Source organism: Microcoleus sp. PH2017_08_TRC_O_A (assembly GCF_020738665.1).
In the GTDB taxonomy this organism is placed as follows: Bacteria; Cyanobacteriota; Cyanobacteriia; order Cyanobacteriales; family Microcoleaceae; genus Microcoleus.
In genome coordinates this window covers 1-53713 of record NZ_JAEQCE010000060.1, presented here as the reverse complement: position 1 = coordinate 53713, position 53713 = coordinate 1, and the positions used below count along the sequence as shown (strand labels likewise).

34 protein-coding genes and 1 pseudogene are annotated in these 53713 nt (G+C 45.9%); 16 read left to right on the top strand and 19 right to left on the bottom strand.

From position 1 onward, the window contains the following. Positions 1–66: 66 nt before the first annotated feature. Complete coding sequence (locus JGK22_RS20710) at positions 67–2523, bottom strand: ATP-dependent helicase (protein WP_293226583.1); 2457 nt, start codon at positions 2521–2523, stop codon at positions 67–69. Positions 2524–2805: 282 nt separating this feature from the next. Between JGK22_RS20710 and JGK22_RS20705 the strand changes: the two genes are divergently transcribed. Then, the gene (locus JGK22_RS20705; RefSeq protein ID WP_293218950.1) at positions 2806–3822 is read left to right on the top strand and encodes a DUF4349 domain-containing protein; all 1017 of its coding nucleotides are present in this window, start codon (positions 2806–2808) and stop codon (positions 3820–3822) included. Positions 3823–4295: 473 nt separating this feature from the next. Here JGK22_RS20705 and JGK22_RS20700 read toward each other — a convergent pair whose 3' ends face one another. Continuing rightward, a complete protein-coding gene (locus JGK22_RS20700) occupies positions 4296–5390 on the bottom strand; it encodes a RuBisCO accumulation factor 1 (RefSeq protein WP_293218952.1) in 1095 nt (364 codons plus the stop codon). A gap of 156 nt (positions 5391–5546) precedes the next feature. Here JGK22_RS20700 and JGK22_RS20695 point away from each other — a divergent pair, with 156 nt between their 5' ends. The 6 genes and pseudogenes from JGK22_RS20695 to JGK22_RS20670 all read left to right on the top strand — a co-directional run bounded on the left by JGK22_RS20695 (position 5547) and on the right by JGK22_RS20670 (position 11673). Then, positions 5547–6491 (top strand): response regulator, encoded by a 945-nt coding sequence (locus tag JGK22_RS20695; protein ID WP_293184734.1) that lies wholly within the window; start codon positions 5547–5549, stop codon positions 6489–6491. Between the two features lie 151 nt (positions 6492–6642). Continuing rightward, positions 6643–7344, top strand: a complete 702-nt coding sequence (gene ubiE / locus JGK22_RS20690; RefSeq protein ID WP_293184736.1) for a bifunctional demethylmenaquinone methyltransferase/2-methoxy-6-polyprenyl-1,4-benzoquinol methylase UbiE — start codon at positions 6643–6645, stop codon at positions 7342–7344. A 162-nt stretch (positions 7345–7506) separates the two neighbouring features. Beyond that, positions 7507–8739, top strand: coding sequence for a DUF445 family protein (locus tag JGK22_RS20685; RefSeq protein ID WP_293184738.1), 1233 nt, complete (start codon positions 7507–7509; stop codon positions 8737–8739). A 164-nt stretch (positions 8740–8903) separates the two neighbouring features. Beyond that, positions 8904–9212 (top strand): DUF3493 domain-containing protein, encoded by a 309-nt coding sequence (locus JGK22_RS20680; protein ID WP_293184740.1) that lies wholly within the window; start codon positions 8904–8906, stop codon positions 9210–9212. A 335-nt stretch (positions 9213–9547) separates the two neighbouring features. Then, positions 9548–10123 carry an alpha/beta hydrolase gene (locus JGK22_RS20675; RefSeq protein ID WP_293184742.1) on the top strand — a complete coding sequence of 192 codons (576 nt, stop codon included), beginning with the start codon at positions 9548–9550 and terminating at the stop codon, positions 10121–10123. A gap of 755 nt (positions 10124–10878) precedes the next feature. Then, a pseudogene (locus JGK22_RS20670) lies at positions 10879–11673 on the top strand (DegT/DnrJ/EryC1/StrS family aminotransferase). Between the two features lie 218 nt (positions 11674–11891). Here the strand turns inward: JGK22_RS20670 and JGK22_RS20665 are convergent. The 11 genes from JGK22_RS20665 to JGK22_RS20615 all read right to left on the bottom strand — a co-directional run bounded on the left by JGK22_RS20665 (position 11892) and on the right by JGK22_RS20615 (position 29480). Further along, a complete protein-coding gene (locus JGK22_RS20665; RefSeq protein WP_293184744.1) occupies positions 11892–12116 on the bottom strand; it encodes a hypothetical protein in 225 nt (74 codons plus the stop codon). A 241-nt stretch (positions 12117–12357) separates the two neighbouring features. Further along, the gene (locus JGK22_RS20660; RefSeq protein ID WP_293193669.1) at positions 12358–13095 is read right to left on the bottom strand and encodes a low-complexity tail membrane protein; all 738 of its coding nucleotides are present in this window, start codon (positions 13093–13095) and stop codon (positions 12358–12360) included. A gap of 553 nt (positions 13096–13648) precedes the next feature. Next, on the bottom strand, positions 13649–16804 hold the full coding sequence (infB, locus tag JGK22_RS20655) for a translation initiation factor IF-2 (RefSeq protein WP_293184749.1): 3156 nt from the start codon (positions 16802–16804) through the stop codon (positions 13649–13651). 383 nt (positions 16805–17187) lie between these two features. Continuing rightward, positions 17188–17502 (bottom strand): YlxR family protein, encoded by a 315-nt coding sequence (locus JGK22_RS20650; protein ID WP_293148638.1) that lies wholly within the window; start codon positions 17500–17502, stop codon positions 17188–17190. Positions 17503–17605: 103 nt separating this feature from the next. Beyond that, the gene (gene nusA / locus JGK22_RS20645) at positions 17606–18895 is read right to left on the bottom strand and encodes a transcription termination factor NusA (protein WP_293184751.1); all 1290 of its coding nucleotides are present in this window, start codon (positions 18893–18895) and stop codon (positions 17606–17608) included. A 312-nt stretch (positions 18896–19207) separates the two neighbouring features. Continuing rightward, positions 19208–19672, bottom strand: coding sequence for a ribosome maturation factor RimP (rimP, locus tag JGK22_RS20640; RefSeq protein WP_293184754.1), 465 nt, complete (start codon positions 19670–19672; stop codon positions 19208–19210). A 541-nt stretch (positions 19673–20213) separates the two neighbouring features. Then, positions 20214–21692 carry a two-component system sensor histidine kinase RppB gene (rppB, locus tag JGK22_RS20635; RefSeq protein ID WP_293313538.1) on the bottom strand — a complete coding sequence of 493 codons (1479 nt, stop codon included), beginning with the start codon at positions 21690–21692 and terminating at the stop codon, positions 20214–20216. A 399-nt stretch (positions 21693–22091) separates the two neighbouring features. Continuing rightward, positions 22092–22808, bottom strand: a complete 717-nt coding sequence (rppA, locus tag JGK22_RS20630; protein WP_293184761.1) for a two-component system response regulator RppA — start codon at positions 22806–22808, stop codon at positions 22092–22094. A 243-nt stretch (positions 22809–23051) separates the two neighbouring features. Further along, on the bottom strand, positions 23052–26189 hold the full coding sequence (locus tag JGK22_RS20625; RefSeq protein ID WP_293313536.1) for an efflux RND transporter permease subunit: 3138 nt from the start codon (positions 26187–26189) through the stop codon (positions 23052–23054). A gap of 103 nt (positions 26190–26292) precedes the next feature. Further along, a complete protein-coding gene (locus JGK22_RS20620; protein WP_293198557.1) occupies positions 26293–26952 on the bottom strand; it encodes a hypothetical protein in 660 nt (219 codons plus the stop codon). Between the two features lie 1076 nt (positions 26953–28028). Next, on the bottom strand, positions 28029–29480 hold the full coding sequence (locus JGK22_RS20615) for a hypothetical protein (RefSeq protein WP_325315545.1): 1452 nt from the start codon (positions 29478–29480) through the stop codon (positions 28029–28031). 614 nt (positions 29481–30094) lie between these two features. Here JGK22_RS20615 and JGK22_RS20610 point away from each other — a divergent pair. The 3 genes from JGK22_RS20610 to JGK22_RS20600 all read left to right on the top strand — a co-directional run bounded on the left by JGK22_RS20610 (position 30095) and on the right by JGK22_RS20600 (position 32591). Beyond that, on the top strand, positions 30095–31594 hold the full coding sequence (locus JGK22_RS20610; RefSeq protein ID WP_325315546.1) for a GUN4 domain-containing protein: 1500 nt from the start codon (positions 30095–30097) through the stop codon (positions 31592–31594). 30 nt (positions 31595–31624) lie between these two features. Next, positions 31625–31774: a hypothetical protein gene (locus JGK22_RS20605; protein ID WP_293184773.1), complete on the top strand. Its 150-nt coding sequence runs from the start codon at positions 31625–31627 to the stop codon at positions 31772–31774. A gap of 637 nt (positions 31775–32411) precedes the next feature. Further along, positions 32412–32591: a hypothetical protein gene (locus JGK22_RS20600; RefSeq protein WP_293148649.1), complete on the top strand. Its 180-nt coding sequence runs from the start codon at positions 32412–32414 to the stop codon at positions 32589–32591. Between the two features lie 395 nt (positions 32592–32986). On the opposite strand, the gene JGK22_RS20595 is transcribed toward JGK22_RS20600, so the two are convergent. Beyond that, positions 32987–33514 (bottom strand): P-loop NTPase family protein, encoded by a 528-nt coding sequence (locus JGK22_RS20595; protein ID WP_293186826.1) that lies wholly within the window; start codon positions 33512–33514, stop codon positions 32987–32989. Positions 33515–33868: 354 nt separating this feature from the next. On the opposite strand from JGK22_RS20595, the gene JGK22_RS20590 reads away from it, so the two are divergent. Continuing rightward, positions 33869–34420 (top strand): nucleoside monophosphate kinase, encoded by a 552-nt coding sequence (locus JGK22_RS20590; RefSeq protein ID WP_293208792.1) that lies wholly within the window; start codon positions 33869–33871, stop codon positions 34418–34420. A gap of 312 nt (positions 34421–34732) precedes the next feature. Continuing rightward, entirely contained in the window at positions 34733–35449 is a 717-nt protein-coding gene (gene rph, locus JGK22_RS20585; RefSeq protein ID WP_293313534.1) for a ribonuclease PH, read from the top strand. Positions 35450–35545: 96 nt separating this feature from the next. On the opposite strand, the gene JGK22_RS20580 is transcribed toward rph, so the two are convergent. Beyond that, positions 35546–37927, bottom strand: a complete 2382-nt coding sequence (locus tag JGK22_RS20580; protein WP_293313532.1) for an ATP-binding protein — start codon at positions 37925–37927, stop codon at positions 35546–35548. Between the two features lie 450 nt (positions 37928–38377). Between JGK22_RS20580 and JGK22_RS20575 the strand changes: the two genes are divergently transcribed. Together JGK22_RS20575 and JGK22_RS20570 are read left to right on the top strand one after the other, a co-directional pair. Next, positions 38378–39202, top strand: a complete 825-nt coding sequence (locus JGK22_RS20575) for a 2OG-Fe(II) oxygenase (protein ID WP_293313530.1) — start codon at positions 38378–38380, stop codon at positions 39200–39202. A 40-nt stretch (positions 39203–39242) separates the two neighbouring features. Continuing rightward, positions 39243–39893, top strand: coding sequence for an alanine--tRNA ligase-related protein (locus tag JGK22_RS20570; protein WP_293193449.1), 651 nt, complete (start codon positions 39243–39245; stop codon positions 39891–39893). Positions 39894–40005: 112 nt separating this feature from the next. On the opposite strand, the gene JGK22_RS20565 is transcribed toward JGK22_RS20570, so the two are convergent. Beyond that, positions 40006–40212 carry a hypothetical protein gene (locus tag JGK22_RS20565; protein ID WP_293193450.1) on the bottom strand — a complete coding sequence of 69 codons (207 nt, stop codon included), beginning with the start codon at positions 40210–40212 and terminating at the stop codon, positions 40006–40008. Positions 40213–40667: 455 nt separating this feature from the next. Here JGK22_RS20565 and JGK22_RS20560 point away from each other — a divergent pair, with 455 nt between their 5' ends. Together JGK22_RS20560 and JGK22_RS20555 are read left to right on the top strand one after the other, a co-directional pair. Next, positions 40668–43139 carry a zinc metalloprotease HtpX gene (locus JGK22_RS20560; RefSeq protein WP_293208479.1) on the top strand — a complete coding sequence of 824 codons (2472 nt, stop codon included), beginning with the start codon at positions 40668–40670 and terminating at the stop codon, positions 43137–43139. Between the two features lie 933 nt (positions 43140–44072). Beyond that, on the top strand, positions 44073–44639 hold the full coding sequence (locus JGK22_RS20555; RefSeq protein ID WP_293186837.1) for an RNA-binding protein: 567 nt from the start codon (positions 44073–44075) through the stop codon (positions 44637–44639). Positions 44640–45311: 672 nt separating this feature from the next. On the opposite strand, the gene JGK22_RS20550 is transcribed toward JGK22_RS20555, so the two are convergent. From JGK22_RS20550 to JGK22_RS20540, 3 genes are all read right to left on the bottom strand, one after another. Beyond that, positions 45312–46328, bottom strand: a complete 1017-nt coding sequence (locus tag JGK22_RS20550; RefSeq protein ID WP_293186838.1) for a hypothetical protein — start codon at positions 46326–46328, stop codon at positions 45312–45314. A 110-nt stretch (positions 46329–46438) separates the two neighbouring features. After that, entirely contained in the window at positions 46439–52510 is a 6072-nt protein-coding gene (locus tag JGK22_RS20545; protein WP_293313528.1) for a CHAT domain-containing protein, read from the bottom strand. Positions 52511–53012: 502 nt separating this feature from the next. Further along, the gene (locus tag JGK22_RS20540; RefSeq protein ID WP_293187102.1) at positions 53013–53573 is read right to left on the bottom strand and encodes a transposase; all 561 of its coding nucleotides are present in this window, start codon (positions 53571–53573) and stop codon (positions 53013–53015) included. Positions 53574–53713 lie beyond the last annotated feature (140 nt).

The following is a 53713-nucleotide window of genomic DNA, read 5'->3' as shown; positions in this document are numbered from 1 at the left end:
TGTTTTTTTGATCGAGCTTTTGTTCTCCAAGTTTGCGGAGTTCGCGGTTCGTTCCAAAAATCTATTTTACAACATCACATTTCCCGGAAATTGCTGTTTCAAAACAGGCATCACCGGACAAGGTTTTTGCTCTTGCAAATTCTCGGGTTTGTTCCAAGTAAAAGGCCCTTTCTTCGCCGCGGCCATCCACAGCAAACTTTTGGCCCGCGTCATTGCTACATATAGCAATCGAAACTCTTCTGCTGTTTTCAAATAACCTGCTTGTTCCCACGCTTCGCCCAGATTTGGTAAAGGATGTTTTTCGTGCAAACTTGCTCGAATTTGAGCTCTCGCTACTTCAGCTAAAGTGAAATCTCCTAAAAATCTAGTTTGTGGCAAAACTCGCAAACTTCCGGGGATTGTTTGGTCGTGCAAAAATGGTAAAAATACACAATCCCAATCTAATCCTTTAGCTTTGTGCATGGTAATAATTGTTAGTTGACCTTTGCTGGTGTAGCGTTCTTCTATTTTGTCATCTGCATCTACAGGCTCAAATCTTTCTGAACTAACAATTTCGCCCAGCACTCCCAAAATATTGCTCATTGAATTGTTACCGGCTGTTTGGATTGCTACCCGTTCTGCTAATTTGTCGGCGGTGGCTAATTCTGTTTGGTCGTATTGCAGGGCTAAGGCTAAGAATGAGATGATTTGGTAGGGCGGCAGTTCTAAACGTGCTTGCAGCAAACCGCAGCAAAAATAACGGCATTTGCGGACTGGATCTGACTGCTGGGGGTCTAGCGGGCCTGGGTAGAGGAATTGTTCGGGGCTGGTGGCAAAGGCATTGTAGTCTTGTTTGGGGATGAGTTGTCGATCGCTCAAAATCTTTAAGGCTGCTTTCAGGTAGTCTGGTGAGTGCGGGCGATCGAGAAATTGCAGCAATGTTAATATTTCCCAAGGTACTTGAGAATGTCTGTCTCGTTCCCCGACATCCTCAATTTTAATCCCGTATTTGCGTAAATCGCAGCTCAATCCGTGTTTTTCCGGATTTTCTAGGACTTCTTTGATAAACTTGCCTTGTTTGTTTTCCCGCACTAAAACAGCCATTGATTTTAGATTTTCTACTGGCAATTTAGGGCGATTTTCTTCATCCCTCGATTCACTGCCCGATTGAATATTTTGCTCGTGACTTTCCCAGACAAAATCCGCAGGTAAAAATTCCTCTACTAACTCAATTACCCGCTTTCCAATTAACTCAACTGTCTGGTAAATATCGCGGGGAGTATGCAATTCTAAGCCTCGACCTATGGGGGCAGGATTGGCATTTTGCTGCGGGTCATCGCTGGGAACTGGCTTGATAGTTTGGGATCGAAAAGGCTGTTCGGTTCCCGCTAATTCTGAGCGGTTTACCCATTGCAACATAAAGTTAGCTGCATCAATAATGATCTGGCTACTGCGGCCTGCACCGTCCATTGTCGCCAACTTGTTTTCAACTTCGCATTCGTCACAGAATTGGTTAAAATAAATCGGATCGGCGGGAGTAAAGGTAGAATTAATTGCTTGATTTGGGTCGCCAACTCTGATAAAATTAGGAGGTGAATTAGGACGATCGGGATCTTGAGCTAATATTTTCAAAAGCTCAGTCTGTAAAGGTGTCGAGTCTTGCGCTTCATCCTCAAACACGGCAAATACTTGCTTTTGTTCCATCGCCCTGGCGCCCGGATTTTCCAACACCCGCAAAGCTGCTAAAATCATCTCGTCATAATCGATGAATTCCCGGCTTCTCAACAAAGCCTGATATTTTTGATATAAACCGTCGGCTACCGCTAAAATTTCATAACCATCGCCAGAATTAATATCGCCCATTTTTAATAACTCTTCGGGAGACAAACCCGAAGATTTCGCCTCGTGAATCACAGTTTTAGCTAACTGCGGCAAAATCTCTGTCCGCAAAACCGATTGTCGCCGCAATCTCTCCGTTTCTTCTCCATCAAATTGCTGTCCTTCCAACAAAACTTGATATCGGCGCGGATTTTCCGCGATCCAAAGTTCTACACAAGTGCGAATTAAGCGGTGACTTTGAGTTGGAGTGACTAACGTCGAATTTTCGAGATTTAAACCCGACAAATCGGGATGGCGCATCGCAATATTTAAAGCTAAACCGTGCAAAGTGTGTACGGCAAAACCGCCTTGGTATAAAGACAATTGTGCCAATCTTTCCCGAATTTTAGCTTTAATATTAGCAGCAGCCGATCGCGTAAACGTCACCACAATTAACTGACGGCGGTTGTTAAGTCGGTTGCGGGCGATCGCAATTGCCGACGCAGCAGCCATTCCTGTAGACTTCCCGGCCCCTGGAACCGCCGAAACCGCAAGGGGGCCGCCCGCCCAATCCGCCATCTCGTGCTGGCCCGCACGCAAGCTGTCGCGAATTTTACCGCAAGCGGCAGCCAAAAGCGCGGCGGGATCTAACTCGGAGAAAGTGCTGTTCGGGCGATCGATCTCGACAGTCGATCGACTAAAATCAGTATCAAATTCATCAGTCATAATTACATCCGCGTTTATCCGCGTTTATCTGCGGTTAAAAATCCCCAAAAATTCACCGAATAGCAAGGGTTTGAAGCCCCAGCATGAAGGCAGATTGTGATAAGAACGGAGTTTAAATCTCCGCTCTTATCACTTCGCTGTCAACTGTCAACTGTCAACTGTCAACTGTTTAACTCTACCGTTTCCATTTTGGTATCGGCTCAACAAACCCTATCTATGCGAGCTTAAATTAAAACCAGCATAAAATTCAATACCCAAGCCTTTTTATAGGAAAAATCCCCAATGAAAACTCACCTCAAAACCAATTTTCCACCACACCAGCCAAACCCAGCCAACAACAGCACAACTCGCTTTGCAGTTGTAGCATTCTTAACTTTATCCTCAGCCATTGCTTTACCAAGCTGTGCAACTTCCTCCCCCAGCGGCTCCACAAACGGCTTTGCTTCATCCCGCAGCGCCGAAAAGCAAATTGCCGCATCTGCTCCCCAATCCGAACCCGCACCTGTAAGCACACCCGGAGGCGCAGCGTCAAAAGTTGCTGCTGACACCGCAAAAAAACCAGCCGCAGAAACTCCAGCAACTGCTCCCCAACTGATTAAAAAAGCCGAACTCAGTGTAGTTGTCAAATCTATTGACAACAGCACTAAATCTGTCACCGAGATTGTGAAAAAACAGCAAGGCGATATCTTGGCTTTCCAAAACCAAAAGCCGCCGGATTCTAGCGTGCGCCAAACCGCAACTATGCAGATTCGGGTACCTCAAGAAAAGTTAGAAACTACTTTAAATGCTTTAACAAAACTCGGAAGTGTCGAAAACCGAGGGCTGACGGCTGAGGATGTTAGCGATCAATTAGTTGACAGCGAGGCTAGGCTCCGCAACCTGCGAAAATCCGAGGAAGTTGTGTTAAAAATTATGGAGCGATCCGGCTCTGTTGGCGACGTACTCAAAGCTTCTCAGCAGTTGAGTACGATTCGGGAGTCGATCGAGCGCATCGACGCTCAGTTAAAAAGTTTGCGGAATCAAGTAGCCTATTCGACTATTAGTTTAACTCTAGAAGCAGCAGTCTCGGCCCAGCAAGAACCGGAACCTTCTCTCGGCTTGCGGGTGCAGGAAACTTGGGGACAAGCGACTCATTCTGTGGGCGAATTAACTTTAGGTTTGTTTGCTTTGGGCATTTGGCTGTTGGCTTACAGTCCTTATTTCGTAGTAATTGGGGCGGCGACTTATGGTATAATTCGATTTAAGAAACAGCATTCAGTTCCGAAAGTTCAAGAACCGAAACCGCCTGCTACAAATTAGTCATGGGGCATCGGGCATCGGGCATTGGGCATTGGGCATTGGGCATTGGTAGGGGCGGTGCCCCCGTGCCCGCCCTCTTACTCTTACTTGTCATTAGGTAGCGAGGCACCAAACGCCGAAATATTGCGATCGCACTTGATATCATTCCCAGCACTTCTGAACGCAACAGGTACTTTTATGGGATTTAATCTTTAGGTACGTAGTTGCGCTTCAGCGCTCTTTGCGTATATCTATGAAAGAGCGCTAAAGCGCAACTACGTACCTTTTTGATTTAATGTAACAGTTGTGCAACTCCTGCCCAAATTCAGAATCGCAGATAATATAAGGTGCGTCGCGGTGAGATTGTCAATCTTTGTTTAGGAATTTTCGCTCGCGACACACCCTACCAATGACTGTCAACTGTCAACTGTCAACTGTCAACTGTCAACTGTCAACTGTCAACTGTCAACTGCCAACTGTCAACTGCCAACTGACTAATCGTCAATTTGCCATCCATCTTTGGTATAATCTTCATCCACAATCTTCTTCGGACGCATCACCAAAACAACTCGCCCCAAAATCGACAACTGCGGGGATGTTTCAAACCACTGCAATTCTAGATTCCCCCCGTTATCGGCGAGGAAATAACTCTCAGCATCCCACTGTCTTTGGGCGCGATCGGCAATAATCAAAACTTCTTCAACTTTACCTTGGAGCGGTACCGGCAGTCGATCGCTCATTTCCAAAACCGCCACCGGATCTTCCGCGTTCAAAATTACCTGCCATCCGGGAATCGCCACCCAAGCTCCAGCTCCGGAAAATTTTACCATGCGAAACGGCTCGATTTCCTCCGGCAAAGGCACTGCCAGCAAATCTGACGTAGAAAGCGGCAATTTGCCTACAACCGGGACAATCCGAGGCAGTTGTTCCTCGGTATCGAGCCTGTAAACTGGTAAACGAGGCGCTTCCCGTCTCGGAACTACAGTAAAATCCACCAACAATTGCTCGATTTGCGCCCTAGCAGTTTGGCTGCTAGCTAATTTTAAACCGCGAGCAATTAAGCGCGATCGCTCTTGCAAATCGCTTTTTTGTCTCGCCAACTGCCAACACTGGTAAGCTACAGCATCCCCAGGAGTGTCTGTGAACCCCTGCGGGAGACTCCCGAAGTGCGAAAACTCCTTCATCGCCTTAGCAACTTGGCGGGAATCATCAACATCCAAATTGTGGGCCAACATCAAAGCTGCCGCTCCGGCTCGCTCTGCTTGCGAGAGAATCCGAAACTCGTATAAAATATCACTACCTTTCCGCAGAAAGTGCGATCGAACTTCATCCGAAGCACCAGCATTGACCATGCTGGTGTAAACTTGTGCTGCAACGCCGACCTGATTTTGTTGAATAGGCTCAAAACCAGTTTGTTCAAAAATCTGCTGAGAGTTGCAGCCCGCTTGCAACAGTGCCGTGCAGGCTTGTCCCCACTCTACCCAGGTGCCTTCCTTGCGGCGGAGCGATCGAATTAACTTTTCCACATCCACAGCATCAGTGGAGGGTGCAGGTTTAGAAGGGGAAGAATCTTGCGGTGTATCAGTCATAATTGAATCAAAAATCAGCGTTGAGTTATGTGTAATTGGATACTAGCAAGGCTCGTGTCGCGGGAGAGCGATAGATTTATGGTAAGGGAGTTATGAGACTATTGTTACAGAATAGTTGCTCGCCTAAATTTACAAAGGGGAGTTTATCGTATTGTTATGGATAATGCCATTCCAGAGCTCGATCAAATTAAACGCCAGCTCATGACACTACACCGACCAAAAAAACCCAAAATGCTGGTAGTAGACGATGAACCAGACAATCTGGATTTACTCTACCGCACTTTTCGACGAGATTTTAACGTGCTCAAAGCTGAGAGCGGGATTCGCGCCTTGGAAGTCCTCGCCATTGAGGGCGAGGTCGCCGTCATCATTTCCGACCAGCGGATGCCAGAAATGAAGGGAACGGAATTTCTCAGCAAAACCGTGCCGCAGTTTCCGAATACGGTCAGAATTATTTTGACTGGTTTTACGGATATTGAAGACTTGGTGGATGCGATTAACTCCGGACAGGTTTACAAGTATATCACCAAGCCTTGGGACCCGAACGAATTGAAAATGGTGGTGCAAAAGGCGGCCGAGACTTATGAAGTTCTCAAGCAGCGGACTGAGGAATTGCATCGCGCCCAAAATCAAATACAACTGTTAGCAACCATCATGCAAACCGCTGTGGATTATCCGAGTCTGGAAGCAACTTTAGACCCAATTGCTATTGCTGTGAGCGATAATTTTTTGGCTGATATTTGCATTTTGCAACTGGTCGAAGGCACTGCTTTAATGCCGGCTCAAGGCACTCACACCAGCGGTAAAACTGTGGAAAATTGGCTGGCAGATGACCCTCTGGTTCTAGAAGCGATTTCCTCTCAAGCTATTCAGGGTGCTGTGAATATTGCCAGCGACGCAGCCCTAGCGAGTCTGCCACACTACCAAAAATCTGGCATTCAAGCTCACTTGGCTGTTCCGGTGATTCACAAAGGTCGATCGATCGCCCTGATATCCCTTCAGTGGAAGCAACCTTGTTCCCTGCGCCCCGACGAACTCACAACAGTTCACCTCGCCGCTCAACAAGTTGCTTTGGTATTGACGAGTTTTCAGGGTGATTAATTAGTTGACAGTTGACAGTTGACAGTTGACAGTTGTTAGGAAAGCAGTGGTCAGTTGTTAGTAGTCAACAGTCAACAGTCATTCGTAACAAACAAATAACTAATAACTAATAACTAATCACAAATAACCAATAACTAATAACTAATCACAAATGACTAATAACGCAGAAGAAATTAAAACTATATTTAATCGAATTGCACCAGTTTACAACCAATTGAACGACTGGTTAAGCTTGGGGCAGCACCGGATTTGGAAGCAAATGACGGTGCAATGGAGCTGTGCGGGCCCCGGAAATACTTGTTTAGACTTGTGCTGCGGCAGCGGCGATATAGCTTTGCTGCTGGCAAAACAAGCAGGGCCTACCGGTTCGGTATTTGGAGTAGATTTTTCTGCTGAACAATTGGCCGTTGCAGGTAAGCGCGATCGACCTTTTCTCACTCCTGCAAGTCCCATTACCTGGGTAGAAGCTGACGCCCTAGACTTGCCTTTTGCCGACAATTACTTCGACTGCGCCACCATGGGTTACGGCTTGCGTAACGTGACGGATATCCCCCGCAGTCTTCAGGAATTGCACCGCGTCCTCAAACCGGGCGCAAAGGCTGCTATTCTCGACCTCCACCGCCCCAGCAATTCCCTGATGCGGAGCTTTCAGCAGTTTTATCTAGATACTCTCGTGGTTCCCATTGCTCAGCAATTTGGCATGACTCAAGAATATGCCTACATTAATCCTAGTTTAGAAAAATTCCCGATCGGCGAGCAGCAAGTCGCGATCGCCCGCCAAGCCGGATTTGCCACCGCCACCCACTATCCCATTGCCGGAGCTATGATGGGAGTATTGGTGTTAGTCAGTTGACAGTTGACAGTTGACAGTTGACAGTTGCTATTAGTTATTTGTTACTTGTTACTTGTTACTTGTTACTTGTTGTTCCATTTTCCGATAACCAATAACTAATAACTAATAACTAATAACTAATAACCAATGCCCCATGCCCAATTCCCAATTTCCCAATAATTGATGAATCCCTCTGAACTTTGGCTGTTGTTAGCCCCGCCTGTAGTGGGAGGAATTATTGGCTATTTCACTAACGATATAGCTATCAAAATGCTGTTCCGCCCCTATCGAGCTATTTACATCAAAGGGCGGCAGTTGCCTTTCACTCCCGGCTTGATTCCCCGCAACCAAGAGCGCTTGGCTAAGCGAATTTCCGACACAATCATGGGTTCGCTGCTGACGCCGCAGGAACTGCAAAACTTGGCGCGCCGCCTCCTTCAAACTGAGCGGATGCAGTCAGTAATTCTCTGGCTGTTGCAGTTGGCCCTGGATCAAGTAAAGGCAGACACAGAGCAAAAAACTGCTAAAATTCTTGCTAACATTCTGCGAGACTTGCTCGGGGAATCTGTGCCGCGAATTCTCAAAGTTTTGGCGCGCCGGGAAGATTTTTTAGAAGCTCAGCTAAATCAAATTTTTGACCAAGTTTTGCTGGAAATTCAGCTAACTGACTCTCAAGCTGGTCAGTTGTCTGATTGGCTGTTGCAGGTAGTAATACCGCCAGAAGTGCTGCGGCAGGCTTTGATTGACTTTTTGACCGATCGCAATATTTCGATCATCGACGAAGGATTTCGAGAAAAAACCAGCGGCACTTATTGGGTAGTAGCCAATTTGTTTGGTTTGCGTAACACTTTAACTCGGCTGCGGACTTTTTGTCTGGATGACAGACAAGTCACAAATCAGCGGTTAGCAGAATTAACTGTTTCTTTGGGAATTCGCGGGCGACTTCAGGAATGGCTGCAAAATTTGTCGATGCAAAACTTACCGGTTTCGACGGTGAGACAATTGCGAAAAACTATGCGCGACAGTGTTCGCAGCTACGTTCAAGAGCGGGGTACAGAGGTACTTGACGGGTTGAGCAAATCTATTGACTGGGAAAATATTTCGCGGTTGATTCTCAATCGATTGCAAACTTCAGCGGTGATGAGCGCTTCCCTAGAAATTGTGAGCAAAGAACTGGCTTTGGTGTTAGATCGCTATCTAGAGCGGGATTTAGAAAATATTGTAGCTCAGGCTATCCCGATTTTGAATATCGACCAGGTAATTATCGATCGAGTAAAAGGCACTTCTCCCGAAGAGTTGGAGCTAGCAATTCAGGGAATTGTCAAAAGCGAGTTGCAGGGAATTGTCAATTTAGGAGGGATTTTGGGCGTTTTTGTCGGCTGTTTGCAGACAGTTGTGATGTTGATTCAGCGATGATTTATTCCGGAACTTGTGAGATATTTGTTGTACCCTACCTAATATTCATTGGACTGACACACCAGTCACAAAAATTTGGTTTTTGGGCAGTATTTTGCAGCATATAATTATACCTGCAACCGAGTTTTTTGTCAAGTATCCTAATTCACCTATTCTCTAAATTTATGGCAGCCCCAAATTCTGACGATCGCCCTTACATCCCAAAAAACCCGCGCAACCTCAGCCGCCAACAATACGAGCGTTTAACCGCAGAAATGGCCACTCCCTACCGGCCTCTGCGACAGTTTGTGTACGTAGCTTGTGGCGCTTCGGGCTTTATCGGCGGTGTAGTTTTCCTCGCGAAAATTGCCTCGGGCCGGGAAATTGGCTCTGCTTTACCCAATTTTGCCCTCCAAGTCGGAGTCGTGGCTCTGATGGTGTTCCTGTTTCGCCTGGAGCAACGCGCCGCAGCACGATCGCCCAAGTCGAAGTAACAAAGGTTTACAAATCTACACAAAAAGATATCTGAGGCAAGGAAAAGTTATAATTATAAAGAAAGTATTACGAAACCCTGGTTTGCGATCGATCCCTGTCATTATAGGTAGGTGGGTTCAATTGGGGTCAGCAAATTTAAAGATCCTAATCATAAACCGCTTCTAACTCGTTCAATTGGGGTCAGCTTTCATAAAGACCCTAAATATATTAAATAAATTTAAGCCCAGCGCCAGCCTTCACTGATAGAAGAGTTGGCGTTGGGTATTTTGCTAGGAGCGGGTGATTGCCAAATGTGTCAAAGTCTAATTAGACAAAAAAGTTGGAATATTTTACTATGAGCAAGTCATTTTGCAAAGGGCGGTGGACGTTATTTTTAGCCGCAGGTGTGGGAATCGTACTTTACAGCAGTGTGGCGGCGGCGGCCGAAAAGGTAGTGCTAAAATACAGTGCGATCCGAATGACTTTACCAGTCAGCGAATTAGAAATTTTTGCAGAAACTGGGAAAATGTCACCCGGGTTAGAAATGCTGCTGGGAAAGGCAAAAAAAGACCCGGAAGTGGTTCGCCGCAGTCTGATGAGACCGGTGAAAGTTAGTCAAAGCTTGTTGGATCGGACGCTCAACAGTAAAGTTGGGGAAATAATTCTCGATGAAGTGGGTCAGGTAATTCGCACTCCTTCTGGGAAAGCAAATCGAGAAGCTTTGCGCGAGGCCTTGGTGCTGTCGGCAACTAATGATAACGAGATTACGCTGCTGGAAGCGATGAAGAATTATCCTGCTCCAGAGGTTAATGTTGAGGGCGATCGCTTAGTTGAAGCTTACGGCAAACTTGTAGCTTTGTCTGAACAATTTGGTGGCGCTTCAGAACGGCTGCAAGACATTTTAAACAAGATTCGCCTGCCTAGATTGTAGGGGATTTTGTGAGCAGCGGTTGATTTGTGCGATCGCACAATTTTTCTAAAGCTACATAAATTACAGCGCAGTCACACTAGATTTGTGCAAAACTTGCCTGATTTTTAACCCGACTGTAAAACAATGTAACTGCTGGCAAACTCCCAACATGACGAGAATCAGTCATTCCCAATTCTCAAATCTCAAATTTAAAACTGTAGAACTTGACTCTCAAAGAAGTCTCGGAATCGATGTTCGATAGTTTACTAAAAAAATGAATATACTCTCCGTATAACTGTTTATTCGTTAAGGAATATTTCGCAAAAAAATGCAGGCAAGACCTTTTACCAGAAAGAATTGGTAAATGAAAATCAGACTATTCATTACTCCAATCCTCGGACTTAAGGGTAGAGGTCGCTCTCAAACTGTCAACTGTCAACTGTCAACTGTCAACTGTTGAAATCCTTCACAAACTGAAATATAAATGGGTGGACATAGCAGATTATGTGGCTTAGGATAGAGCAATCATATCAAAGTTAGGGACTTGCAGAAAAACAGCCTGTCATTTAATCTCGTGCTATGACAGGTGTTATTAGGCAACGAATTCCCTAAAATTCTTGACTAAACAAGTTAAAGATACACAGGGTTAAGAAACAGGATTAATTGACAGCATCTCAAATCAAATAAAATCACAATTTTTAGGGTCATCGAAAATTTCAGGGTAGTAGAGTTTCACTCCATCAGCTCTATTTACTGAATTGAATAAAACTACCAACATGAATAACAATCCTATTCGTTCAAAAGACCGTTTCTTGGTTTTTGGCGCTCCGGCGATCGAAGATGCGGAAATTCAAGAAGTGGTCTCAACCATGAAAACAGGTTGGTTGGGTACAGGCCCGAAAGTCATGACTTTTCAAAATGGCTTCAAAGCTTACAAGGATTCCGAACACGCGATCGCAGTCAACTCTTGTACGGTGGCACTGCACTTGAGCATCCTCGCTGCTTCGGTAAAACCCGGGGATTAAGTCATTACTACTCCGATGACTTTTTGCGCTACAGTTAATGCGATCGTCCACCCCGGAGCAACACCGATACTGGCAGATGTAGATCCGGTGACAATGAATATTAACCCGGCTGAAGTCGAAGCTAAAATAACTTCGAGAATTAAAGCAATTTTACCGGTTCACTTCGCCGGTTGTCCCTGCGATATGGATGCGCTGTGTGAGATTGCTAGCCGTCACAATTTGAAGTTGATTGAAGACTGCGCTCACGCGATCGAAACAGAGTACAAGGGAAAGAAAGCAGGCACATTTGGTGACTTTGGATGCTTCAGCTTTTATGTCACCAAAAACATCACCACGGGTGAAGGAGGCATGATTCTCGCCCGCCGTCAAGAAGACGCTAACAGGCTGAAAATTTTAGCGCTGCACGGTATGAGCAAAGATGCTTGGAATCGCTTCGGCGACTCGGGTTACAAGCACTATCAAGTGGTGGAAATCGGTTTTAAATACAATATGATGGATCTGCAAGCTGCGATCGGCATTCATCAACTCAAACAAGTCGCCCCCTAATTGCAGCGCCGGAAGCAAATTTGGCAGCGTTACAACGAAGCATTTGCCGATTTCCCTTTACTCTGGTTCGCTTGAGATAAATCTTATGTAGGAGAAATACTCTCCCCTGCAATTTGAACTCCGAAGTTGAGAGTTAACTCCCATAGCATATTGGAGGGGATAGGGCGGAATTTGACGTTGAATTTCACAAACTATGACAATCTCTGGTTTTGCTACGCTCAGTAAGCCAAAGTTTCTAAAGTTTCCCGCAGATAGGATCGAACCTGCTGATCGATGGTGAAATTTTGCTGTTGACTCTCAAAATTGAGTTCTAGCTGCCAGCGTTGAAACCCTGAACTTGCCCCGATCGCGGATTTGAGGCTGCCCCAGATTTCAGAATCTTCGCACAGCTCGATCGGCTCTGCGGCTTGAGGTTCTTGTGCGATCGGTAGATAATTCGCCATATTGTTATACCTCTGTTTGAATTCCCTGTAAGGATTGAAAGCTTACCTTGACTCTCTCTATTATAGATTCTTTTCTCCAAATAGCCAATATAAAATAGCCACAACCTGCGATTAAATATTAAATATTAAGAGTATTAATAATCTTTATCTGAGCCGGAGCATTACCTATTTTTTTTACTGCATACATCTGTCGCAAATAAAGTAGCTTAAACTACAATTATGTCGATATTAATTTTTTATTTCACTTTTCGATCGACTGTTGGGTTAGGGATGTAGGGCCGTTGGTGTCCGCAGGTTCTGAGTTGACTGTACTGCTGGATGACGCATTCTTGATGCCTTCTGCTGGTGGCATTGACTCTGCGGGTGCAGCCGGAGTGACAGTTGTCTCGCCCGCAAAAGCTGGCAAAAGTCGATCGACTTGCCAAGGTGCGATCGTAAAATCCTGCCTAATGTTTTCTAATACATGAGGCTTTGTCGCTGCAAATTCTGATTCCGGCGTCAGCAAAACAGCCATCACACTAGCAGACACCTGCAAAAACAAATTGCTAGCTAAAAAAGCAGCAACTGCCAACAACAACCCAGCCCACCGCCAGGAAGGAGGAAAGGGAGCCACCCCAGCAGCAAGGGGAGCAAATCGATATAGCTGCCACAAAATTACTGCCAGCAAAACAGCGATAAAAAGAGCAATTCCTTGATTTAATTTAGTTTTAAACCGAGTCAGCATCTGCTGCTGCACAGAAGTTAAATTCTGCGGTTTCACGGCCACGACTAAAATACTAAAAATGTAAAAAGGGCGGAACCATTGCATCCACAGCACAGGAACAATACCTGCTACAGCCACTAAAAACACTTCTAACCAGACAGAGAGCGTGGGAGAACCCACTGCGAGTCCCAGCAAGCACAGTCCCAGGAAAAGCGGCAATGCAGCCACCCCAGAAAGGTGAATCCACAAGAAAGGATCTGACCAAAAAGAACGCACTTTAATTAATTATTAGTTATGAATGATAGCCTTTCTAAAATAGATGAGGTATGTCTGGTAATTGGTAATTAGTAATTGGTAATTGGTAATTGGCACGGCACCAGCTTTTGAACCGCAAGCTTTTCGGTGATTACCGATTACTGATTACCGAAAACCCCAAGCGTACCTCATTTTTCGATCGAACTGCTATATGAGTTTTGACTTTTGAATTTTGAGATTCTTGGACGCACTCTTGACTCTAAAACCCGGTGCGAGGAGTAAATATTTAGCGATCAAACCGAGGACTTACGAGCAGAAATCGGGTTTCTTTCGGTAATTCTTATTTGAGCGAGCAAATTTTGAATTTTCAGCAAGGGTAAAGACGATTAGGAATTTCATTCTGCCAACTGCCAACGGCCAACTGCCAACTGCCAACTGCCAACTGTCAACTGTCAACTGTCAACTGTCCGATGAGTTTGGGAGTATTGAGTGAAGAGAATAGTTGGGAGCGATCGGCAATGCAAGTTGCCTTCACTCAAAAATTCTCTTCCAACTCAACACTCACAACTCAAAACTATTGAGATAGCGTGCGGCGCTTAGTAACCATCCGGTAGGCTTCAATAATATCGCCTTCCGCCCAGTCGCTAAACCCGCTCAAGGAAATACCGCATTCATAGCCAGTATTGACTTCCTTGGCATCTTCCTTCATCCGTTTGAGGGAGTCAAGGACACCTTCGTAAACGACATTGTTGCCCCGGCGCACCCGCACCTTACAGTTGCGGATGACCTTGCCTTCGAGTACGTAGCATCCAGCCACAGCCCCCCGACCGATCGCGAAGACAGCGCGCACTTCCACCTTACCCAGAGGTTCTTCCACCAGTTCGGGTTCCAGCAGTCCTTCCATCGCCCCTTGAATATCATCCAAGAGTTTGTAGATGATGCTGTATTCCCGCACGTCTACGCCCGCTTGGTCGGCTGCTTGGCGAGCGCCGGTGGCGAGAGTAGTATTGAACCCGATAATCACAGCATTACTAGCGGAGGCCAGGTCAATATCCGTTTCTGTGATTTCCCCAGGAGCAGATAGCAGCAATCGGAGTTGAACTTCTTTTTGAGGAAGTTGGGTCAGAGAACCGACAATGGCTTCCAGGGAGCCTTGGACATCTGCCTTCAAGATCAAGTTGAGTTCCTTAAGAACGCCTTCCTTAGCTTGTTGAGAGAAGCCACTGAGGCTGATCCGACCACCTTGAAGTAGACGCGAATCTCTTTGGGATGTAGCTCTTCCGCTGGCGATCGCCGCTGCTTCTTTTTCGTTAGCGAAGACATCAAACTCATCTCCAGCTTGCGGTACTTCCCGCAGCCCCAGCACTTCCACAGCGAAGGATGGACTTGCTTGGTCTACGCGATCGCCGCGATCGTCGATCATCGCCCGCACCTTGCCCAGAGCAGAGCCTGCGACCACAATATCGCCCACTCGCAGCGTGCCATTTTGCACCAGCAGAGTTGCCACTGGCCCCCTTGCCTTGTCGAGGTGAGCTTCAATTACAGTACCCTTAGCCGCTCGGTTCGGGTTAGCGTTGAGGTCTTCCATTTCCGCGACTGTCAGAATCATTTCCAACAGCGTATCGAGGTTTTCCCCTCGGATAGCGCTGACTGGAACCATCGTCACATCGCCGCCCCAGTCATCTGCGACCAAGCCGTACTCAGTAAGCTCTTGCTTCACCCGTTCCGGCTGAGCGCCCTCCTTGTCAACTTTATTGATAGCCACGACAATTGGCACTTTCGCCGCTTTCGCGTGGCTGATAGCTTCAATTGTCTGGGGTCGCACGCCGTCGTCCGCCGCCACCACCAAGATGGCAATGTCTGTCACCCGCGTACCGCGAGCCCGCATAGCTGTAAAGGCTTCGTGACCGGGCGTATCCAAAAATACCACCTGCTGGCTCTTGCCTTCGTGTACCACATCCACGTGGTAAGCACCGATGTGCTGGGTAATACCCCCAGCTTCTCCCTGAGCGACCTTGGTTTTGCGGATCGAGTCTAGCAAAGTAGTTTTGCCGTGATCCACGTGGCCCATAATCGTTACCACTGGCGGACGGCGCTGGAGGTATTCCAAATCTGCCTCATCGATCATCTCGATGATTTTGGTAGCTGGCTCTTCTATTTCTGGGGTTTCTACCTCTACGCCCATTTCTTCGGCTACCATTCTCACCGCTGGAATGTCCAGGGTTTCGGTAATGTTGACCGCAATACCTTTAGAGAACAGCCTCTTAATAATTTCGGTTTCGGGAACAGCCAAGGTAACTGCTAGTTCTTGAACGGTCATCGGTCTGCTCAGCAGCAGCTTTTCTGGACGTTCTACCTTAGCTTCGGCTGTTTTGCCCCGGTTGCCGCGTCCCCCGGAAGAACCAGAAGAGCTTTTATCGTGAGAAGGGCCCGGTCTCTTATTTTTGCCGCTGCTACCGGGTGCGCCCGGAGTTGGTGTTGACTTGGGTGCTGCTTGTGTCTTCGCCTTAGCTGGGCGGGCTAGAGACAGGCTGACGGTGACTGGTGCTGGCATATCCAAGCCATTTTCTAAGTCATCGTCATCCTCGTCTATGGGTTTGAGGCGACGATTTTTGGCCTTGGCTGCTTTGGCAGCTTTGGCAGCATCTGAGTTTTCGTCATCATCTTCTTCCCAAATGACCTGTGTCTTTTTGGCTGGCTTTGGCAGAGTCGGCTTGGGAAGGAGAAGAGTATCCAGCAACAACGACGTATCGTCTCCGTCATCGTCTGCGTCTTCTCCGGTGGCAGAAATGTCACCGCCCCGGCTACGCAACCCAGCGGCTGACGTTGCGGGGGCAAGGCTCCGGCGCGGGCCGCCCTGCTGCGGTCGATCGGCAAGTGCTGTTTTCACTGGCCCACCAGCACCTGGGCGAGGTCTTTGAGCGTCGCTACCGGATGGTGCAGGTCTGCTGGGGCGGCTCGGTTTCGCCGGCGCTTCCAGAGTTTCTCCCTGTTCTGATTGGTCTTGATCGGTTCTGGCCAGTTTCAGTACCGGCTTGTTTCCCAGAGTTTGTGGGTTGCGGCCAGCCTGCTCGGACGCCGCTCTGACTGGTGGCGACGTGAGTTTTGCCCCTGCTGGCGGCGCTGGAGGGGCGACCGGCGGGCGGGGGGTGCGTTCTGGAGCCTTTTCTGACGGCGGTTGAGGTGTCGCAGGTGCTTGAGCCTGGGAGCTTGTTTCCGGGGCGATCGCACCTACAGTTTCCGAGCTTGTTTCTGAAGCTGCCGCCGCTCCAGCGACATTTGGCTTCGAGAGTACAGGTCGATTGATATTTGGTTTAGCTGGAGGCTGGAGTTGTTGAGAGGCTGGCGATTTGGGAGGAGTGGCCACGGTGGCCCCTGGCTGGTTTTTTTGCTCCTCGTTGCCTGCGGGCTGGGACGAAGCACCAGCCGGCCGTACTTTTGGACTGCGTATTTCTAAAATTTGCTGCTTTTTTTGTTGGTCGTTAGGATGAGGGCCAGATTCTCTAGATGGCGCTGCTGCTCTTTCGGGGGGAGCTGGCTTGCCGGGGGTAGAGTGGCTGGCTACGTATTTTTCCGCCGTTTTGCGAATGCGCTCTGCTTCAGATTCTGTAATTGTGCTGCTGTGGCTCTTTACTGAAATATTGAGCCGCTCGCAAACTGCCAAGATGTCTTTATTATCCAAATTTAGTTCCCGTGATAATTCGTAAATTCTTACTTTGCCGTTGTTCATCCACTCTGCCCTCTTTTGTGCCAACCAGTTTTTACATTTTGATTTTTTGTTCTAATGACGACATCATTCGCTGTGATTGATTCAGTGTCAAGAATCGGGGTTTTGGTACTCGCTCAGCAATTTTATCTAAAAGATGCAATTCGCTGAAGTCTGCGGTTGGAGAATTCTCAAGTTTTTTTTGGGAAAGCGAGAACTGTCAAGTCTGAATTTTGGCAACTGCCACAAATCAATCTTTAAAGTTTGTCTTTCCACCTTGAGGATACCTCTGCTAGTACCCTACCCTTATCTAATCTGACACAAATCTTTCCAGACTGGTGGGCAGATCGGATCGGGGTTTTAGAGCTGGCGCTACCGGTAATTACTGGTAGGGCTGCCAAGAGGGTTTATACAGTCGAGGCCGAACTATTGTCGGTTTGGTGCCCGATCGATTCCGAGTCAGATGTACAGTCAGATGTGGCTAAACGCTGCCAAAGTGTTTGGTACAGTTCGTCAGACACAGGCGCTTTGAGCGATCGCCCAAGTCGATTTTTTTTCTGAGCTGCTTTGAGGCATTGGCTCGCCGGACAAAGGTAAGCGGAACGACCGAGGCCGCGATCTAATTGTACCTGATGAGAAGGATAGAGCCTGACTACTCGCCAAAAAGCTTCCTTAGGAGCTATTTTTCGACAACTTGTGCAACACCGGTAGTTCGGTTTCATTTCTAGTGATTCCGGGAGAGTTGAGAGAGTGGGAGAGGGGGGAATAGGGGAATTGTCCTCCTTGTCTCCCGTGCCAGAAACATAAAAGTGAATGTCACAGTGTTTAGACTGTGGCTGCGGTTTCGTCCGTGGCTGGCTCCTCTTGCTCAAATTCTGCCGTTTCCTCGTCGCCGTCGTAGCCGGATCCTTCCTCTTCGTCGTAGTCGTCGCCTGCTAGTTCTTCGAGCCTGCTTGCTTCTGCTGCCAGTTTGCTGTCTTCGGCGTCGCGATCGTACTTAGCAATATCTTTGATATCGATTTTCCAACCGGTCAGGCGGGCTGCGAGGCGGACGTTCTGACCTTCTTTACCAATGGCAAGACTCAGTTGGTCTTCCGCGACCAAAATGTGAGCGCGCCTCCCTTCTGGGGCAACCAAACGCACTTCATCTACTCTAGCTGGACTCAGAGCGTTAGCAATATAGGTTGCAGGATCTGGAGACCAGCGGATCACGTCTATTTTTTCGCCGCGCAATTCGTTGACTACTACCTGAATTCGCGATCCCCGCGCTCCGATGCAGGCTCCTACGGGGTCTACATCGCGATCGAGAGTATCTACTGCTATTTTAGTCCGAGGGCCGACGTGCCGGGAGGGCGGATTTGCCTCCCTAGCTACGGCGACAATCCTCACCACCCCATCTTCTATTTCTGGTACTTCGTTAGCAAACAGGTAAACCACCAAACCGGCGTCTGCTCTAGAAACAAGTAACTGCGGCCCTCTAGTAGAACCTTCGCCTACTTTTTTGAGATAAACCTTGAATGTAGCGTTCGCACGGTAATTGTCGTTAGGCAACTGTTCGCGTTTGGGGAGTTCGGCATCTACTTCCGGCTGACCGAAGCTGCTGGTAACTGCCAAAATTACCGACTGCCTCTCAAACCTGAGCACTCTTGCTTGAAGAACAGTTTCTTCTAAATCTTTAAACTCTTCTTGAATCATTTTGCGCTGTTGGTCGCGCAGTTTTTGAGCCAGGACTTGTTTGGTCTGGATGGCTGCCATGCGACCAAATTCTTTTTGATCGGGTGTTACATCTACGAGTACGATGCTCCCAGGCTGAGCTTCTGTGGCTACTTCTTGTACTTCAGAAAGTGCTATTTCGTGATCGGGATTGACGACTTCTTCGACAATAGTTTTGTTAGCTAAAACGCGAAAACCTTCTTGTTCTGCGTCTAATTCTACATCAAAATTGTCGAAGTATTCTTCGCTGAAGTGGTCGAGTTTTTGGGTGCGGCGGTAGCGTTCGTATCCTTTAAGCAGGGCTTCTCGCAATGCTGCTTGGACGGCGTGTTTGGGTAAATTTCGCTCTTTGCTAATACCTTCGATCATTTCTTTGAGTCCGCGCAGGGGAACCATTGACATATAAAACACTCCTTTTTTTGATGTGACAATACGTAACTTGCGATCGGAAATAGATGATTGGTAATTGACAGTCGGTAATTGTTGAAAAAAGTGATAACTGATGATTGATGAGTTACAAAGATAGCATTAGGGTATCTGGGTGCTGCAACAATTTATTGGTTGTTCTACTTCAACCCTGTGGCTAAAGATGTGATTCTTAAAAATTAACTCGCAGCGAAGCATTTTTAGCTTCCTGCGAGGCAATCTCAAAACTCAAATCGGGCAGACACGGGGGTACGGCCCCTACAACTCAAAATTCAAAATTCCCCTTTTTTACTCCTTACCTTCGTCTAGTTCAACTTTGACAATCTGAGGGCGGGGAATTTTAACCTGTCGCCCTTTTAGATTGAGATAAACCGTTGTTTCATCCCTGCCCACAAGTAGTCCTTTCCACTCTTTGATTCGCGAGTCGGGTTCGGTGGCTGTGAGTGTGACGGGGAAACCTTTAAAAGTAATGAATTCTCGATCGCTGCTGAGCAATCGGGATATTCCGGGACTGGAAATCTCTAGCACGTAGGCGTCGGGGATGATGTCGGATGCCTCTAACTCGACTTCCAGGGCTGTACTCATCCGCTCGCAGTCGGCTAAACCGGTGTCTTGCTGGACGTTACGGATGTCTACCCGCAAGACGGGAGGATTTTGGTTGGTGTGAAACACTGCTCCCACTACTTCCAATCCCAGTGTTTCTGCAACGGGGGTAGCTAAGTCAATGATTTGTGGGATTAGGGGATGAGTCATATCGAATACTTAAACTAAAACTCCTGAACTCGGACACGGGTTCAACTTGAGGACTTAGGCAAGATATGGGGTAAGGGGGAACCACCGGAAGATTGCTCCTACTGGATCAGTCCTAAACTCGCAAGTCTGATGCCCTGAGTTCTTTTCCTGCGACTAATGCAACAAAAAAAGTGGGCTTGACCCACTTCTAGGTAAAACAATTTTTTCCAAGAAGTTTGAGAACAGATACATTTACGGGACACAATACGGGAATTTCCCGGATTGTGTAGCGATAGGAACACCGTCATTACTGACTGTGAAGGCGGTATCCCGCAAACCTCGCTCTCATGAAGCCCAAAGCACCATTTATCTCTCGTGGTAAACTTTTCATCGAAGTTTGCCTCAATTCTCAGTTTAGCTCGATCGCCCCCCCGTTGACACTCGATGAGGCTAAAGTGGCTAAGATTCTGTAGAGACTTCGTTTCTATACTCCAACGATCGGTTTAACCACTCGATCCCGAACTTCTCATAGTTAGTAAGTTTTCCCGCATCTAAATTGTTCTCAATTAAGCGGCAGACGGATTGTAAATGTACTGCCTTTGCCCAACTCGCTCTCAACTTGAATGCTGCCTTGATGAGCCACTACGATCGCACTCGCAATCGATAGCCCTAATCCTGCCCCTCCTGTGGCTCTAGAGCGATCGCTCTGGACTCGATAGAAACGATCGAAAATTCGCGTTTGTTCGGCTGGAGCGATACCAACACCCGTATCTTGAACTTGAATTAGGGCTTCCTTGTCAGTGCGATCGAGGATGGCAAAGATTAGTCCTCCTGGGGGAGTGTAGTGAATGGCGTTGGTAATTAAGTTCGTTACCATACGGTAAAGTTGGACTTCATCCCCAAGAATCATAGTGGCTTGTGAGGCACGAATTTCTAACTTCAAATGTACATCAGCTATCATTGCCAAACCTGCAAGTTCCTCTACTAAATCGCCGATCAGATCGTTGAGAGAGCAAGGCTGCAATTGAGTCGAAATCTGTTGTTGTTCAATGCGACAAATGAACAGTAAATCTTTGACTAACCTGGAGAGACGGATGTTTTGTCGTTCGATAATATCCAGGTTTTGATTAACCTCTGGTAAGTCTTCAGCAAGACGAGTATCCTCAACTGTACTCTGGATCACAGCGAGAGGCGTTCGCAATTCATGAGCAGCATCGGAGGTGAATTGTTGCATCTGGCGATAGGACTGATAAATTGGTTGCATCGCTACTCCCGCTAACCACCAACTCGCTCCTCCCACTAACAGCATCGCAAAAGGTAAGCCTAAAAACAGGAACAGTCGCAAGGTGTTAAGATAAGCATCCCATTCTTTGAGCGATCGCCCAATTTGCAGATAACCCCAAGGCAAACCGCTGTTGGTTCTCAGTAATAGAGAAATTTGATAAAAGCGATCGCCCTTAGAACAATTCAGAACCTGCCAAAACTCCTTTGGCGCAAAACGTTTTAATACATTTGGCTGCTCTCCACTCGTCGCCAAAACACGTCCAGATTCGTTTAAAAAGCGGAGATAATAGCCCTCCTGCTGAAACACTCTAGCAGTATGTCGCGCGCCGTCATTGCTTGAAAAATAACAGTTTTCATTCGATAAACACAAACCGGGCAAAATAGTTTTCAAGCTGGATGAAATCTGTCCCGGTTGTTGTAATTCAGGTTCGATACTGTCATGCAGCGTTCCGGCTAAGTCCTGTAGTTTTTGCTGGAGGATATATCGCTGGGTGTGAAACAAAACCTGATATGCTGCAACACCGCAGATACCTAACAACAGACCTATCACGATCGCATACCAACCTGCGAGTTGCCAGCGCGTGCGGTTAAATAGCTTGTTCGAGTGCATATTATAGCAGTTGACAGTTGACAGTTGACAGTTGACAGTCAGTTGACAGTTGACAGTTGACAGTTGACAGTTGACAGTTGACAGTTGACAGTTGACAGTTGACAGTTGACAGTTGACAGTTGACAGTTGACAGTTGATGGGAATCAAACCTTGTTAGAGTTGATGCCTCCATCATTCACAACTCAATATCTGGCTTTTTTCAATTCAGAAAAACTGAAAAATATCTTGGCTGAGATGGTATTTTCAGTGCAAAACCTCTGAGCGAAAGGTTGTTAGCAATCACCATTGTTATGGTGTTCTACTGATGTTTTTATGCTGATTGTTATATAATTCGGGTTTCCGAATAGCTGTTAAGTAAGTCCACCTAATTAAACATAAGATCTCGATGGCTAGAAAACTTGCTCTATAAGCATTCTTCCTTCTTCCTTCTTCCTTCTTCCTTCTTCCTTCTACTTAACTACCAATAGTGAACGGAAATATTGCCTCCCAGAGGTGAGGGGTGACGCCCTCGGTGAATTCGCCAACAGTTTCTTTCAACCGCTAGCGTCATAACTTGTTCAAGCGATAACCGAATCCATGAACCGTTTCAATCATCCCATCACAGCCATAATCTGCCAGCTTGCGACGCAACAGACGAATTCTGGCAGCAACTACATTGCTCATCGGGTCAGCATCCACGTCCCACAAACGATTCAAAAGTCGATCGCGCGTGAGGATTTGATTCGGGTGCTGCATGAAATATTCCAGTAACCGAAACTCATTAGCCGTCAGAGGAATCACCGTTTGTTGTTCCCCATCATCGGTAGTGGAGATGGTTGATTTAGTATAATTAAGCCGCAATCGCCCCGCCTCAAGTTGGTCAGAATTAAAATGGGGCGACTGTTCCGGCGACAAACTCCGTCCCCGTCGCTGGAGTGCCCGCAACCGGGCTAACAACTCCGCTTTAACGAACGGTTTCATCAGATAGTCATCAGCCCCAGCATCTAGCCCAGCCACCATATCCTCCGTGCGATCTTTTGCCGTCAACATCAAAACTGGTAAAGGATTATTCTGCCGGCGCAAACGTTGGCACAGTTCGACGCCAGAAATTCCCGGTAGCAACCAGTCAAAAATGGCGATCGTGTACTCTGTCCATTGGTCTTCCAGATAGTTCCAAGCAGTTGTGCCATCCTGCACCCAATCCACCAGGTACTTTTCGCGGCTCAAGGTGCGTTGTACGATCGCACCTAAATCGGGTTCGTCTTCCGCCAGCAGAATTCTCATTTTATCGCTATCTCGTCCAATACTTTTTTACTAACAAACATATACGAATTCTCGAAATTTATCCAACATTTTGGATCGGAATGTTTTTACCGCAGAGGGCGCAGAGGACACAGAGAGAATAGGGAGATGAATACAGGACGATGCTACCGGATTTGATATCATATTGTTTCCGGTTGCATCGGTATTGTTTAAATAGTTAACTGAGTTAACAGTCAACTGTTAACTGTTAACTGTTAACTGTTATTAGCCTACTTCTTTCGTTGCTGTCTGCTCAATACCATAGTTTCTCAACTCGGTTGTTTCCATCATCCGTTTAGGGATCAGAAACTTGCCAAATCGAGCATACAATGCAGGTAGAACCAGTAGAGTGAGAGCGGTTGAGGTAAAGAGTCCGCCGAGGACGACGATCGCCAATGGTTGCAACAATTCCTTACCGGCGCCACCGCTTAAAACCAAGGGAATCATCCCCAATGCCGAGGTGAGTGCTGTCATCAGAATCGCCAGCAACCGTTCCATCGAACCTTCTACAATTACTTCCGAAAGTGGCATTCCTTCGGCAAGTTTGGTGTTGTAGTTGTCTACCAGCAGCAATCCATTGCGCGTCGCCACACCAAACAAGGTCACAAAGCCGACCATTGAAGGAACAGAGAGAACGCCACCCGTTAGCAGCACTGAGATGACACCGCCAACCAGTGCCAATGGTAAATTGACCATCACCATCAGCATCGCCGGAACGGATTTTACCGTGAAGTACATCAATACTGCGATCGCCACCACCGCTAATATTCCGAAAATTAGGAAGTTTTGAGCAGCCCGTTGTTCCGACTCATACTGTCCGCCGTACTGAATATAGTAGCCTTGGGGCAGTTGCACCGATTGCTTAACTTTGGCGCGAATATCATCAACAACCGAACCAACATCGCGTCCCTGTACGTTGGCTGAAACCACAATTAAACGAGAGACGTTTTCCCGATTAATCGTGTTCGGGCCCTTGCCAAAGTCAACCTTTGCCACTTCCGAAAGCGGGATGATTTGATTAGTTGGGGTATTAACTTGGAGGTTGCGAATCGTGTTGAGATTGCGACGGGCCGATTCGTTGACCCAAACCAGCACATCGACCAACTGTTGACCATCGGGCACTTGACCAACCACTCGTCCATTCAGGGCTGTTTCGGTGAAATCTGACAATTGGGCGATCGTCAATCCGTAGCGGGCGGCTGCATCTCGGTTAAATTGAATTTGTACTTGACGGATCGGAATTTGGGGCTCAAGCTGAAGGTCTACCAATCCCTTCACGTCTTTCATTGTCGTTTCGATTTGTTCTCCAATGCGGCGGAGTTCTTGTAAGTCGTTGCCAAATACTTTAATGGCGATCGCACTTCTCACCCCCGACAACACTTCATCCATCCTGTGACTGATAAATCCACCGACATTGCCGGCAACTCCCGGAAACTGACCCAATACTTCCCGCAAAGCTTGAATCGCCGCAGGACGGTTTTTCATCGCTGCTTCACTCAGTTCCACGTCCAAGTGTGCCAAGTTCACCGATGCCGCATCCGGGTCACCTGGAGCACGGCCCGATCGCAGTTGTACAGATTCAAACCTTGGGTCATCCTTCAGTGCAGTTTGAATCGCTAACCCAACTCGATTGGTTGCTTCCAGTGAGGAACCGGGATAAAGGGCGATCGCATTCATCAGCGATCGTTCCTGGAACGTTGGCAGAAAATCTCGTCCTAATGTCGGCACAATCAGCATCGACGCTACCATTGATGCTGTAGCTAATCCCAAAATTAAGGTAGAGCGACGCATCGCCCACTTTAGCAACGGATGGTAAACTCGTTTGGAAAACAGTGCTAGGAATGGTTCTGTCGTCTTCATCCGTTTGTGGGGCAGCAAAATGGCACACAGTGCGGGCGAAACAATCAGCGATTCCAGGCTGGAGATGACTACCACCACCAAGTAGGCAATGCCCATTGGGGTGAAAATGCGCCCTTCCACGCCAGAAAGTGTGAAAATCGGTGAAAAGACGATAATCCCAATTAACGTGGCTCCAATCAGCGACTCGCGCACCTCCTGAGAACCCTCAAAAATCACATCCATTGGTGGCTTGGGATGTGGCGAGAGGCGATTTTCCCGCAAGCGACGGTAGGTATTTTCGCAGTAGACGATCGCATCATCCACTGCTGTCCCGATCGCCACTACCAATCCGCCAAGGGTCATAGTGTTGAGTTCCAGCCCGATCCAGGAACACACCAAAAGTGAGAACAGTAGCGTCAGAAAGAAATCGAACAAACAGACGGAGAGAGTGCGCCAGTTCATCAGAAACGGAATCAGGATGGCTGCGACAATCAAACTGCCTTCGATCAAAGCCGATCGCACATTACCAACCGATGCGTCAATGTAGGCATCTTGCCGGAAAGTGACGTTTGCCTTCACATCCTTGGGTAAACCCGGTTTAATTTCCTCCATCGCCTCGATGATGGCTTTGGTGACGGTGGGACTATCTACCAACGGTTGCTTGTTCACCATCACCACCACAGCGCGTTGACGATTCCAACTGGCATCGCCTCGCTGGAGTGCAGCTCCAATCTTCACCTCTGCCACATCCCGCAGTAGAATGGTTTTTCCTTCCTGCACCTTGACGACTGCTTTTTGCAAATCTGCGATCGTCTGGATTTGTCCCTGTCCCCGAATCACCAATTCGCGATCGGGGTCAATCAACAATCCACCGGCGGTTTTGGCATTTGCTTCGTTTGCCGCCTTGACGACTTCCTGAAGAGAAACCTTCAACGCCTTCATTTTTTCTGGACTAGCAATCACCTGAAACTGCTGCACGTCTCCGCCGTAGACTAGCACTTGCGATACGCCGGGAACTGCCAGCAATCGGTTGTTGATTTTGCCATCCACCAAACGCCGCACGTCCATAATCGATGTAGTCTCAGACGTGAAGGCATATTGAATCACCGTCCCAATGGGGGGAGCTAGGGGGGATATCTGCGGTGTACCAATTCCTTCTGGTAGTCTGTCTTGCGCGTCCTGCAATCGCTCTGCCACGAGTTGACGAGCTTGATAGGGGTCGGTGCCCCATTTAAACACCACCCGCAATACAGAAATTCCTACGGCTGACGATGTACGGACGACTTCAACTCCAGGCGTGCCGTTGACTGCACTTTCTAGTGGTAACGTCACCAAGGATTCTACTGCTTCCGGTGCAAGACCGGGGGCTTCGGTTTGTACTTCTACTTGAGGTGGCGCAAAGTTGGGCAATACGTCGAGGGGCATTCGACTTACTGTATACAGGCTCCAGATGGTCAGGGCGATCGCCCCGAACACCACTAACCATCGTTGAGCAATAGACCATTTGGGGATGACGTTTAACATAAAAATGAAATTTGGATAGCATTAGGCAAGCTTTTAGGAGACGGAGTAGAGAGGTTTACTCAGTCGCGATCGACAACAACCAAAAATCTTGGTTTTTGAATCTCTACTTGCCCTGACCTTTTAAGGCAAAAACGGCGAATCCACCCACCAGTAAAACTCCTGCGCCTCCCACCCACATCAAAGGTGACGATCCTTGAGCAGGCTGCGCTTCTACTTGCGATGTAGCGGGTGATGCTTGCGATGTAGCGGGTGATGCTTGCGATATAGCGGGTGATGCCTGCGATGTAGCGGGTGATGCCTGCGCTTCTGCTTGCGGTTTACCTCGCAATGCCTCGGAGTACAAGAGTGTTGCCCCCTGCGTTACAATCTGATTTCCCGAAGCTAGATTGCCTTCTTTAATTTCCACCACATCTCCAGAGTCGCTACCAATCTGAACTGAGATCGGTTTGTAGGTTGTTCCTTCCTGGATGTAGACGAGCTTTTGCCCGTTGGCATCAATCAAACTGGTGCTGGGAACTTTGAGAATACCTCCATCGGTTGTAGGGGGGATTGCCTCTGTCTTAATTCCCAATGCTGTTGCTTTACTGGCATCAACTTCGATCGGCTGCATAATCTTAGCCGCATCGCCACCTGCAAACTCGCTGTTATGCCCAACGTGGGCTAGCACCGGAGCCGAAGCCGTACACAACATTAATCCCAAAACAAAACTAGACCCGTAGCGGGCGATCGATAACGAATTTAACTGCAATGATTTCGATAGCATAAAAATTTCCTCCTGACATTTAGCAAACCGGTGTGATGAAACAGCCACTCCTCCCAAGAGCAATCTATTCCTCACCCCGCAAGTTGTGAACCTTCTCCAGCTAGAATGTCAGGCCCAAATAAAAATTTGATGAAAATTTGAGGCTAAGTCTCAGAATTTACGGTTCGCTTCTGAAGTTATGGAGAAACCTAATGAAAATTTTCAAGTCCGGGAACTGGAAACGCATAGCCTTATGGATTCTGGCAGCCACCACTCTAATTCTTCTGGGAGATGATCCTTGGGAAGTCTTCCCTTTTGTTCAACACAGACGGATGTACTGTTCCCATGATGCAGTCAAGTCTCCCTATTGCAATTTTTCACTCCTTCGCACCCATTTTGATGACATTAGTCCAGATGGGCAGACCCTAGTTAGGGCTTGCTGAAAAAGTGTACGTAGTGGAAAAACGAGGCTACACAGCTTAAAAAATAGTAGGTTTATTGCTTGCATTCCCAAATTGAGCCAGAAACTAACAACTTTCATTGCAAGGGTTTTGAGCCTCTATAATCCTATAACTTGCACTTTTTCAAGCAAAAAAAGCTTAAACCCCTTATCTGGCAAACTTTCTACTTTTATTCAGCAAGCCCTAGTTAGTATCAAAAAAACAGGAAAAAGATCTTTCGATCTGCAAATAAGCTGTTACGCATTTAAAATGGTATTGTAGGGTGCGTCAGTTTTCAGGCGTTTCCCATGTATAGTCAGTGTTCACGAGTGACGCACCCGGATCGGGATAGTTAGTGGTTTAAATGCGTAACAGCTTATCGGATTTAAAAACAGGAAAAATCAAGGCAAAAAAAGCTTTTCTCGTGAGATATTTAGACCATTTAGTATAACCCTCAGTCGTGATTTTATAATTGGTAGTACGCCGAAGGGACTGACAGTATGGAATCTACAAACAGCCGAGCTAGAAGCAGTTTTGGATCCAGAGCCAGAGCAAATGAGTCGTTTAGTCGTCAGTCCTGATGGCAAACTATTAGCCGAAATTACAAACGATTCGATAATTAAAGTGTTGCAGCGTTTGTAAAATTGAAATTTCAACCTAACGCGGAGCTATCTGTTGCAGTTGTTTGGCTTGTTCGAGGATTTTCTCGAAGTCTTCTTCGCTCAACCGCTGAATGTAGTTGATTTTAAACTCTTCTAAGAAGTCGCACAGCAATAGTTGTATTTCTTGCCAAGTTTGCTGCTGTTGGAGTTCGCTTCCTAAAGCTTGTGCGAAATGTTGGACGAGCTGGTTTGAGAGTTGGATGCCTTGAGGATCTTCGCTAGCGATTTTGAAGGCTTCGTAGGCATTTTGCGGGCCGAGGGTGGCTAATTTTGACAGTTCTGCAACTAATTGTGAAGCTAGCTGTGCGGGAAGGTTTCCGAGTCCGGGTACTTGCTGGAAGCCTTGATAAATTGGGGATTGTTTGAGAAATATTTCTATATTGTACCGGAGTAGATCTTCTAAATCTGGCTGGAGTTGAGGCAGGACTTTGTAAACGGTTACTTGGACTAAACGGCTGGCGATTGCTTCTATTTCGTTGATATTATTAATGTCTAAATATCGCTGTTTTTGAGTTTGGAAAAGTTGTTTTGCTAGTTCGCCACTGGTAATTGATTGTTGCATCTGATTGATGAGCTGAATTACTACTACTTCTGTCAATTCTTGCGCGAAGTTGGCGACAAAACCTCGGCTGATTTGGGCGCGTATGGGTTGGAGATCGGGCATTTTGGCTTGGTGGATGCGAATGGTGACGGGTAATACTCGCAACAGGCGCCAGAAGGGGAGGAACAAAAAGATGTCGTACCACCGCCAGAGCATGGCTTGCCGCCAACTGACACTGCGGTGGCGGCGGCTGATGAAGTAGGTGCGGGCTAGAAATTCGATCGCAAATATGGCAATAAATGGCAGGTCGATTTGCCAGAAGTTGTCTGTAAATTCCCCATTTTCTCCGATCGTGCGGTAATAGTTGGTGGCGATTAACGGCTTGATTTTGGCGTCAAACCAAGTGATTTCTTGTTGCCAGCCTTGTTTGTTTAAATACTCTTGGCTCCAGAATGTTTTGAATGATTGTTTTGCTGATTGCTGCGGATTCGGCGTGCGATCGCGCATCCGGTCTTTAATTTTTTCTAAGGACCCACTTTTTGATGCTACTCGAAACGGATCTTCGTCGATCATGTTCGCGCTCAGAGTGTTTATTTCCTGCAATTTGGCTGCTACTTGAGGAGATGGCAAGCCTGTTTGCACTACTTGTTTTTTTAATTCTTCTAAGGTTTCTAGATATTTCTGGGTGTCTCGGTGGGGTTGAATTCCTTTGAATGGGTCGTATATTTGGGTGAGAACCGGTAGTTGCCGGAAGTAGAAATTTCGGGCGGGAACATAAGTTATATCAAATAATACTAGGCTTAAATTTCCTAGTGCGACCAGTGCAATGAACCGCTCGAACCAGGGTACTTTGGGTGATTCTTTACGGGAGTTTTCAGTTAGAGATGGCTGTAGTTTTGGTGTCACTGGCATTTCCTAAATAAGTAGACGGAGCGAAATAACTGTAACTGGTAATAGCTGGAAAAAAGGAAACAGCTTAAACTGGCTAACTGTCGGGTTGCGATCGGATTGCGATCGGGTAAGCTAGTATTTATTTGAACCAGGGGAAATTTAGGTAGTTTGGGATTGTTGATTTTGCCGGGTTGAGTAAAATTTTATACTTGTAAAATATTAAGGTCGATCGAACTTGACGGTAGCAGCAGCTCCCGTTAGTCTGCTTCTCTCTGGCAATAAAATTATATCTCAGGCAGAATCCTAAGTTTTTTTTCGGCGTTGCAGAGCTAACTGGTCTGGTAATAAATTACTATTTTTGTTTAATCTGCTGGCTGTTTGACCGCGAAATCAAATCTCTTGCACCGATCGCAGTTTAAGGTTAGATTTGGACTTCGAGTTTGAGGTCAAACCCTCAAGAGAGGTATACTTGCTCAGGGGCAGTCTGGCGAGAGCGCTTCCGAGCAAGTGCGAGGGTGGCTGCAACCTCCGTAAGGTTCGGGTTCTCGCCTCCACAAAAACCAGCTAGCGATCGGACTCTTGAATAAAATGACACCCTGAGTATAATTTTGTTCGCATTTTTTTAATATATGACATACTGCCTTAATCTCGATTGCCCAAAAGACAAGCGTCAGAACCCACCAGGCACAAAGTATTGTCTTAATTGTGGTTCCAAACTGTTGCTAAAAGACCTTTATGCAGCAACCGAACCGCTGCGCGATGGAGGATTTGGCAGGACTTTTCGAGCTGTCAATCATGGAAAGTTTGAGGAACTTTGCGTTATCAAACAGTTGTCGCCGCCGCAGGAATTTCAGCGGAAGCCGGCTCATTTTAAAAAGTATGTCCGACTGTTTGAACAAGAGGCAAGGCGGCTTTACGAACTGAAGCACCCACAAATTCCTCAGCTAATTTCTTATTTTGAGGAAGATGGGCGTTTGTATTTGGTGCAGGAGTTTATTGATGGGAATAATTTAAAGGATGAGTTAGAAAAGTATGGTGCTTATAGCGAACTTAAAACTAGGGAACTGCTGTTAGATTTGTTGCCTTTGCTGAATTTTGTTCACGAGCGCAATGTCATTCACCGGGATATTAAGCCTGAGAATGTGATCCGCCGCAATCGCGATCGCAAGTTGGTGCTGATAGATTTTGGGGTTTCCAAACAGGTAGTAACTGATGCTCCAACCAAAACGGGCACGAAGTTGGGAACTCCGGGTTATGCGGCGCTAGAACAGCGGCACGGTAGGGCTGTTCCTGCTAGCGACCTTTATAGTTTGGGGGTGACTTGCATTCGCTTGCTGACTTCTGTGATGCCTTATTTGGATATCTACGGGGACATTCACGATGACCTTTACGACCCGCTCGAAGGTCGCTGGCTTTGGAGGGAGGCTTTGCCGAAAGGAACAAAAATTAGCCAGGATCTAGGTCAGATTTTGGATAAGTTGATTCAGGAATATGTCAAAGACCGCTACAAGTCTTCTCTGGAAGTTTTTGAGATTTTAAAACCTGCTGCTGTTGTTGTTCCACCAGATTCTAAGTTGCAGCAGGCAACTGTTCTTAGTCCTTCTTTGCCGACTCAACCTGTAACTAAAAATCCGATTGTTTCTGTGAATTTAGAGTCGGAAAAAGGGATTGATTATTCTCAGTTGGAAAGGCTGCTGGCTGCTAAAAATTGGCGTGGTGCTGATGAGGAAACTTCTGTGAAAATGCTGGAAGTGATGCAGCAAGTTTCGAGGGGTTATTTGAGTGAGGAAGATATTAGGAAGTTTCCCGCTAAGGATTTGCAGACGATTGACCAACTTTGGGTGCGACACAGCCACCGGAGGTTCGGTTTTTCTGTACAAAAGGGTTTTTGGGTCAAGTCGGGGGGAAAGGCTGGTGTTTATGATGCTGATGTTTGGGAGAAGTTTGGCGATCGAGTGGGCTGGCGAGTTAACGGTCAGTGGGTATACTATTCTGAACTGAATTTTACTTCTAAGGCTTTGCCGGGACATTTGCCGGGAGGGACTGTTTTTGGGTGGGAAGGTGGGGTTTTGTGTGGTGTTTTGGGCTTGGGTGGGATCTGGTTTCTGCTGTCGCGGCGAGATTTGTAGGAAGAGGGAAGTTCGGCAACGGATGCTGTAATGGATGTAACGGATGGAAGTCGGAAGAGGGAAGTTCGGCAACGGATTCGCTCGACGGATGTAACGGATGTAACGGATGTAAAGGATTTAGTCGGATGGAAGTCGGAAGAAGGAAGAACGGTCAACAGGGAAAAAAGAGGCGAATCATGACAAAGGTGTTCATTCAGTTGACAGTTGACCTGGGACAGTTGACCTGGGACAGTTGACCTGGGACAGTTGACCTGGGACAGTTGAGGGCAGCCTCTACCTGGAAGGAAGAGGATTGGAGTAATGAATAGTCTGATCTTAATTTATCGCTAAAACGGAGAGGCTTTTAACCAATTATTTCTGGTAATTATTTAAAGAGTTAACAAATTTTTATTTCATTTTTTAAGAATCTGTGCCGAATGGGAATTGTATATTTCAATCAATGGCGCAAAAATATCAAATTCTTTCGCGTTCTTGGTTTCTTCCCTGGACTTACCTACAGGCGATCGATCTAGGTAGCTGCTGAGTATAGCTTGGCGATATGTTGTGTAGAAATTAGGTATAGCCTTTCTCAAAAAGATGAGGTATGACTGACAGCTTATATGACCACTAAATCAAGAGGGCCCAAGCCCAACAACGTACCTCACTTTTTTGGGAAAGGCTATAAAAAAAAACCGAAAATCAGATATAGTGCGAAACCATTTTTCTTGTGATATGTTTTGAGAGAAGGGCAAGTTTACGAACCAACAGATCAGTCCTTACCCGTAGAAAAGTATTAGGGCGGGCTTTGGCTCTAATTTATGCAGGAGATTTCTCTATTATGTTGCAAGAAAAACGTCTCAAGCCGTGGACTGTAGTTCGATCGCTTCCGAATGTGGAAAAGGTGGTTGTGGGTCAGTTTCGTAGTTGGTCTGATGCAGACGGTCACTTGCAAATTCTGAAGCGGATGGTTCCGGCCGACCGGTTAACTGTTGTGTTCGATCCGGTAGTTCCAGCGTAATATTGCTGCTTAGGAATGAAAATTAAATAACTTACATTTTTGATTGTTCTTGTGGGATGGGCGTCCCGCCCGTCCCGGAAAGACGGGCGGGACGCCCATCCCACAAATATGTGTAAATTATTTAATTTCTATTCCTTAGTTTAGTAGCGTGCGATCGCTCGCGCGAACTCAGCGGTCGCCTCTTTTTTTGAGCTAATAAAAATTTACATAAAAAAATACATAAAAATTGCGATCGCACGCGCGGGCGATCGCAACTAAAATCATTAGATATATTGCAAAAATACCTAAGACGGGCGAGACGCCCATCCCACACACAATTTTTTTGCTTGTGGAATGGGCGTCCCGCCCGTCCGAAATTTTGATTAAAAAGACTCAGGCAATCTTGTTTATTGTCGTTAACTGCGACGAATTTCAGTAACTTGGTCGGCAACATCCAAAATTGCTGGCGGCATCGAGGGCCCAGTCAAAATAATATCCAAATCGTGCGGCTTGTTGTCAATCAATGCGAGCACTTCTGTCTCCCGAATCAAACCTAAATTGACCGCCAAACTCAACTCGTCGAGAATAACTAAGGCGTAACTGCCGGAGAGCACCGCATTTTGAACGTACTCCCACAATTGTGCGATCGATCGCGTTTCGATCTCATCTAAATCCGCATTCTCAATGCAGCGGGGCAAATCGCACCGCACCCAATCTAAATTTTGCCCGAGTCGCACGGGATGTTGATGCCCTTGATTGATTCCCCCTTTGAGGAACTGCACTGCCAACACCGGAGATCCCTGTCCTGCAATTCTCAGGGCTTGAGCCATAACATTTGTAAAAAAGCAGCGGTGCGGGCCTGTAAAAACTTGCACCAGCCCTTTAACTGTGTAGGGCAAGCTGTGGGTCAAATTGAGTTTAGGGGTTTGTAACTGAGCAACCATAGGGCAATATTTAATTAGTAACTAAGTCTTGACTGCTGCTCCGAGCTGCACGTGGCTGGAGCCTGCTTAACAATATATAGTGTACTTGGCCGATCGCAGATCCGATCGAACGCTAGATATACAAATTGTCAAAAGCTAGCGGCAGTAGCATTCGGAGCCGTCAATTAGATTTTGAACTCAAGCAAGCACTTGTGCAGAAGCCTGCTTTTTTAGCGAAATATAGCAGGGAAGCCGACAGTTATGAAGTTATAGATCCAAAAACCCGGGTGATGAGAGTCTTGGTGGCTCCAGGATTGTCAATAAAAGGTACAGATCGCATAGAATTTGAATGTCGTGGCACTAGGAGCAGGCACTGTGAGATTGGTGATTCTGGGAGGGCCAGGAGCGGGAAAGGGAACTCAAGCACAACTATTGTGCGACAATTTGAGCATTCCTTTGCTGGCAGTAGGGGACATTCTGCGTGCGGAAATCGCAGGTGAGACAGACTTGGGCAAGTTGGCCGTGTCTTATGTGGAAAAAGGCGAGTTAGTTCCCGATGAAATTTTGATTCGATTTATCGGCCGCCGGCTGCTGCTGTGGGATGTTTTTAATGGCTGGGTGTTGGAGGGATATCCGCGAACGGCTTTTCAAGCTGAGGAATTGGATTTTTTGTTAGACGATTTGGCGCAGGAGCTAGATTGGGCGGTTTGGTTGAAGGTTCCGACTGAGGTTTTGCTGAGTCGATCGATCGAACGCGATCGATCGGACGATGAGCCAGAAATTTTGCAGCGCCGGCTCGATTTGTACGAGGAATGCACTATTCCGATTTTAGAGTATTACGAACATCGGAACAAGCTGTTAACTATCAATGGCGATCGATCTCCCGAAGAAGTGCAGCAGGATATTCTTAAAATGGTTAATAGTTAGTTGTTAGCTGTTATTTGTTATTTGTTGGCAAAAAACCAATGCCCGATGCCCAAGGAGTGTCAAGTTAAGACTGAAAGCCTTGAGAAATCTAGTTGTTACCTCAGTCTAGATCCCCCTAAATCCCCCTTAAGAAGGGGGACTTTGAGAAGGTTCCTGTCCCCCCCTTCTTAAGGGGGGCTAGGGGGGATCTAGGTTTAATAGTTAAACCGCAGTCTGTAACTGGCTTAGAAGTTAAATTGACACCAATTCCCAATTCCCAATTCCCAATTCCCCATTCCCAATTCCCCATTCCCAATTCCCCATTCCCATTTTATGTCCATAAAACGTGCCGACGGTAGACAACCAAATCAACTTCGTCCGATTAGTTTCGATCGCGAATTCAACAAATTTGCCAGCGGTTCAGTGCTCGCGAAAAGCGGCGACACTCAGGTACTGTGCAGCGTTACGATTAAGCCAGGAGTACCTAGGTTTCTGGAGAATACCGGCAAAGGTTGGCTGACGGCGGAGTACCGGATGTTACCAGGCTCTACGCCGCAGCGACAAGAGCGGGAGTTTATGAAGTTATCGGGGCGCACTCAAGAGATTCAGCGGTTGATTGGCCGGAGTTTGCGATCGTGCTTGGATATGGAACTTTTGGGCGATCGAACGATTATTGTAGATGCTGATGTGTTGCAAGCGGATGCTGGGACTCGCACGACTTCTATCAATGGCGCGTTTGTGGCTGTGGCTGATGCTTTGAATAAGTTGGTGCAAAAAGGTGATTTAGTGCGATCGCCTTTGATTCGCCAAGTGGCGGCCGTGTCTGTGGGACTTTTGGAAGGCGAGCCGTTTTTAGACTTGAATTATCTGGAAGATGTGGCGGCGGAAATTGATTGTAATGTGGTAATGAATGGAGATTTGGACATTATTGAAATTCAGGGAACTGCGGAGGAGGGAAGTTTTAGTCGGAGTCAGTTAAATCAAATTTTGGATTTGGCAGAAACTGGGATTCAGGAATTGTTGGAGGCTCAGCGACAGGCTTTGGTTTAGTAGGAATTACGCATGGGAGTCCAGAAACCGGGTTTTTTTGAGAATACTTCGTCGCAGTCGAAAGATTTGGTAAAAACCCGGTTTCTTTGGTCTACTTTATAAGATGGTTTTCGATTTCAAGGAATTGAGCAATGAACACATTTCTTCCGCTTCCCCTGTCATCCCAAGGCGATTAAAGCCATCTAATGCCTTAGTCGCCCATTCGGAGGCTTTCTCAAAATTTCCCCGCGATTCCTCTAAAAAACAAAACAAACGTTGGTAGCAAGCAGTACGCTTTTTATGCTTAGTTCGCTCAGCTACAGGTAAGCCTGTATTCAAAAGTTTTTCAGCTTCATCGAGCTCTTTATGTACTATTGCAATAGCAGCCAGCCCCTGCTGAGCAGCGATGATTCCTCTTTGAAAATCAATTTTTTGAGATTCTTCAAATAGTTTAAGATATAGTAGTTTAGCTCGGTGATGATCTCCTATTTTATAGTAAATTTTCGCTTGGTAATAGGGGACAATCATCCAATGAGGAAGATATTCTCGTTTATCAAGATCGGCTTTATTTAAAATATCTTCTTTTACATTTAACCAAATATGCGCTTCTTCATACTTCTTATTTTCGATGCAAATATAGGCAATATACTCACTTAAGTTATTTTGAACAATTATGTCTGCACGATCCCGTAGCTCCCATGCTTTCGTCAAAATTTTATGAGCTATTTCTAAGTTCTTTTGTCCTCCGATTAACAGCAATGTCCAGGCTTTTTCTGACATTGCATACACAGCAGTTGACCAGTCACCACGTCGCTCTGATGCGCTAATCAACCAGTTCATCCAAAATAGACGGTCTTCCCAATAACCGTAGGCATTTGTATAATAGTGTAAGTTTCGGCATAAATTTTTAACATCGGTATAGCGTTCTTGATTTGCACACCAGTGAAGCACATCTAACAGATTTCCCTGCTCATCCTGTATAACGTCATATTCAATATGCCATTCTTGCCAAAAAAACTGTCCGTGTTTTTCTGCCAAGTTTAAATACCACTTTATCCACCGTTCTCGCGCTTCTTTCTCAAAATCTGAATAACCAGCAATTTCTGCTAAAGCATACTCGCGGTTAAGAGACACCATTTCATATCGTCCTTCTCGCTGACGCACCAGGGATAGTTGTTGAAGCTGAGCTAATCCTCTATTTACAGCAATAGGATCTGCTTTTAGTCCAGCCACCTCAACCACAGCATCCCAGACGGGCGCTTCGTGAAAAATAGCCAAGGACATCAACAATTTGTGAGCGGTTTGCCCTCTGAGTGGTTGAACCGAACCCTCAAAGCAAAAGCGCGCTAAATCTTCAGGAAGTGGACTCGATCTATCTAATAAAGTTTCTAGAGAATAACCACTTGCAATCTGACCGATCGCATAAATAATAGCGATGGGAACCCCTCCAAAACGCTTGTAAAGCTGCCTTGCCCGATCGTCGCTCAGCGTCACTCCTTTTTCGATGATTTGTTGCTGAATGAGTCGCAGACTGTCTTCTTCTGGCAAGCAGTCAAGACGCATAGAAGCATACATTACAACCTGTTGGCGGGTAGTGATAACTGCTTTGGTACTTGGCGGTAGGTCAGACAAAAAAGCTAAAACCTCGTTTTTGTCAGCTATTGCCTCTAGATTATCGACAATGAGCAAAGTTTTTTGCCTGCCAAGGCTTTGATAGACTCGGTTTAGTTGCTCTTCCGGTGCAGCCTGAGTAATGCTTGGGTCATCTAAAGTAGATGCGATCTGTCTGAAAATATCCTGAAGGTTATTATGTCTCTGAAGTCGCGGCACTATACCAGTGGAAAACAGATAATCAGCCTTAGCTGAAGTAATTATAATTGCATCAAATATGATGCTTGTATCTGTCTGAGTACCGTGCTTAGCTTCCCAACAACGATAAGCTGCTTCTAATACCAATGCAGTTTTGCCAACGCCACCGATGCCATCTACAGTAATAATTGGCGCGCGGTAATTGAGTGAAATAAATTTTAGTAAATCTTTGAGTTCAGTCTCGCGACCAATAAATTCGTTATTCTGATTTAAAAAGTTGCAATATGGAAGCTGCCGTAAAGCTTGACGATCTGGTATAGAAGGGGCGATCGCCCTTTCCCGTCCCACAAAATTCTGGTTTGGTATTGAGGGATGTGCGATCGACCCTTCAGCATCTACAAAATCGGACTCTGGCTGCTGTCGCAAATAGTCCCGAATCTTGGGCAGCCAGGAGGACTTATTGATTCGCTTCGATTCTCCCATTTCCAGGGCGATCGCCTCACCGATGTCCGCGCTGACTCGTTTGGCATGGATGACACTGTAACCGCTATCCTTCGCAGCATTCTCGATCGTCTTGCCCTGCAAAAACTGATCGATCAGACTGCACTGGGCATCAGTTAAAGGACGATTTTGAAAAGCTGACAAAGCTTTTTTGACCCAATTGACCATTGCTGTGCGATCGTCGGCCATATACCAAAAGATACTTTTTAACGTTGGTTTAGTGTAGCGTCAAAACAGTTGCCATTACAAGGTTTTTGGTAAAACAAGTTTGACCTTTGTGCGATCGCTTCATGGCAACGAAACACCAAATGATACTTTTTAGTTCAAAAAAGACTCATGCGCTTTTTAGCTAGTCACCCGATCTCTAACAAGACCACAACCCTTATCAATTGCGGATATTAGGTATCTCAACATATTTTTTTTGTATTCAAAGTGTTAATAGGGCGATCGGAAAGTATTAATAGTGTTCTTGAAAGTTGATACAAAAAAGACTAGCTCATTAAAAAATAAGTCTATATCGTAGAACGTAATCGAGCAAGAAACTTTGTTAACAGCAAAGTTCTTACTCCCCGCAATTCTTGTATCTAACACTTAGGCTCAAACCAATCCAAACTATACACTTCTTAAAGGAATCTGGTCATGCTGGCACAAACTACAGAAACAAAGACAGGTGAAGATGGTTTTTTAAATTTAGAAACAGTGCTTAACTCTGAGGCAATTCTATCTCTCATAAAAGGTCAATTGCTTGCTATTCGAGTTCGTCATTACTATCCTGAGATTTTCTGTCAACGAGTTCAAGAACGGTTGTCTAGTGAAGAACGAATGGGAGTCTATTCAACTGTTGGTGCGGCAGAGATTGGTCGCGATCGTCTTTCCTATTACGAAACACACAACGACCCAGTACATTGGCAGCAATACTACGCCCAAGCTGGATACAACATTCGAGAAATTCGAGAAATTTTCGATCCTTACTATTCACCAATCGATCGACTGCGACTTAACTTAGACGAAGTGTGGCCCGCCGGAGCACATCTCGAAAATATTGATGGTTTACCTATGTTTGTCGGCTTGACTCGTCTTCTTAAAGAAGGGTCTTACATTTTCCCTCACAATGACAATATTCAAGAGGATTCCAATTTCAATCCACGCGCAAGAGAAATTCGGATTCAGCTTGCGGCAAACGTTTACCTCAATATGCCAGAGTCAGGAGGTCGCTTGTTATTATGGGATGCTTCTATGCTTCCCGAAAATTTATCACATTGCCGTCGTGAAGACGCCTACGGATTTGACCCTGAAAAGATTGGCCCTCCTAAGCTTGAAATTCAACCAGAGATTGGCGATCTAATACTGTTTAACTCGCGGTATCTTCATTCGGTATCGCGTGTTGGTGTTGGCGGACGCTTGAGTAGCTCTTGCTTTATTGGTTTTCGTTCTTTCAATTGTCCGCTCTCTTACTGGAGCTAATGACTACTGTTTTTTACACTTTAATTTAGAGGTTTTCATTGTGACCACTCTTAAGCTGTACCTAGAAGACTCAGACCTTTCGGAAGCAACTGCAAAGATTGTTGAATTGATTAATGGCGAGCAACGGATTATTCGCCTCGATCGAACTATTTTTCACGCTCAAGGGGGCGGACAAAAATCTGACATTGGGTTGATTGACAATGTTCTTGTCACTCATGCCTCTCATTCTGATAACTATGTCGATCATTACGTTTCAGATTTCGGAAATCTCGAAGTTGGGCAGGAGGTAAATATTTCAATCGATATCAACAATCGTTTGATTCATTCCAATCACCATGTTGCAGGTCATTTGATTGCAGCATTAATTGAGAAAAGTTTCCCCGATTTGCAAGCAACTGGAGGGCATCATTGGCCAGGACAAGCACGAGTTGAATTTTCAGGGACTCTACCACCCATTGAAAAGGTTCAGGAAAGCTTAAAATCCGATTTGGCAGAGGCAATCTTTGAAGATATACCTGTACAAGTTAAGGGCGATCCTTACGGCAGTCGCAAGATTGCCATCGGAGATTTTCCTGCTGTCTCATGTGGCGGGACACATCCTAAGTCTCTTGGCACGTTGAGAGAAGTAGAAGTGACTAAAATTAAATCCCAGAAAGGAGTCCTCAGAGTTAGCTACTCTGTAGCAAATTAGAGACAATGTAGGGTTTGCATTGCCAGCCCTGCCAAATTGCGCTCGACACATTTGACTCATTCTAGCCCATGCGATCGCCCCACCATCCAAGAAACCGGGTTTCTACGATAATTTACGCATCCTCATGAGATTTTCCAAAGAAACCCGGTTTCTCAGGCTCCACGCGACTATAAAAAACCCAGTTTCTGCGATCGCGATCGACTTTTTGTGGGTATTGTGCGATTCTTAATAAAGAATCTTTGTAATTACCAATTGCTAAGATAATGCAAGCTGAAAAAATATCAATTTCCCTATCACCAGAGACTGTTGGCGAATTCATGGGGCGTCACCCCTCACCTCTGGAAGTCAGTATTTGCGTTCGCTATTTGTAGTTAACAGCTACATGGTCAATTAGATATTTAGTCCAGAAACACCTTTTTGAGGGGTGATGGGTGAAACCCTTTCTTGATTCGCCAACAGTCTCTTTTGAAATCGCGACTACACGAACAAAGTCCGCCTTCGCGGACTGAAGAAATAAAAGTATTTAAGCCTGATTTGATAAATTATACTGTATTTATTTTTTAGATTTGGGACGGGCTAGAAGCCCATCCCACTCATTGTTTTAAGGAAAATACGGGACGGGCTAGAAGCCCATCCCACTCGTTTTAAGGAAAATATGTTCATTGGATACCTCGGCCATCTTCCCTCAAGATCCGTGACATCCCGTACATTGCTAGTTGCCGAATTGCCTTCGGGTGAGGTTATCTTAGACAAGACGCGATCGCAATCACAGTTATGGCATCTCCAAACAATCAAAATTCGGCGGATTCATCTCTGAAACAGTCTCTAGAGGCTGGGTTAGCTGCTTTGAAACAAAAGGATTACCAAAGCGCGATCGCCCTTTTGGAATCCGTCAGCCAAACCGCAGCAAATCAACCGCCCGGAATCCGCGCCCAAATGGGATTAGTCGTGGCGTACAAAGCAACCGGAAATCTCAAAAGCGCGATCGCCCTTTGCACTTCCCTCACCAACATCCCCAACACCCAAATCAAAACCTGGGCCGATCGCACTTTAAAAGAATTAACCCCCCCAAAACCACCGGAAACTACACCAGAAACCGGCTTTGTCGCCTTTGATTCAGCAACGGAATCGCGGAAGGAAACGCTTAAGGGCGCTCGACCAACCGCAGACAAAAAAACCGGATTTTCACCCTTAGAGCCGACTAACGCCCCAGCAAACACCAAATCCACACATATTTCACCGCCACCTCCACCCCCCAAACCGCCGATTCACCCGACACAAGAGGGCGAGCACGGGGACACCGCCCCTACAACAACCGCAACCGATACAGAAACTAGCGGCGAAAACAGTTCCGGTTCCCCAACAGATATCCCCGGATTCGCCACCCCAGATACCTACGAACTTACTTGGCGCCAAGCGGGGCGCACCAAAAGTCCGCGCCCCCTCAAACCGCTAAAGTTGCTGAATTTTCGGATCGAAGCAGTTGGAAGTGCGATCGCCCTATTTTTTCTAGCCCGATTAGTCCTACAATTCCTGCTGACAAACATCAATGCTCTATTAGTTCAGCTTTACATATTTACTAGATTGCCAATTTTTCAGCCAATTCAGCTTTTTTACCGAGATCCAACTCCCTTCCTCCAGATTCTTTTCGGATTGCTTTTGGCATCTTCTCCCTGGCTGACAGACGCCCTGCTAAAACTTTTTTGCGGTATCGAAACCCTGCGCGGCTCAGTTTTATCCAAGCACAGCAAGGAAGCGACGCGCGTACTCCGCAGTTTTGGCACCAAGCAAAATATGCCAACGCCTGTACTGAAACTCTTACCGCTCAATGTTCCTGTAGCTTTCAGTTACGGCTGTTTGCCCCGTTTTGCTCGGATTGCTGTCAGTCAAGGGCTGTTAGATCAATTGACGGATGATGAAATTGCCACTATTTTCGCGCGGGAGTTGGCGCATATTTCTCACTGGGATTTTGCGCCGATGTCGCTGGCGATGTTGGTGCTTCAGATTCCTTACCTTATATATTGGCAGACTGCATACTGGGGCGAGCGGTTGTGCGATTTAATGACGATCGACTTTTTGCGTCGTACTGTGAGAGTTGTCACCGCCGCAATTTCTGCTACCAGTTACGGAATTTATAAATTACTGCGTTGGCCGATGTTGTGGTTGTCGCGCCGTAGAGTATATTTTAGCGATCGCACTTCCGCAGAAATTACCGGCAATCCCAACGGTTTGACGCGAGCACTAACTAAAATTGCGATCGGCATTGCTGCAAATATTGAACAGCAAAAACAAACTAGCTTTTTCCTCGAAAGTTTCGATTTGTTGTTACCCGTCGGCGTCGCACAAGCTGTAACCTTTGGTGGCGCTGCATTACGCGCGCCCCTAAAACAGATTTTGCTGTGGGATGTCAGCAACCCGGAACGCGCTCTTTTGACGGTTAATAACACGCATCCTTTGATGGGAGAGCGTTTCAAGCTGTTGGAACTCTACGCTCAATTCTGGAAACTGGAGACTGAGTTAGATTTGGCGAGTCTGTCGCCGGAAAAACCCAAAACAGGAAAATTATCTCTGTTTAAATCCATACTCGAATTTAAAGACTCAAAACTATTTTTACAAGGTGCGCCGTTTTTTGGGATTCCGATGAGTCTGGGGATTGTTGCACTGCTGTGGATGGTTAGCTGGCTGTTTTCCAAGACGAGTATTTGGCAATTGGATTGGCTTTTGGGCGATCGATCGATTCTTTGGGGCTGTTTGCCGATCGGATTTTGTCTCGGTACTTTGATGCGGATTAACTATTTTTTCCCCGACATTACGCCACGAGAAACCACTTCACCAAGTTTACTAGAAATTTTGTCAAACTCGAAAACTCTACCGCTAGATGCTCAACCTGTGCGCCTTTCCGGGCAACTTTTGGGTAGACCTGGTATTGACAATTGGCTGGGACAGGATTTGATTTTGCAAACGGCGACGGGTTTGGTGAGGTTGCACTATGTTTCGATGATTGGCCCGATCGGCTCTTTGTACCCATTTTTGCTCAAACAGACGACTCGCCCTACCGATTTGATCGGAAAACCGGTTGTGGCGACTGGTTGGCTGCGTCGGGGTGCTACTGTGGCGATCGACCTAGAAACTCTCCGCAGTCAAGAAGGACTCGTTAGTGACAGCGGACATCCGATTTGGTCTGCGATTTTGGCCTTTGCTGCTGCTGTTTGGGGCGCGTACATCATTATCCAAGGCGGAAGATGAGACAAGGTACGTTGTTGCGCTTCAGCGCTCTTGTCTATATGAAAGAGCGCTGAAGCGCAACAACGTACCTTTATGGAATGTGACGGACAACCCCCAGCCGGACAACTGTCAACTGTCAACCCTTCGTAAAGAAAAGTTGCTTTTTTGCCAACACTCTGTTACATTTGTTTACATGAATCGGATTGAACCAAATAGCGCAATAACTTCAATTGGCTAAAATCGATAAGGCATTGCGTAAAAATTGTCAACCTCCCAACACAGCAAGTTCAGCCAGCCGCCTGTCGGCTGTTTTTTTTCGACAGCGAATTTAGCTCTGCGGAATGAATTCAGAAAAGTGATTCAGATACGGTTTTCGTTCAATACAGCATGAAATCTTGCTAAATAACTAGCTCTGTTACCAAGGCTGTGATACCTTTAAAGAATGGTCGGACGCTGCCGGGCCCGATTTGAGGGATACCGGGTAAATGAGTAGTCCTCAACATTAGGAGCGAGATTAGAAGTGAGGTAAGATTACTGGCTGAAAAAATGTTAGCGATTTTCTCCCTCACTGTATTAGACTGAATACTGGCATTCCGATCGCTCGCAATTGACATCCTTGGACATAAATTTCTACACGGCGCTGGCTATAAACATTCTGAATCAAAACCGGAAGCAAGTAATACAGAACAGCCAATAGCCTAAACATTTGAGTGATGACTAAAAGTTTACACAACAACCTGAGATTTAAAAGCTCTCTGCATTGGCGGTTCAGTTCCGGCACGATCAGAGTAAATCATCTTTTTGTTCTAAAAGGTGGGGGGAGCTGTCAAGGTTGGTGGGAGGAATGTGCAAATTCTGTGGTTATGCGGTGTTTCCCTGCGGTCAATATTGATTTGACTTCAGGTAATTTTGTTCGAGCAAACTAATTAAAATCCCAATCTGGAGGAATTTTTCATGTCTATTCGTCTTTATGTTGGTAATCTACCGAAGGAACTCGATCGCCTAGAATTGCAAGAAGTTTTTGCACCCGAAGGCGAATCTGTTACCACAAAGGTAATTACAGATCGCAAAACTGGTAAATGCAGAGGATTTGGCTTTGTGACGGTGCTAACCGACGAACAAGCAGATCAAGTTATTGAGAAATACAACGGCTTGATGTTCAAAGAAAACCCCCTGAAAATAGAGAAGGCCTTACCCCGCTCTAAGGGTAAATCTGAGAAGGGCGAAGACGATCAGCAACAGTCATCATCGCCTGCTGCCCCGCAGTTGGCATCATCGTCGCCGTCGCAGCCAGTCCCTGCACCGCAGCAACAGCAGCGCTCGGCTCCTCCTACCCAAGGTGGAGGTGGCGGTTCTAGCAAAAGCAATCGCCGTCGCGGTGATAACAACAAGTCTCGCCGCAATCAGTCAACAACAACGGTTTCGAGTGCTGATTCCGGTTCGGTGCAGCCAGATCCGCGCTGGGCGAGCGCTTTGGAAGAACTCAAGCAAAGATTGGTGGAAGCTCAGACTACTAATTAGTCGCAAGGGCCCACTAATTGCTGCTATCTCTCGACTGCGGTTGAGTGATTTGAGTTGGAAGTGCGATCGAGAATTGGTCAAAACAGCCGAATTCTCGATCGCACTATTTTATAAAAAAAGTTCGGCAAGCGGAAAACTCTGAGTCTTTAGACCTGAGATGAAAGTGGCACGGGCGGTTTTAACCGCCGTGAATTTTTCTTAATTCTTAACATTTTTAGCAGTGTAAAAAGGTCTTTTGCCGTTACACTCTCTTATTGGGATGGATACACAGGTGTAAACCTGGGAAGCAAATGCCTACCATATATTAAAGGTACGCGGGGACTCTCGCGTTACCAAGGGCCCGAGCCCCTTAAACGCTTGAGGAGCTTGCCCAAAGGCAAGGATAGCAGCCCGCCATTTTTTGGCAATAGGATTGCGCCCAGGAACCCTAGCAATAGGGATATTAAGAACGAAATTTCTTAAGAATCTCAGTCGCGAAGAGCGCTGAGAGTGTCAATGCAAAAAACCTCTACTCTAATATCTAGAAGTTTCTTCGGGTGTGTCGCCTCGGTAAATCTTTAGCATTCAAGCGCAAATCTCCTGGCGACGCACCCTACAGAAATTTTTGATTGAGCGATTGAGCGATTGATTCATCAATACTTAATCTTTCCCTCAATCCGCTATAAATCATGTTTATTCGCCCTCAGAAAATTCGATCGTCTCAATAAAGTCAAAAATCTTGTTCATAATGCCCTCAACCTCCGACTCAAGAGAACCCAATTCATCCTTAGCCTGATAAACTCGCTGACAACTTACCGTGTAGCAAAAATCGTCAACTATAAAAGCCATAAATCCCCGGTAAGCATCCACTTTAGTAGCTGCGGCATCTTTTTCTTGCACGCTGAGAGTTGCACTCCCCGGTAAATCGACCACTGCAAAATAAGCTTCTTCATCTTCTAAATATTCAGTGTAGAGCAACTTAGAATCAGCAAATTTAGCGAGAATTTGATCGTCAATAAACTTGTTAAGAAACGAAGTAAGATAAGCCCATTCGCCCGCTGACTCGATTAATTTTTCCACTTCGCTAGCCGTCTGGAAATAATCAATTTTCAGCAAAACACCAAAGCCATCAGAAAATGCAACATAGCCTTCTCCATCATCAATCCTACCGCCTCGTTGCTTGTCAACTGGAATTGAGACAGTAAAATTGCGTTTAGCAGACAGGTACAACGGCTCCTCTTCTAAATCGAAATCAGCCTCTTCGATTTCTAGGTGGGAGTATGCAGCAATTACATCCCCGATAATTTCTTCGGCTTCCTCATCGTCTACACCTAATACTTCTTGAAATTCCTTGAGAAAATCCCGGTGCTTTTTCGACACTTCATCATCTACGACAAACATTGCTACGACAATGGCAAAAGTATCCAAAACCACCTCATTTGGAAGTGATTCATGGGCGGTATTAAATAATCCTCCCAAACCATCTTCCGCGATAATATTTGCCAAATGTTGAAACATTTCTGACATATCATCTTCCGAGAATTCAGCAAATATTTCTGAATCCCAAAGTATGCTTTCTAAGATATCTGCATCGGCGTCAGGGGAATTAGCCTCCGCTGCGACAAGTGCGATCGCCGCGACGGATTCCTCTAAACTCAAGGTGATTGAGGATTTATCTTTTGACTTGAATATTTTAGTAAAGTTGCTCATGGTTTTTGCTTGGCTAAAGAGTTTAGTTTTACGTTTGGCCTGGAGCATCTCATTTTTGCAAAAAAGATTTTTTGACAATTTGGTATTAAAATTAGATGCGCGCTAGCTGATTACCAAGGACTGCCAATTAGTGTAAATCCGGCCCAAAATTTGGGATGAGATAAATCTGAATTTGGTACTTGTCCGGCCCGAGTAAGATCGATCGCCCTTTTTTGACTCCCCACCAACTTACCATCTTTAATCACGACCTGTTTGCGAATCATCGCCAGTTGAGCTTGTCTGAGGGCTTCAGCCTTAATGGGAGTCGATCGCAAATTAGCATAAAACTCAGTCATCAGCCCCAAAGTCGCAAAATCATTAACTTTCCACAAACTCGCCAAAGCTGATTTTACACCGCTGCGGACTGCCAGTCCAGCAAAACCCATTTCTGCGTCACTATTGCCGATCGCAGTTTCGCACGCACTCAACACCAATAACTGTACTTGCCTGCGATCGTACCACTTCGCCAACCGAAATTTATCCAGAGCCAAAGAGCGGTTCCACAGGTCAATTTCAGCCTCCTTGCGTCCGTTTTGATGTTGCGGGAAGCTGGCGTGAGTAGCTAGGTGAACAATCTCAAAAGCCTGTTGCTGCCGCCGCTGTTTGGTGAGATTTTCCACGGTAAAATCTTGATTGAGAAAAAAGCGGCCGCGCCACAGCGGTAATTCACCAGCATTTTGGGTGTTGCTTGTGGTACCGGCGATCGCAGATAATTCGATCGGCACCGCAGGCAACTTTGGTTTATTAGTATGGGGGAATTGGGAAGCGCCCATTGCTAAAACTTGAGCGTTTTTTAAGCTTTCATAATTAGTGCTAGTCAAGCTGACACTGGGAATTGAGCCGAGGCTGTACTTTTCTACTAGAAATTGCTCCCCGTCGTGCAAAGCTGCTATGGGCAATTGTCGCAAACCTGCATCGAAGGAAAAAACTAGCGTATCTATATTTAATTCTGCTAATTCTTTAGAAATTGGCTCAACAAAAAAATCATAAAGTTGCTTCGCATTTGCCAAGTCTTTATCTTCAAGACTATCTGGATTTGAGATATTTTTTTGAAATTCATTTACGATTTTATTCAAGTTTACACGATTGACTTTAATAGATTTCAGGATTGGAGGGCCTTCGGGAACTACTAATATTAGCGACAATGATTCGAGACTGGCGAACGCATAAACTATTACGGCTTGTTTTCCGGTTTCTGTCTTAATTGTTTTCAGAGTTTCTCTGATGTACTCAACATTGACTCTTTTGTCAGTAAAATCTTCTTTAAAGTAGTTTTCATAGTCTTGTTCAAAGAGTTTATCGATTAAGGCAATAGCCTCATCAGCATTGCCTTGATCTAAAGCTTGTTCAACGCTAAATCTGCTAATTTCTAAGGGAAAAAGATTGGGAATATTTGCGGGTGGGGGAGTTTCGGCTGCTGGAGTTGGTGCTGGAGTTGGAATTGGTGCGGGTGCTGGAGCTGGTGCGGGAGTTGGAATTGGTGCGGGTGCTGGAGCTGGAATTGGTGCGGGTGCTGGAGTTGGCGGCGGAGTAGTTTCGGGAATGCTTGCCAAGGAATTAGGCTCGATCGCCTCAACGGGTGGCTCAATAGTAGGCGCAGGAGTAGGAGTTAAGACTATCCAGCCATCGGGTTGTTCTGTAGCAGAAGAACCAAGTTCGGGCGGTTTTTCTGGCGGGTTTTCAGGAGGCGTTATTAAAGTAAGATTCGGTTTTTCAACGGGCGGTGGTGTGAGGGAAAAGTTGTTCTTTGGATCAGTAAATGCCCAGTTAAAAGTGCTGCTTCCTGTTTCAGGATTTGGGGTGATAGTGGTTTTTGCTCCTAATAAATTGCCAATTAAATAAGCTAAATCTTGTTGCGGATTTTCGCTTTTGGCGGGTGCTACTGCGGCTGGGGGAATGGGTGCGGGAATGGGAGAGAAAGAGGGTGCAATTACAGGTGGAATTGCTGCTACAGGCGGATTGTAAGGCGATTGTAGGGGTGCGGGTGTTGGATTGGGTGCGATCGCACTTGGAGGTGCGATCGCACTTGGAGGTGCGATCGAGCTTGGAGGTGCGATCGGGGCGGTGAGTTGGGCGATCGGGGGAATTGTGGGTGCGGCGGGTATGCGATCGCTCGCGCTTGGTATTGTTGGGGCTGAGGGCTGTGTGCGGGTTGTGCGGGGCGGTAGTGTGAAGAAATTGGTGTTTAGCAGTTCTTCGATGGGGGAAAAATCGATCGGCGCGGGTTCGGGTGTTGGGGATGGGGTTGGGGTTGGGGTTGCGATCGAGATTGCGGGTGTTTGGGATGGGATTTCGGGTGTTGGGGTGGGAGTTGCGATCGGGCGATCGGGTGTTGGGGTGGGAGTTGCGATCGGGCTTTCCGGTGTTGGGGTGGGAGTTGCGGCGGGGGATAAACCCTGTGGTGGCTGGCGTCTGGGTATAAGTAAAGGTGCGGGAGTTGGTGCGGTTGTTGGCGCAGTCGCTGGAGTAGTTGCAGGCGCAGTAGCTGGAGTAGTTGCAGGCGCAGTCGTTGGAGTAGTTGCAGGCGCAGTCGTTGGAGTAGTTGCAGTCGCAGTCGCTGGAGTAGTTGCAGGCGCAGTCGCTGGAGTAGTTGCAGGCGCAGTCGCTGGAGTAGTTGCAGGCGCAGTCGTTGGAGTAGTTGCAGGCGCAGTCGCTGGAGTAGTTGCAGGCGCAGTCGCTGGAGTAGTTGCAGGTGCAGTCGCTGGAGTAGTTGCAGGCGCAGTCGCTGGAGTAGTTGCAGTCGCAGGAGTCGGCGTTGCTGAAGGAGTCGGTGTAAGTGATGGCTGAGGCTCTGGGGTCGATCGAATTTCAATCTTTTCTGTATCCTGTTTGTATGTATAAAAATATCTATTACCAGACAAAATTTGTGAAGACGTGCCATTTCCCCGAGTAATAGCACCAGCAGTTCCATTAGTTGTTGAATCGCCAACAATAAAAGGCGTCAGTCCATTACCGCCGTGACGCAGCAAAATTGTACCGCCTTTATCCCCAGCATCTCCAGCAGACGAAATGCTAGCAGCAACCCCATTTCTATCTGAAAAAGAATTGATTGATCGAAAAAACTTTTCAGTCCAAACATAGATATCTCCACCTCTACCATTACCCATGCTCTGACTGTCAATTTGATTAACAGTAATATTGCCACCAGCATTTAGACTAATATTTCCACCATTAGTAGAGGAACTAGAATTAAGATTCCCCGTTTGAATTGCTCCCTTCTCACTGTACAAAGAAATTCCCAACGGAGAAGTAATATTTTGCGTGGTAATATTATTAGTTGTAGAAATATTGATTGCGACAGTCGTTCTTGTAATATCATTTTCAATTTTGACGCTGTTGAGAGGAGTCACGTTACCGATAGGAGCGAAAAATTGAGCCATTCCCGTATCAGGTTTAACCGTCAGATTGTAAGGCCCGTCAACTGTAGACTTACAAGTAATATCACCTGTACCAGAGATTTTTACAGACAGGTCATTCGCCAATCTTAACGGAGCATTAAATGTAATATTATTGCGGTTAGTCTCGATATTTCCCGCCGCAGTAATTGATTCCTTTGCCGTGAGATCGATATTGCCACCAATCACATTAGTATTGGTAGAAAAAGTGCGGGAATTGATAGTAGAAGTCGCCATAGTTCCTTTAGCATCTATGGCTACATTTCCACCTCTACCATTGGCTGCCGCAGTAAAAATTGGGCCAGCAGTTGTGTTAACATTACCGCCGCTTTGAATGCGAAGATTACCACTATTAGCGTTAAATCCGCTTAATAATAGAGCGCTGCCAATTCCGCCTGTATTGATATTGCCGGTGGCTTCGAGGGAAATATTACCGCCATTATTACCACCCATTGCATTGATCAGTCCAGCAGTGGTATTGATCGTAGTGCCACTTTTGAGAGTGATATTTCCACCATTATTATTACCTACAGTAAACAGATTTTGAGTATTTATAGAACCATTACTATTAAGATTTATTGAACCGCTTTGTTGCTGAGCTTGTGACGCAACAATAGTAGTAGTAATATTGCCGCCAGCACTTACATTAATATTACCACCCGTTTGAGTTGTGAATGGGGGAGAAGCAGGTACATAAGCACCGGCAACCAATTGATTTGTATTGATATTACCATTGGTATTAGTAATGTCAATATTGCCACCTTGTGATTTAGACTCGGTATTTGCACTACCAATGCTTATATTTTGATTACTATTAAATAATGTGATATTACCACCATTCCCCCCAGAAGAACGAGAAAAAATTGGATTACCCGGTGATATTTGAATACCATTTTGAGCTTGAACCGTAATATTTCCACCTTTGCTGTTTTCACCATCGGCATTGAGCGAATCCAAATTGATCGAACCACCACTCTTGAGACTTATTGCACCACCTTCTTGCCTACCAGTCGTAGAAATTTGATAACCATTAATATTGCCATTAGCCTCCAATCTGATTGCACCACCGTTATTATTGTCAGAATTGGTTGATATCTGTGTACCACTGAGATTAATATTTCCTGTTCGACTTAAAATAGAAATATTGCCGCTAATCCCTACGCCATTATTAGTGACTCTAGTATAAATTATGCCAGTTGTAATATCATTTTTAGCTTCTAGATAAATAGAACCTCCTTTTCCGAATGTAATTCCTGTATCTAATTTGTAAGCAAAATTATCTGGTTGAGAATTTTTATTATGTAAGCTACCACCATTAAGATTTATGCTTCCTTCTGTACTTACGATCGAAATATTGCCACTATTGCCACTTGTCCCGCCCAAGAGAAGAGTTATTATCTCAGCAGTAGTAATATTATTCTTAGCTTGTAGAGTAACGGAACCGGCATTACCATTATTTGCTCTACTGTCTAAACCTCCAGCACTGGTATCGATGGAGCCTCCCGTGCTAGTAATCGAAATATTACCAGAGTTTCCTGTTTTGACATAACCAGTGACATATTGATCTAGTGCTGATTCTAAACTAGCAGTGACAATATTTTGTTGAGCATTGAGTGTTATATTACCAGCATTGCCATTATACGAATAACTAGATAAAGTGCCAGCAGTAGTGTTTATGCCTCCTGCTGTGCTGGTAATAGTGATATTGCCTGAATTTCCCCTGCCTAATGCACCGAACCATTTAGTATTAATATCTGTTGTAATAATATTACCGAGAGCCTGTAAAAGTACGGAGCCACTGTTGATTTTATCAGTTGTAGATAACGTACTAATAGTTCCGTTGAAAAAAGCATCTCCATTTTTTAATTGAGTCGTCGAACCAGTTAATACTACGTCTCCTTGAGAATTAACTGTCACTTCTCTTACACTTATCCCTTCACCCGTCAACAACTGTGGCAAAGATGTAACTGGCAACACCCAAGTTTGAGGCAAACTACCAGCCATAGATTGCGGTTGAATCTCCAAACTTAACAGATTTCCCGGTTGGCTAATTCTGACTAAATTCTCACCCGGAACCGCAGCAATCGTAATATTGCCTCCCGGTGCAGCAAGTTGTCCCGTACTCACAATCGTGCCGCCCAACAAAGTTAAACTCTGTCCCTGTTTCACAGCCAAACTACCTAAATTGATAATTGCTCCCGGCTGTAGATTTGTAAAAGCAAAACTGTTCGGATTTCCGACTAATTGTGCATAATTATTCGCGCCAACAGCATTAAACCAGTTATTGCCGAAACCAATTCCTGTAGCAGTAGTCGCGGTGAAAGAACCGGGAACATTTAAGCTGGAATTTGCACCGAAAACAATCCCCGCCGGATTCATTAAAAATAAGTTGGCATTGCCGCCCGTAACTTGAATTAAGCCGTTAATTATGGAAGCATCGCCGCCGACAACTCGCCCTAAAATATTGCGGATGTTGGAATTTGAGATAAAGTTAGCAGTTTGTCCTTGAGTTAAACCAAATTGTTGGAAACTGTGAAATAGATTTGTACCGTCGCTGGATTGTTGGCCGCCTTGGATGTTAAATTGGTTGCCACTGGGGGTGATTTGAGTATTCGTGCCGTCAGTGGCGGGGGTGATTTGGGCTGTGGCTATTTGGGATGGGGTGAAAAGTCCTGTTTCCCAAGTTGCTAAGGTGCTGAAGGAGAGGAATGTTAGGAAAAATAGATTGTTTTTGTCCGCTGATTTCATGGTTTTTGTTAGTAGATGATATGATGATAATAAATTAATTGACAATCAATATCAGGACAATCCTGTAGGGGCGGGTTCGCCGAAATATATGATACCCAACGACAATTATAAAAACCCGCCCCCACCCAGCCCAAAAATTAAGAATACATTGAATTTAACCATGTGGCGGGGAGGTTTTTGGGGGTTATTGGTTGGGTTGGGGCGGGTTTTTGAGATAGTTTGTGAGTGACAAATTCGGTGGCGAACCCGCCCCTACGAATTTGGGCATAAAATACGATAAAGAATATTTTATCACCATCCTGTAGGGGCGGGTTCACCGAATTATATGACACCCAACGACAATTATAAAAACCCGCCCCCACCCACCCAGAAATTAAGAATACATTGAATTCAACCATGTAGCGGGGAGGTTTTTGGGGCTTATTGGTTGGGTTGGGCGGGTTTTTGAGATTGTTTGTGAGTGACAACTTCGCTGGCGAACCCGCCCTTACGAATTCTGTTTTTAAGATCGTAAATTCATCAATAATACATTTTTACTGTCTAATTTAATATTGATTCTCTTGGAATTGCAAAACTTTTTAGATGGGTACATTTCATCGGTTTCCCACTTATACGGATTGTTGATAATATATTCCTGAATTTTGGCAAACGTTGTCTCATCGCGAATAATATGTTCGTAATAACCCCTTTGCCATACCTGGATTCCTGAAACACGGCGTAGTTGATTGATACGACTGGAAGAAAATGTTTTAAAACCTCTCACAATTTCCGATAACCCATGACGTTTATCCTGATTTTCTATGATGATGATTCCATGAAAATGATTCGGCATAATGACAAAAGAATCTAATTCTATATGAGGATATACTGTCTTGAGATTAAACCAATTAAAGTTGACTACTTCACCGTAACGGCTTAATAGCATATTTTCTTCTTCAATGTCACCTAATATACACTGACGTTGCCAAATACAAATTGTCACAAAATATGCACCAGGTTGGCTGTAATCATATCCGGGGAGACGAATAGAACGACGATGATGAATATTGGGATTGTATTTCATATTTTTTTTTGTAATCAACACAATATCGAATATTATATCACCATCCTGTAGGGGCGGGTTCACCGAAATATATGACACCCAACGACAATTATAAAAACCCGCCCCCACCCAGCCCAAAAATTAAGAATACATTGAATTTA

What these genes read in the sequence shown, in the direction of transcription:
- JGK22_RS20600 (WP_293148649.1), top strand. Translation starts at nt 32,412, where the DNA reads ATGTTGCAAGAAAAACGTCTCAAGCCGTGGACTGTAGTTCGATCGCTT.
- rimP (WP_293184754.1), bottom strand. Translation starts at nt 19,672, where the DNA reads ATGACTCATCCCCTAATCCCACAAATCATTGACTTAGCTACCCCCGTT.
- JGK22_RS20665 (WP_293184744.1), bottom strand. Translation starts at nt 12,116, where the DNA reads ATGGCGAATTATCTACCGATCGCACAAGAACCTCAAGCCGCAGAGCCG.
- JGK22_RS20685 (WP_293184738.1), top strand. Translation starts at nt 7,507, where the DNA reads ATGAATCCCTCTGAACTTTGGCTGTTGTTAGCCCCGCCTGTAGTGGGA.
- JGK22_RS20620 (WP_293198557.1), bottom strand. Translation starts at nt 26,952, where the DNA reads ATGCTATCGAAATCATTGCAGTTAAATTCGTTATCGATCGCCCGCTAC.
- JGK22_RS20540 (WP_293187102.1), bottom strand. Translation starts at nt 53,573, where the DNA reads ATGAAATACAATCCCAATATTCATCATCGTCGTTCTATTCGTCTCCCC.
- JGK22_RS20545 (WP_293313528.1), bottom strand. Translation starts at nt 52,510, where the DNA reads ATGAAATCAGCGGACAAAAACAATCTATTTTTCCTAACATTCCTCTCC.
- JGK22_RS20560 (WP_293208479.1), top strand. Translation starts at nt 40,668, where the DNA reads ATGGCATCTCCAAACAATCAAAATTCGGCGGATTCATCTCTGAAACAG.
- JGK22_RS20650 (WP_293148638.1), bottom strand. Translation starts at nt 17,502, where the DNA reads ATGAAACCGAACTACCGGTGTTGCACAAGTTGTCGAAAAATAGCTCCT.
- JGK22_RS20610 (WP_325315546.1), top strand. Translation starts at nt 30,095, where the DNA reads ATGACATACTGCCTTAATCTCGATTGCCCAAAAGACAAGCGTCAGAAC.
- JGK22_RS20575 (WP_293313530.1), top strand. Translation starts at nt 38,378, where the DNA reads ATGCTGGCACAAACTACAGAAACAAAGACAGGTGAAGATGGTTTTTTA.
- infB (WP_293184749.1), bottom strand. Translation starts at nt 16,804, where the DNA reads ATGAACAACGGCAAAGTAAGAATTTACGAATTATCACGGGAACTAAAT.
- JGK22_RS20675 (WP_293184742.1), top strand. Translation starts at nt 9,548, where the DNA reads ATGAGCAAGTCATTTTGCAAAGGGCGGTGGACGTTATTTTTAGCCGCA.
- ubiE (WP_293184736.1), top strand. Translation starts at nt 6,643, where the DNA reads ATGACTAATAACGCAGAAGAAATTAAAACTATATTTAATCGAATTGCA.
- JGK22_RS20565 (WP_293193450.1), bottom strand. Translation starts at nt 40,212, where the DNA reads ATGAATTCGCCAACAGTCTCTGGTGATAGGGAAATTGATATTTTTTCA.
- JGK22_RS20695 (WP_293184734.1), top strand. Translation starts at nt 5,547, where the DNA reads ATGGATAATGCCATTCCAGAGCTCGATCAAATTAAACGCCAGCTCATG.
- JGK22_RS20710 (WP_293226583.1), bottom strand. Translation starts at nt 2,523, where the DNA reads ATGACTGATGAATTTGATACTGATTTTAGTCGATCGACTGTCGAGATC.
- JGK22_RS20680 (WP_293184740.1), top strand. Translation starts at nt 8,904, where the DNA reads ATGGCAGCCCCAAATTCTGACGATCGCCCTTACATCCCAAAAAACCCG.
- JGK22_RS20625 (WP_293313536.1), bottom strand. Translation starts at nt 26,189, where the DNA reads ATGTTAAACGTCATCCCCAAATGGTCTATTGCTCAACGATGGTTAGTG.
- JGK22_RS20700 (WP_293218952.1), bottom strand. Translation starts at nt 5,390, where the DNA reads ATGACTGATACACCGCAAGATTCTTCCCCTTCTAAACCTGCACCCTCC.
- rppA (WP_293184761.1), bottom strand. Translation starts at nt 22,808, where the DNA reads ATGAGAATTCTGCTGGCGGAAGACGAACCCGATTTAGGTGCGATCGTA.
- nusA (WP_293184751.1), bottom strand. Translation starts at nt 18,895, where the DNA reads ATGTCAATGGTTCCCCTGCGCGGACTCAAAGAAATGATCGAAGGTATT.
- JGK22_RS20580 (WP_293313532.1), bottom strand. Translation starts at nt 37,927, where the DNA reads ATGGCCGACGATCGCACAGCAATGGTCAATTGGGTCAAAAAAGCTTTG.
- JGK22_RS20605 (WP_293184773.1), top strand. Translation starts at nt 31,625, where the DNA reads ATGGATGTAACGGATGGAAGTCGGAAGAGGGAAGTTCGGCAACGGATT.
- JGK22_RS20705 (WP_293218950.1), top strand. Translation starts at nt 2,806, where the DNA reads ATGAAAACTCACCTCAAAACCAATTTTCCACCACACCAGCCAAACCCA.
- JGK22_RS20595 (WP_293186826.1), bottom strand. Translation starts at nt 33,514, where the DNA reads ATGGTTGCTCAGTTACAAACCCCTAAACTCAATTTGACCCACAGCTTG.
- rph (WP_293313534.1), top strand. Translation starts at nt 34,733, where the DNA reads ATGTCCATAAAACGTGCCGACGGTAGACAACCAAATCAACTTCGTCCG.
- JGK22_RS20555 (WP_293186837.1), top strand. Translation starts at nt 44,073, where the DNA reads ATGTCTATTCGTCTTTATGTTGGTAATCTACCGAAGGAACTCGATCGC.
- JGK22_RS20550 (WP_293186838.1), bottom strand. Translation starts at nt 46,328, where the DNA reads ATGAGCAACTTTACTAAAATATTCAAGTCAAAAGATAAATCCTCAATC.